Below are 57288 nucleotides of genomic sequence, written 5' to 3' on the forward strand. Positions count from 1 at the left end.
GTTTCACTCTCTCGGCGACAGTTTTTGGGTTTTTCGTTCCTTACTTATACCTGAAAGCCCGTTACGGGTTTCAGTGGGCATACGGGATGCATTGGTCGTTCTATGCGGTCGATGCCACCATCACGCATTTCGTGCTCGGTGGTGCTGCGGTCTCTGCCTGACAATATTCAGTTTGGACCACGCGTTTTGAACGTTTGATATGCGGCTTCATAAGCATCGACCATTCTGGCATCGGGCATAACTGTCATGTCCACTTTGGGGGGAGTCATCACCACAGAAACATCCGCACCGGTCGCGGCACAGATACCAAGTCGCGCGGCGCCCAGTGCGGCGCCGAACTCACCCCCGGCAGGTAAATCAAGCGGCAGATTAAAGACAGTCGCGATCAACGATACCCAATACTCGGACTTTGCACCGCCGCCTATGGCAAACAGTCTTTGGGGGGCGGCGCCGACGGAACGCAAGGCCTCCAAACTGTCGCGCAGCCCAAACGCGACACCTTCTAGAACGGCCTGCGTCATGTCTTCTTGCGTGGTGTCATGGGACAACCCGTCAAACGACCCCCGTAAGCTGGTGTCGTTGTGCGGGGTCCGCTCACCTGCCAGATAGGGAAGAAAATGGGCCGCTGCAGGTGCGCGCAATGACGTCCCCAAGGCCCCCGAAAGCTCAGCAGGTGAGCGCCCTGTGATCCGCCCCCACCAGTTCAAACTGTCCGTTGCCGACAGCATCACACCCATCTGATACCAATGATCTGGCACCGCATGACAGAACGTATGTACCGCGGTCGCAGGTGACGGCGCACAGCGATCCCGCGCACATAAAACGACACCCGAAGTCCCCAGCGACACGAACCCAACGCCGTCGTCCAACGCACCGATCCCGCAGGCCGCCGCCGCGTTGTCTCCGGCACCACCGGCTACAACCACATCAGGCCCGACGCCCCATCGCGCGGCAATATCCGCCCGCAAAACGCCTGCATGCTGAGCCCCTTCAACCAGCTTTGGCATCTGCGAACGTGCCATGCCGCTGGCCGATAACAAAGACTCTGACCAGTCACGCCCAGCCACGTCCAACCAAGACGTTCCTGCGCTGTCTGACATGTCTGCCACGCGCTCCCCGGTGAGAGCGAAATTCATGTAACCAGCGGGCAACATTACCGTCTCAACCTGTTTGAAAATCTCAGGCTCATGCATGGCCAGCCACACCAGTTTCGGCGCAGTGAACCCTGCAAAAACGATGTTGCCCGATAGATCACGTACGCCGTCAACCTTATCCAGCGCCTCCGCTTCACCGTGGGCGCGTGTGTCGTTCCACATGATACAGGGGCGCAAGACGTCTCCGGAAGTATTCAACACTACCGCTCCGTGCATATGGCCGGACACTCCGATGCCGCGCAGTTCGGAAAACGCCGGGTATTCTTCCCGAACTTCGGCAACTGCGCTTTCTAACGCTGCCACCCAATCGCTAGGGGATTGCTCTGACCATCCATCATGGGGCCGCTGCGTGACGTATCCGCGCTCCGCGGTGGCCAAGACGTCTCCGGCTTCGTCAATCAGCAAAAGCCGAAGCCCCGAAGTCCCCAAATCAATTCCGAGAAAGCTCATCCAGTGTCCCTTGCTTGATGCTCATGGCACCAAACCACAGCCACAGTCGGTTGCAAAGAAGCGTCAGTCCGACACTCGATTTTTCAGGCAGCGGGCCTGCGTTCTCTGAATAGCTTTGGCTTGAAATGGCCAAGGATCAATTCCAATGCCAACGGGATCGCGTTTGACGCCCCGACCATTGCCTCGCGGCCCTCAAGAGCATGAAACGCATCCATGTCTCCGGCCAGGGCAAGCGCGCGTAACTCCGGCATCATGGGCACAAGGAAGACGAAAGCGTTGATCGTCAGGAATGCCATCAGAACGGCTTTCACCTTCATCCAGTTTCCACGCTCGTTGTAGACGAAATATAGGACCAAGTCGCAGATCACCTTGGCCGCAAGGCCGGGCAGTATCAGGATATAAGCGCTAAGTTCTTTGTAGGTGTAAACAGTGTAGGCGGTTTCAGCATCGGGCGATCCGACAACCGCACCCATCACAATATGCGAAGCAATGCCACCAACATAAAAGATCGCGGCCAGCTCATTGATGAAGGTTACAAGCCGATACATTACTCACCGCCAGTCCGATTGCCAAACCACATACGGCTGAACAGCCGGTCTTTTCGGCCATACTGGTGATACAGTCCCGCAATAACATGCGCGGCGATCAGCAGCCCCAACACTAACGCAATCGTTCCGTGTGCTTTGCGCGGCCCGAACTCAAAAAAGCTTTCCGGAAGGGGCGCGCCTGATCCGCCGAAGACGATATCAGGCAAGCCTGCCATCTTAGCCATTGCGATGCCGGATGCGCATAGCGCAAAGACCAAAAGGTAGAACACCCAATGGGCGGCCTGCGCACCCTTGTTGAGCAACCCATTCCCAATGTCGGCATGAGGAGGCTTTGCAGACCGCAACCGAATGACCAGTCGGATTACCATCAAACCCAAGATGACCAGCCCCATGGTCATATGCATGCGCAACGCCGTAAGCTTGAACGGGTCGTCATTTGCAGTTTCCGATAACACCTGAGACCCCATGATAAGACCTGCGATAATCATGAGCGCCAACAACCAATGCAACACCACAAGGGCGGGGTGATAACGTGTCATATTCGATCTCCTTCTTGCTAGGAATTCATTAAGTTGCAAATGCAACAATAGCAAATGAAATAATTGCATCTAGGTATTTGAGTGCTAAGAGAACGCATGAAGTTTGATCTTTCCAAGACGACCCGACACACCCGCACCAACAGTTTCGGTTGGATGTTCCAGCGCATCGCAGGGCAGTTTATGGTGGAGATGAAGAAACAGTTGGCACCGTTCGACCTGACAATTGAACAATTCGCGGCTCTCATGACGGTGATGGAACATGATGGCGTGACACAACGTCAGATTGGCGAGCATATTTCGATGCCTGCCTACGCCATCAGCCGCGCCCTCGATCATCTAGAAAAGATCGGCTTTGTCGAACGGGTCGCCCATCCGACATCTCGCCGCGCCGTTCATGTTGTCGTGACACCTCGTGCCAAAGACATCGCCCCGCAAATCTTTGGCGTTGTCGATCGCGTCAATGACGAGCTGATCGGTATCCTGGATGACGGGCAAACCGACACCCTGCGCCTCCTGCTTCAGTCCCTTTTGAGGGCACCAAAACCCTGAGCGCACTTTACCGCAACGCGCTCCTTTGCTCTAACGGGTTCTAGCCACAAGGAAACCTGCACATGGTAGATATCGCCACCCGCGTCTGGAACCACAAATGGAAGATCGACCCGATCGTCCGGTCCCTCATCGACACGGACTTTTATAAGCTCCTGATGTGCCAATCCGTGTTCCGCAACAAACCGGACACGCAGGTCACGTTTTCCTTGATCAACCGTACCAAATCCGTGCGCCTTGCAGATCTGGTGGACGAGGGCGAATTGCGCGAACAACTCGACCACGTCCGCTCCCTGTCGCTGTCACGCGGCGAAAGCACATGGATGCGCGGCAATACGTTCTACGGCAAACGCTCCATGTTTAGCCCTGAATTCATGGACTGGTTCGAAAACCTGCGTCTGCCGCCGTATCACCTTGAAAAACGTGACGGCCAATATGAGCTGACGTTCGAAGGCAGCTGGCCCGAAGTCATGCTCTGGGAAATCCCTGCCCTCGCCATCATCATGGAACTGCGCAACCGCGCCGTACTGGGCACAATGGGCAGGTTTGAACTCAAAGTCCTCTATGCCCGCGGCATGACCAAACTCTGGGAGAAGGTCGAAAAACTGCGCCCTCTCGAAGGCCTTCGCGTCGCAGACTTCGGCACCCGTCGTCGCCATTCATTCCTTTGGCAGGACTGGGCCGTGCAAGCCATGCAGGAAGGTCTGGGCAACAGCTTCATCGGGACCTCAAACTGCCTGATCGCCAAAAACCGCGAGGTCGAGGCCATCGGGACCAATGCCCACGAACTGCCGATGGTCTACTCCGCCCTCGCCAAAACCGACGAGGCGCTGTTTCAGGCCCCCTATGACGTGCTGGCCGACTGGCAGGACGAACACGACGGCAACCTGCGCATCATCCTGCCCGACACCTACGGCACCCAAGGCTTCCTTGATAACGCCCCCGACTGGCTTGCGGGCTGGACAGGCATCCGCGTGGATTCCGGCGACCCCGCAACAGCCGCCGAGACCGCGATCAAATGGTGGGAATCCCGTGGCGAGGACCCGCGCAAAAAACTGGTGATCTTCTCAGACGGTCTGGACGCCGACAAAATCGTAACGCTGCATGAGCAATTCAAAGGCCGCTGCCAAGTCAGCTTCGGTTGGGGCACCATGCTCACCAACGACTTCAAAGGCCTGACGGCAGGCGACACCCTCGCCCCGTTCTCCCTCGTCTGCAAAGCCATATCCGCCAACGGCTCCCCCACCGTCAAACTCAGCGACAACCCCAACAAAGCCATGGGGCCTGAGGTGGAAATCGAACGGTATAAAAGGGTGTTTGGTGTTGGAGAACAAGAACGGGTGGAGGTTGTGGTTTAACACTTTCGCAACGAAACTCCTGCGAGAATGAACGATGGTGAGTCAGAATTGCCACATTGAAAAGCCATTTTTCAGTGCTATTCTTTGATAAGGAGACCCGTCGAAAGTATGGCCAAGAACCACGACAATGTAATTTCTGCTTTTTCCGACGAGCAAACCGCTCGATTGGTAGGGCTTTCTGTTGCCCAGCTTCGGAATTGGGATCGCACTGGGTTTTTCGTTCCGTCGCTAGCGGCAGAAAATCGGAGAAGCGCATTTAGCAGAGTCTATACATTCGCTGACTTGCTGTCGCTCCAAGTTCTCAAGACTTTGCGCAAAGATATGGGGTGTTCTTTGCAGCACCTTCGCGATGTGAAGATCAAGCTGAAGCAACTTCCCGATGCGGGCTGGTCGCAATCGACCCTTTACGTTCTGGGGAAACGTGTTGTTTTCAAAGATCCAGACAACGACGAGTTTTATGAACCAGTCGATAATCAGAAGGTGTTCAAGATACCACTTCACGTGGTTCGGTCAGACATGAAGTCTGCCGTTCGGGGGCTGTGGAAGCGAAATGACGATGATGTAGGTAAGGTCGCAAACACTCGGCGTGTCGTGCACAATAAGGCGGTATTCTCAGGAACACGTATAACTGTTCAGTCGGTTATAGATTTTTGGGAAGCAGGGTACTCTGAAGACCAAATTCTTGCCGAATTCCCAACTTTGTCGATGGCCGACGTTTCATCCGCAATAGAGGATGCCGCGTAGTTTGAGTTCACAGTTACAACTTAGGGTATTTCTAGACGAAGGTGTGCCTGACGGAGTTGGGAGAGAATTCGCGAATGCAGGCCACGAAGTTATTTACCTTAGAGAAGCCATTAAAACCGGATCAGCCGATGACTTAGTGGCAGTCGCCGCTAACGCAAACGATGCCATTCTTGTCGCTTGCGATGGCGACATGAAATCTATGGTGAAAAAATATGGTGTTTCAAAAAGTAGAACACCTGATCTGAGCCTCATTAAGATCACGGTCAAATCAAAAGTTCATGCATCTCCGCGGGTACGCGAAGCTATGACCCTGATTGAACATGAATGGTCTTACGCTCAAAAGAAAAAAGCACGACGCCTCTATATCGAGATTAAAGACTCCGTTATTCGAAGTATGCGTTAGTAACTCACTCCACCTTCCCCCGCAACGCCTTAACCTCCCCGCGTTTCTTCTTCGCATCCACGCGTCTGCGTTTTTGGTTCTGGGACACGCGAGTCTTTACCCGTCGTTTCGGGGCCACCAGTGCGCACGTCCATCAGCAGATAATTCTCGCGCGGCGACACAATGAATCGCCGCTGCCCCTATCATTCCTAGCCGCGTAGCTTAAGGGAAGGTGGACCCATGCGGAGAATGAATGATGACGACGCCCCAAACTATGCCGGACCTGATCGCGGCCTCGAAAGCCGAAGCAAAGATATCCGAAGATCAAATTCTGGCACTTCGCGCCGAATTGAACGGGCAGGCCGAATCCAAAGCCCAAGCCGAAGACCTTCGCGCGGCCTATCTCGCGCTTGAAGCAGCCGCCGTTGATAGCTTCACGTTATTCGAGGCGCGCATGCAACATCATTTCAAACGGGGTCCTTTTTCACGAAAGTTGAAATCAGCTCTCATGGAGGCGGGCCACACTGACCTCGCGGACAGGCTTCATAAGTACTATCTGGCGATCAACGTGCTCAAACACGGAACGGGCGCGAGCTATAGGGAATTGCTTAACACGCGGACCCATACTTTCCGTGTAAAGCCCGCCGAAAGCGGCGCATCACAAGAAGAAAACGCGCCTTCAAGTCTTATCGATATTGAAGTGCCGGGCTTCTTTGAAGGCCTTGCCGACACACTCCTTGAGGCGCATCGGTTTCTTGAGAAACGATAGTTCCCAAGCGTAGCTCAAGAAATATAGACGGCCCGCTGCGAATGCAGCTTCCTCAAACAAAAAAGTCGAAACACCCTATGTCTGAACCGCGCATGAAGATCGTTTTGGTGACACCAGAAATTCCATACAATACGGGTGCCATCGGGCGGACCTGTGTTGCCTTGAATCTGGAACTGATTTTGATCAAGCCTTACGGGTTTTCTCTAGATGAGAAAGCAGTGCGGCGGGCCGGAACGGATTACTGGCAATATGTTAACCTGAGTGAATACGACAGTTGGCAAGATTTTCTACTGGCGCGAAACCCTCAGCGCGAAGACCTGTTCTTTTTCGAAGAGACGGGTGCGCAAACCCTTTACGATGCTGATTACCAACAGGACGGATATTTGGTCTTCGGTTGTGAATCCAAAGGCCTGCCACTGGAAATCTTAGATGAGATGGAAGACCGGGTTTTCAGCCTGCCGATGCTTGATACACGCGTCCGGTCGTTGAATTTGGCGAATGTCGCGACAGCGGTGATTTATCAAGCCATGCGGACACAACTGGGTGGATAAGTGCGATCCTTGGCAAGACGGATTACCGATCTAGATCCCCGGCCCCTTCCGCAAGGCCTTAACCTCGCCGCGTTTTTTCTTCGCGTCCACCCGTTTGCGTTTCTGGTTCTGGGACACGCGCGTTCTAACCCGTCGTTTCGGAGCCACTAAAGCCGCGCGGATGAGTTCTGCCAATCGCTCGCGGGCTAGTTCGCGGTTCCTTGCTTGGGATCGCGTATCTTGCACAAAGATCACCACCGCGCCGTCACTTGTCCATTTCCTCCCTGCCGCGCGGCGTAGGCGGGTTTTGACAGGCCCTGTCAGCGCAGGGGATCGTTCAGCCTCGAACCGTAGCTCGACAGCCGTGCTCACCTTGTTAACGTTCTGGCCACCCGGACCAGAGGCGCGAACGAAATGTTCCGTCAGCTCCCAATCGGCAATCTCAATACTATCGTTGATCCATAATCCCATGCGGGGGGTTTACCACGTCTTGCGCCTACGAACAGCCACTGGGTTTTTGACATGAAAAAGGGCTATTCCCAGCGATAGGAATAGCCCTTCGAAAGTTCAGGAGGTGATGCCGGTTAGAGGGTCTCACCTATCGAATTACGTGCCCAAGGGCTGCCTTAGACGCGCGCCTCCATAGTTGTCCCGACATGTACCACTTCTATCTTTCTCGACACTGGATCACCTCCTGTTCATTGTTTCGCCTAAGGACAGGTTGGCACAACTTCTGGGGATTACCAAAGATTTTTTCACAACATTTATGTGACGCGTTGTAAGCGCCCCACAATTAGGCGGAATGGTACGAGGGCGATCAAAGCGATAATCAGCTTCACGCCCCAGTCGGCCACGGCCAGTGTGACCCATAGTGGTGCGTCCGGTCCGCTCAGCAGGAATGGAACACTGTCCCAAGCCCAAGAGACTTCACTATCTGCCGCCGCGCCAAATGACACGAAGCTGCTGAAGGCGATGGTAAAGAACAATGCAGTGTCGATGGTGGAGCCGATTAACGTGGACGCAAGTGGCGCCTTCCACCAAGTCCCGTCGCGCAAGCGTTGGAAGATCGCAACATCGATCAGTTGCGCGGTAAGGAAGGCCACGGCAGAGCCGATTGCCACGCGCAGAGCCACGGCAGGGAATTCATAACCGTCACCTTGGATCATGATCTGGCTGCCGATCAGTGAGCAGATTACACCGACGATGAAGCCGATAAACACCACGCGACGCGCAGGCCCCGCACCATAAACGCGGTTCATTAGGTCAGTCACAAGAAAAGCGAGCGGGTAGGTGAATGCACCCCATGTGAGCAATCCATCGAGGATTAGGAACTGCACAAGGATGTTTGATGCCACCACGACGATGGCCATGGCGATTACGCCAGGAAGAAGTTTGGTCATTTTATCAATCCGTTTTGACAAGGTAGTCGGACACTTGGCCCTTCAGAATAAAGGACGCCGCCCTAATGAGGGGCGGCGCCGAACTTGTCAAACGTATTGTTCATTGGCTTGCTGCGACAGTCAGACACTGGCTCGGAAGGCGTGCCATCGTGGCGGGCCCCCTTGGTGTGCTGGGTGTGGAACTTGCGGGTGGCGGTGGTGGCGGGTTCAAGATGTTGTTTACCCAAGTTTGTGCATCTGCACATCCGTCACCGGCAGGCGGCGGCGCTTGGTTTTCACAATCGCTTTGGCCGGCAGGGCAGCTTAGGCGGACGTGGAAATGGTAATGATGTCCCCACCAAGGCCGGATCTTATTGAGCCACGACCGATCTCCCGTCTCCCAATTACACATCGCTACTTTGGCGCCGGGAAACACAAAAATCCGAGCGACGCGGTCATCGCTGGCTGCAGCACGCAGCAATTGCATGTGCTGTTCGGTCCAGCTGGAGTTCGTGTAAGCACCCCGTTCGCGGCGCATGGAAATCGAAGACAGGTTTTCACGCTCGGTGCGGCTGAGGTCGAGCCGGTCTGGCTGTAGCATCCAGATATCAACGTCCAATCCAATCTGGTGAGACGCGTGGCCAGATAGCATTGGGCCACCACGTGGTTGGCTCATGTCGCCTACATAGAGGCCTTCCCAATCGGGTAAAGTCGCGGCAAACCGGCTTAGGTCCTGAACGTAGTCAACCAAAGTTGGCTGACCCCAGTTGCGGTTACGAGACAAGCGCATCGCCTGCCACGTCGGCCCGGTTTCTGCCAATTGCTCGGCGCCCGCTTGGCAACCACGCGCATAACCACCAAAGCTTTCGCTGCGTTGGTTAGAGGCAACAGGGATATGGCCAAACACCTCTTTGGCGACACGGGTGTCGTTTGCGTTCTGCGTCGAAATCGTTGCTGCAGGGCGCGTATCCTCGGGCGCTGCGCGGCTCACATCCGAATTGCGGCAACTTGCCGTAAAGCAGAGTGCGGCAATCACAATACCGGTTCTGACTAGGTTGGCCATTCGTCTCGATCTCCTTCGGGGTTAACCCACCATAACAATACAAGCCCACATAGAAAGAGGAAGATGACTGGCAGGAAACCCAACTGAGTGTTCCCAGTCATCCAAGTGAACAACGTAATCCCTGCGGGCGCGAGGAAGGCCGTTGCTTTGCCGGAGAGTGCAAATAACCCGAATGCCTCAGCGGGGCGATCAGGATGCGTATGACGTACCATCATGGAACGGCTGGCCGAATAGACGGCCCCACCAGCGCCACCGATTACCGCGCCACAGACGTAGAATATTGTGTCGGGCAGTGTGGAATCCGCGGCCAGTGGAACCCAGAATAGCTGTTCCCGTGACATTCCGACAATGGTGATGCTCACCAAAATCAAGAACCAGACGGACACGCGGATCACAGGTTTTGGTCCGAAACGTCTGTCCGCTAATCCCGCCAGCCAAGTTGTGATCGCAGCGGCAATCGCGGCAACGACGCCAAAGACACCGATTTTGGTAATGCCCCAATCCAGAACAAGCGCAGCATATACCCCGCCAAAGGCATAAAGCGCATTCAAGGCGTCGCGGTAAAACATCGACCCGATGAGGAAGTTCAAAAGGCTTTTGCGTTCCTTCACGCTCTTTAGTGTCTGCCAAAGATCACCGGCGACAGCGCGGAATTGGGTGGATTTCCCACCTGCCTTTGGATCATCCCGCACCCACAGAAAGAATGGGATCATAAAAACGGCATACCAGATCGCGATAAAGGGCCCTGCAAATCGCGTGCCTTCTTTTTCGTCTGGGTTAAGCCCGAATGGAGGCTCAAGCCCCACGAAAATTGTACGCCCGTTGTCTTGTTCAACAAACAGCAGCAACATAAGCGCCAAAGCAACCACACCACCCCAATACCCGAATGCGGCGCCAGATCCGCTGATGCGGCCAACTTCGTCTTTGGATCCAAGGCTGGGCAGGATGGCATTAATGAAATTCAAAGCAGATTCCGCTGCGATGAAGGCGACAAAGAACAAGACCAACACGAGGTAAAGCGCATTGGCATCGGGCGTTAGCATCCATGTCGACGTCGATGCGACCACGAACAGCACTGAAAAGAAAGCGATCCACGGGATTTTACGCCCTGAGTTATCTGCAAATGCACCAAGAAACGGCGCGGTAAAGGCGATGACCAATCCGGCGATGGTTTGTGCAGCGGACCATGTTCCGGTTGCGTGGGCTTTCGCCGCCTCTTCATCGAGGCCAGTTCCAATGAAGTACTGCGCGGCAACCGTCGCAAAATAGGGACCAAATACGAACGTTAGGCCAAGCGTATAAAAAGGCTGCGCAGCCCAATCAAAGGCCATCCACCCCCAAATGCGTTTCTTAGATACAGTTGCCATTGATAATTCCCTTTTCCCTAAGCGCGATAAGACAGGGAAAGCGATGAACTGGCAATGCCGCTTTACGTCGGGTTCAACTCTGGCGGCCAAGTTCTGGTTGCTTCGGCGTCAATCCAGTTTTTAACCCACTCGGCGGGTTCGGGGCGTGGATCTGAAATTCCCATTGCATCGAGCAAAACTTCTGTCGGAACTGCGCGACCTTTTTCAACAACGGCCGTGCGGAACAACACATGGCTGGCACAGGTGCCGTCTTTCTTGAACATGCCCTGTTCAATGTAGACGAATCGTTCATCCCACGTGGCGATTTTCGTGCGGGTCTCATATTTTTCAAACGGAGTAATCCGCTTGCGGTAACGGATTGACGTGCCCGCAACAGTCAGTCCCCACCGCTTTTTTTTGAGCAGCGCCCAAAGACCCATCCGTACGGCAGCCTGAAACCGCCCCATTTCATAAAGCGTCAGAATACGGCCGTTGTTCATTTCTGCGAAAATATCACAATCGACCAAACGACAACGGTGCTGGGACACGTGCATGTCCAGCGGGTTCATCGGGGGCATTTTACGGGCTGCGAACAAAGTCCAGCCAAGTCGAATAAATGGGTACATGCAACCTAAAGACGTCTAAGTGACGTGCACGTCAAGTATTGACGCTACGGAAGGTTATTGCCCTTTTGCGTTTGTATGCTTACCTCAGCCCAAACCAATTCAAGGACTCATCATGGTATCCATTATTCAAATCCTTCTCATGGTCGTCGGCGTCCTGCGCATGTTCATCATCGCGCATTTCATCATGTCATGGCTGATCCAGTTCCAAGTCCTCAACATTCGCCAGCAATTCGTCGCGCAAATTTGGTACGGTCTGAGCCGCCTGTTAGAACCTATCTACGGGCCGATCCGTCGTATCCTACCGCAAATGGGCGGGATCGACTTGTCGCCATTGGTGGCGCTTCTGGGTCTCGAAGCGGTCCGCATTGTCTTAACCAATCAACTGATCGCTTTCTCCTAAGGCTTGCCCCCAACCCTGTGCTGTGATTCTTTGCGCTCAAACGAGCAATAAAACAAACACACAGGTTTCTTGGAATGAGCGCTGCCACGCTTTTACGTGATGTCTTTGGCTTTGACGGTTTCCGTCCGGGCCAACAAGAGATCGTTGAAGCCGTGACAGACGGCAAGAACACGCTTGCCATCATGCCAACTGGCGGTGGCAAGTCGCTGTGTTTTCAGCTGCCAGCACTGGTGCGTGACGGTGTGACCGTCGTGATTTCCCCGCTGATTGCCCTTATGCGCGACCAAGTGCGCGGCCTTCGCGAAGCAGGCGTCGTCGCGGGGGCTTTGACCTCTGGTAACACCGAAGAAGAAACCGATGAAGTTTGGCGCAACCTTGAAAACGGCACGTTGAAACTTCTCTATATCGCGCCTGAACGTCTGGCATCGAATGGTGCACAGCGAATGTTGCGTCAGGCGGGGGTGTCGATGATCGCCGTGGATGAAGCGCACTGTGTGTCGCAATGGGGCCATGATTTTCGACCGGACTACCTGCGGATCGGGGAGCTGCGCCGGGACCTCGACGTGCCACTGGCCGCCTTCACGGCAACCGCGGATGCCGAAACGCGTGACGAAATCGTAGCAAAACTGTTTGGAGACCAACCGCCGGAAATCTTTCTGCACGGTTTTGATCGCCCAAATATCCACCTCGCGTTTGCCGCCAAAGATGGCCCGCGCGCGCAAATCTTGCGCTTTGCTGCAGCGCGCAAAGATCAAGCCGGCATTGTCTATTGCGGCACCCGCGCCAAGACCGAGACCCTCGCCAGGGCGTTGAGTGACCAAGGCCACACCGCCTGCTACTACCACGGAGGGATGGAGGCTGACGATCGTCGCATTGTTGAACGTCGTTTCCAACAAGAAGACGGGTTGATCGTCTGCGCCACCGTCGCCTTTGGCATGGGGATCGACAAACCCGATATCCGTTGGGTTGCCCATGCGGACCTGCCGAAATCGATCGAGTCCTACTATCAGGAAATCGGGCGTGCAGGTCGCGATGGCGATCCCGCTGAAACGCTCACCCTGTTTGGCCCAGACGATATCCGCTACCGTCGCCAACAGATCGACGAAGGCCTTGCACCGCCGGAACGACGAGAGGCCGACCACGGCCGCCTCAACGCTCTTCTCGGCCTTGCCGAGGCGCTGAAATGTCGCCGCGTGAATCTCCTGTCCTATTTCGGCGAAGACCCCGCGCCCTGTGGAAACTGCGATCTCTGTGACAAACCCGCCGATGTCTTCGATGGTACGACACCCGTACGAATGGCTCTTTCCGCCGCGCTGCGTACTGATGAACGGTTCGGGGCAGGGCATCTGATCGATATTCTCCTCGGGAATATGACCGACAAAGTACGACAGTGGAACCACGACGAACTGCCGACCTTCGCTGTCGGCAAAGACTATTCCCGCGTGCAATGGCAGGCCATCTTCCGCCAGATTATGGGCCATGACCTGATGCGCCCTGATGCCGAACGCCACGGAGCCTTGCGGATGACGCAAAAGGCCCGCCCTATCTTGCGGGATGAGGCCAAGATCGACCTGCGCCGCGACACGATCAAAGCCGCAAAATCCGGACCAAAGGTCAAACAAATGGTGTCCGAGGAAGACGCCCCCTTACTGTCCGCGCTAAAGGCCAAACGCCGTGCCTTTGCAGAACAGCTCGGTGGCCCCGCCTACATCGTTTTCAATGACCGTACCCTGATAGAAATGGCCGAAAAGCGGCCTACCAACCTCGATGAAATGGCACGCATTGGCGGCGTTGGCACCAAAAAGCTCGACAGCTATGGCTCGGCCTTTCTTGAGGTCATCAATGGCGAGGCCGAGGCGCTCCATCCGCAGCGCCAAAAACTCGCAGGGCGAACCGAAGGCTCGATCTATGACCGTCTGCTCGAAGTGCAGGCCGATCTATCTCGCGGACCGGAAGGAACAGATAAACCGATGTCTTGCACCGCGTCACAACTGGCCAAGGTTGCCAGCCAGAAACCCTCCGACGAAGCCGCAATCGCCCGTGTGCTCGGCGAGCGCCACGCTGATCGGTTTGGTACTGCGTTTCTTGAAATTTTGCGCGATGTCTAGACCTTCACCGCAAACGCACTATCTATTTCCTACCCAATCAAAGGCCATCCCATGCTGACTGTCATTTCGCCCGCCAAATCCCTCAACACAGACCCCGTGTCCGTTGAGGTGAGCGCGCCAGACTTCCAGAAAGAAGCAATCAGCCTCGCTAAGACATCCCGCAACCTCACGCTTGGTGGGCTGAAGGACCTCATGTCGATTTCCGATGATCTAGCCAAACTGAACCGTGACCGTTTCAAAGCCTTCGCAGATGTGCCCATGGCCGATCAAACCAAGGCAGCTGCGTTTATGTTTGATGGTGACACGTACCAAGGGCTAGAGGTCAAAACACTTGGCGAGGACGACTTGTCTTATGCGCAAAATCACTTGCGTATTCTGTCTGGCCTTTACGGCCTTCTGCGCCCCCTCGACGCGATCCAGCCCTACCGTCTGGAAATGGGCAGCCGACTGAAAACCCGTCGCGGCAAGAACCTTTATGACTACTGGGGCACGACGATTTCCAAGGCGTTGAATGAGCTTGGTGAGGCGCAGAATACGGACACACTCGTCAATTGCGCGTCCCAAGAATACTTTGGCGCAGCGGACACCAAAGCACTGAAGCTAAACGTCATTACGCCCGTGTTCATGGAGGTCAAAGATGACCGCCCACGTATCGTCAGCTTTTTTGCCAAGCGTGCACGCGGGGGCATGGCGCGCCATGTCGTCGAAAACCGCGTCACGACGATGGACGGTTTGCGGGACTTCGGGGCAGGTGGTTATGTCTATGACGCCGATCTCAGCGAAGACAATAAACCAGTGTTCCTGCGCGACTATCCTACCGCTTAAATACGTTCGATTGCCACCGCGATGCCCTGACCGCCACCAATGCACATGGTGATTAACGCGCATTTGCCGCCGGTCCGTTCCAACTCGTACATTGCCTTTACAGTGATGATTGCGCCGGTCGCACCCACGGGATGACCAAACGCAATTGCGCCGCCATTCGGGTTCACCTTCGTTGGATCAAGGCCGAGTTCTTTGTTCACGGCAAGCGCCTGAGACGCAAAGGCCTCATTGCTTTCGATGACATCGAAATCGCCAACCGATAGCCCGGTCTTGGCCAACAGGTTTTTAACCGCAGGCACGGGGCCGATCCCCATGACTTCGGGCCGCACGCCGGCATGGCCGTAACCCAAAACGCGGAACTTTGGTGTCAGCCCTGCTTTTTCGGCGGCGTCAGCGGTGGCCAGGACCACAGCCGCAGCCCCGTCGTTGATGCCGGACGCATTGCCCGCCGTGACAGTTCCGTCTTTTTGGAAAACAGTGCGAAGCCTACTCAAGGCCTCAAGCGTCGTCGCTTTTGGATGTTCGTCGCGCTGAAACTGCACGACCTCTCGGCGTTTTTTCACCTCAACCGGAACGATCTGCTCGTCGAAATATCCAGCCTCGATGGCAGCCGCTGCACGGTTTTGGGATTCGAGCGCAAAGGCATCTTGATCCTGCCGCGTGACCTTATGCTCGTCAGCTACGTTCTCAGCAGTGACACCCATATGCCCCGTTCCAAACGGACAGTTTAGGGCTCCGAGCATCATATCTTTGCCAACCACATCGCCCATTTTGGCACCCCAACGGGCATCGGGCAAAATGTAAGGAGAACGGCTCATGTTTTCTGCGCCACCGGCCAGACCAAATTCCGCATCGCCGAGGGACAGCGACTGAACAACAGAAATAATCGCCTGAAGGCCAGAGCCGCACAAACGGTTCACGTTCATAGCAGGAACTGTATTGGGGACACCCGCCTGCATCGCAGCCACGCGGCTCAAATACATGTCGCGCGGCTCGGTGTTGATGGCGTGGCCGAAGGTCACTGTGCCGATCTGCCGCGTGTCAACTCCGCCGCGTTCCATCGCCGCTTTGGCGACCGTCGCACCAAGGTCAATTGGCGCGACACCGGCAAGGCTTCCACCAAAGGCGCCAATAGCAGTCCGTGCTCCGGACAAGATTACGATCTCTGACATGGTATGTTCCCCCGTTACTTCGGGGCAACCTATCTGGCGACGGCCGTCTGCCAAGACTTACGTTGCGACCGTCGCCCGAAATTCAAAGAACCTGACGATTGGCAACGGTCAAATCGCGCGTTTCGTCCGCGCCCGTCAGCAACGTCCAAATTCTGAACATCGACATCCGATCGCTCATCTGGTCGATCGCGTCATCATGCGTTTCTTGCAGTTTTAGAACAGGAACAGTTTGGTTCGTATTGGTCATTGGCACTTTACCCTTTTGGCAATCTAATTGGATCGCCCCCACATGAAAGAGAATGTGCCGCAGCCCTTTACCAATTCCTTAACTCGCGTTGGGGCCTTAGAGATGATTTAACTTAATCGAGTTTCCAAATGGCCTAAAGTTGGACTGAGCCCTATGTTGTTGCGCGTTACTGACCTCGTCAAAACTTATCCTGCGCCTGATGGTATCTTGCCGATATTGCAGGGTATCAATATGACCTTGGAAAAGGGTGAAACACTGGCGCTGACAGGGGAATCTGGTAGCGGCAAAAGCACTTTGCTGCATCTGGTTGGAGGACTAGATCAACCGGACAGCGGAACGGTTGAATTGGAAGGGCAAGACATCGGTGGCCTGGATGACGCTGGCCGTGCAGCGGTTAGACGCGACAAAGTTGGCGTGGTGTTTCAGCAGTTCAATTTGATTCCATCGCTAAGCGTCGCGGCGAACATTGAATTCCAAGCGCGATTAAGCGGGCGCGAAAACGCCGAATGGACCCAAGACTTGGCCGCACGCATGGGCCTTTCGGATCAGCTATCGAAATACCCAGAACAACTGTCGGGTGGTCAACAACAGCGTGTCGCGATTGCGCGCACATTGGCGGCACGACCTGCACTTATCCTTGCGGATGAACCCACAGGAAATCTGGACGAGGCCACCGCCGATACCGTCTTGGACCTGATGCTATCCCTCGCTGCAGAAACAGAAGCCGCGATGTTGATGGTCACCCATTCCGAACGACTGGCCGCAAGAATGAGCCGCCGCATGCATTTGCGCAGCGGACGCATCGCATGACGAAAGCGGGCCTTCAGGCGCTCCTGTCTCATTGGAGGCGCAATCCGATGCAGCTGTTTACGTTGGTCGTCGGGTTGTCGTTGGCGACGGCTTTGTGGTCTGGCGTACAGGCCGTCAACGCCGAAGCCCGCGCAAGCTATGATGCCGCCGCCGAAACCTTGGGCGAAGGGCAATTCGCTCAGATTACATCGCCAACTGGGGAAATCGCGCAGAATGACTATATCCGCCTGCGCCGTGCGGGTTGGCTCGTGAGCCCAATCGTGCAGGGCCGCCTAGATGGAGTGCTAGTTATCGGGTTGGACCCTCTCACGTCCCCCAGTGGCATGGGCGGTCCTGATTTGGGCGAGGAAGGGTTTGCCGTAGACTCTTTGGTGGGCGGGGCCGTGCTTGGCCAACAATCGACTCTCGATCGCTTCAACGCTGAAAATGTAAATGAAATCGCAACTCCTGACGTCGCGCCGGACTTGCTTCTGACAGACGTCGGCACCGCACAACGGCTGCTCGGCCGAGAGGGTATTATTGATCGGATGATTGTCGCGCCCCAACAACCGATCAGACAGCTGCCGTTGCAGCAGGTCGCGCCCAACTTGGACCTGCGCGAACCGCAATCGGGTTCTGATGTCGCCCGTCTGACGGATAGTTTCCACCTCAACCTTACGGCGTTCGGGCTGCTGTCATTTGCAGTTGGTATCTTCATTGTTCATGGCGCAATTGGCCTCGCGTTTGAACAACGCCGCCCGATGATACGAACCCTTCGCGCGCTGGGCTTTCCACTGCGCCGCTTGATGGTCTTGATTGCGGCAGAACTCTTGATGATCTCGCTCATGGCAGGGGCCATCGGTGTTGGCCTCGGGTATGTTGTTGCGGCCGCACTTTTGCCTGACGTTGCAGCGACGTTGACCGGCCTTTATGGCGCGTCCGTGTCCGGTACTTTGCAATTGCGACCAGAATGGTGGTTGTCGGGCCTCGCGATTGCGGTTGGGGGCACAGGTTTGGCATCGGCTGCATCTTTATGGAAACTGTCCCGCATGCCACTGCTGGCCTCGGCGCAACCACGCGCATGGGGCATGCGAGCTGTCGCGGCGCGGGTGTGGCAGGCTGGGCTGGCCGTCACGCTGCTGTTGACCGCATTGGTCTTGGGATTGATCGGGGGCGGCCTCATTGCGGGGTTCGCGATGCTTGCCACCCTGTTGGTGGGCGCAGCGCTCGCGTTGCCCGTGATCCTTGACCGCCTGTTGGCATTCGGCGCAAAACGGGCAAAATCAGTGATGGCCCAGTGGTTTTGGGCCGACACGCGCCAACAGTTACCGGGCCTGTCTTTGGCTCTGATGGCGTTGCTGTTGGCAATGGCGGCAAACGTCGGTGTGTCGACAATGGTCAGCAGCTTTCGAATGACGTTCACGGGCTTTCTGGATCAAAGGTTGGCGTCTGAATTTTACGTCTATGCCGATGACGCCGATCAAGCGGAACGCCTTGCTGCATATCTAGAGCCACGCGTCGATCAGGTTCTGCCAATTCAGTCTACAACGCAGGATGTAAAAGGGATGCCGTCCGAGATTTACGGCCCAACACCGCATTCGACCTATCGTGACAATTGGGTGTTCTTGCAATCGACACCGGATGCTTGGGCGCAAATCGAAACCGCCCAAGGCGCAGCCATAAACGAGCAATTGGCCCGACGCATGGGGATCGAAATCGGAGATGAGATTACCTTGGCGGACGAAGCTTTCCCAGTGCTTGGCATCTATGGGGATTATGGAAACCCCATCGGTCAAGTGATCGTAACACAAACTGCGTTCGCGGCGTTGTTTCCAGATGTTCGCCCAGAAAGGTTTGGGCTGAGAATGGACCCTGCCAACGTGCCTGCACTGGCACAGGACCTGCGCGATGCATTTGGATTGGCCGATGACAACATGGTCGATCAGGCGGGCATCAAGGCATTTTCGCTTGCCGTTTTCGACCGCACGTTCACGGTTACGGGCGCATTGAATGTGTTGACGCTCGCGGTTGCGGGTTTCGCAATTTTGATGAGTTTGCTCACCCTTGCGACTATGCGTCTACCGCAACTTGCACCGGTTTGGGCGCAAGGGGTCACGCGGGCGCGATTGGGACAACTCGAAATCATCCGCGCGGTTCTATTGGCACTGCTGACGGCTGCTTTAGCACTGCCACTTGGCCTCGCTTTGGCGTGGACGCTGCTGGCGGTCGTAAACGTCGAAGCGTTTGGCTGGCGATTGCCGATGTTCCTGTTCCCGTTGGACTACTTACGTCTGGCGGTGTTTGCCGTCGCTGCCGCAGTTCTGGCGGCACTTTGGCCTGCACGAAAACTCGGCCGAACGAAACCCGCCGAACTGCTCAAGGTGTTTTCCAATGAACGCTAAAATCATAACCCTTCTCCTGCTTCCTTTAACGGCATCAGCCCAAGGCTTTGCAGGTTTGGGAACTGGGAGCGGCGCATTCGAAACCCCTGAACGACCCGCGATTTTTGATTTTCCGACGGACTATGGTCCACACACCGACTTCCGCATCGAATGGTGGTATTTAACGGCCAACCTCCAAGCAGAAGACGGAACGCCCTATGGGCTGCAATGGACGTTGTTCCGCTCCGCGCTGGCGCCGGTTGAGGGGGAAAGCTGGTCTTCACCACAATTCTGGATGGGGCACGCTGCCGTTACCACGCCTGACGCGCATTTCGTGACAGAACGCCTTGCACGTGGGGGTATTGGCCAAGCAGGGGTAAACGCCGATCCGTTCGAAGCGTGGATAGATGATTGGCAACTTGTCGGGACAGATTTTGACACTCTAGAGATGACCGCCAGCGGCCCTGATTTCGCCTATGACATGGGGCTCACGGCGCAGGGTCCTTTGGTATTTCACGGCGATGCTGGATACTCCGTGAAATCCGAACAGGGGCAAGCCAGCTATTATTACTCGCAGCCGTTCTACGACATTTCTGGCAGGCTTACTCTGCCCGACGGCGAAGTCGAGGTTACGGGGCAGGCGTGGCTTGATCGTGAATGGTCTTCGCAACCACTGTCCGACAATCAAACGGGGTGGGACTGGTTTTCGCTGTCTCTCGACACTGGAAAACTTATGGGATTCCGTTTGCGCCAAACGGATGGCAGCTACTACACGTCAGCGACTTGGATCGCGCTGGATGGCACTGCGACCGCCTATGGGGATGGCGCGTTTGTGGCCGAACCTGTTGCGACAACAGACGTGAATGGCCGCGAGATTCCGACAATGTGGACCGTTCGTCTTGATGCCCAAGGAGTGGACGTTGATGTCTATGCGTTGAACCCGCAGGCGTGGATGGACACGTCTATACCTTATTGGGAAGGTCCGATTATTGTTGAAGGATCCCACACTGGCCGCGGTTACCTCGAAATGACAGGCTACGACTGACACATCGCTGGCGCAGGTGTGATGACATGTCTCTCGCGTAGCACGGCACCCCACGCTAAGAAAACATTATGAAACAATCGATCCCATTCACCCGTGACCTCGTCTTTGTTGGCGGAGGGCACACTCATGCTCTTGTCCTGCGGTCATGGGGGATGAATCCCTTGCCCGGTGTACGGCTGACCGTCATCAATCCGGGTCCAACGGCGCCCTATTCGGGGATGTTACCGGGGTTTGTCGCGGGCCACTACACGCGCGATGAATTGGACATTGATCTGGTGAAACTCGCACGGTTCGCTGGCGCGCGTTTGATTGCAGGTAAGGCAAGCGCCATTGATCCTATAGCCAAGACCATCACAGTGCCAGATCGCCCGCCTATCGCATATGATGTGGCCGCGATTGATGTTGGCATAACGTCTGAAATGCCACGCCTTGCGGGGTTCACGGAACACGGCATTCCCGCGAAACCGTTAGGTATTTTTGCAAGCCGTTGGGATTCGTACCGAGAAACCGCAACTGCACCCAAAGTCGCCGTTATCGGCGGCGGTGTCGCAGGGGCGGAACTCGCCATGGCGATGGCCTATGCCCTGCGCGAAAAATCCCCAGAAGTGTCTCTGATTGATCGCGGCGAAGTCCTTGACGGGTTTGATGCACCCGCCCGCAATCGGTTGATGGCAGCCTTGGAAGAGTTGAACGTAACGTTGGTCGAACATGCTGACGTCGTCGAGGTTTTGGCCGATGCAGTTCGGCTATCGGACGGGACTTTGGTCGCGTCGGATTTTACCACAGGGGCGGCTGGCGCTCGTCCTCATGATTGGGTCTCAGACATTGGGTTGGATCTGCACGACGGGTTCCTGACGGTTGGCCCAACATTGGAAACATCCGACCCCAGTGTTTTTGCCGTAGGGGACTGCGCGCACCTGTCTCATGATCCGCGCCCAAAGGCTGGCGTTTTTGCCGTGCGCGAGGCGCCCTACCTGTTCGACAACCTGCGCGCCCGATTGTCTGGCGGCAAGATGCGGCATTATCATCCGCAAAAAGATTACCTGAAACTCATCTCATTGGGTGGCAAAGAAGCCCTTGCCGAAAAACTCGGGACGGCCCGACGGGGTGCGATGTTGTGGAAATGGAAAAACCACATAGATCGCAAATTCATGACCCAGTTCGACACGCTCCCGAATATGGAACAACCCCTTCCGACCCGAGTGGCGGATGGCGTTAAAGACGCGACAGGTAATGCGCCACTTTGTGGCGGTTGCGGTGCGAAGGTCGGGCGTGATGCACTACAAAACGCGCTGTCTGAACTGCCAGAAAGCCACCGCTCCGATGTATCCCGCCTTGCCGGAGACGATGCCGCAATACTGAGCATGGGCGACACCCGACAGGTTCTGACGACAGACCACCTGAGCGCGGTCACGGATGACCCCGTCACCATGGCCAAGATCGCAACGATTCACGCGCTGGGCGATATCTGGGCGATGGGCGCGGACCCGCAAGCTGCGGTTCTGTCTTTAACTTTGCCGCGCATGACATCTGACCTACAGCAACGAACAGTGTCCGAAATTACTCAAACCGTTGCACAACAGCTGAAAGACGCAGGTGCGACACTTGCTGGCGGGCACACCACGATGGGTGATGGCATGACCATTGGCCTGTCAGTCACGGGCCTGTGTGAGCGTGACCCGATCACGCTGGCGGGTGCGAAACCGGGCGATGTCTTGGTTCTTACCAAACCTGTTGGGTCCGGCACGATCCTTGCGGCGGATATGCAGCGCCGCGCACGTGGCGACGATGTGCTGGCCTGCCACCAGACCATGATGCAGCCCCAAGGTGACATCGCGCAACTGCTGCGTGGCGCAAACGCAATGACGGATGTGACGGGCTTTGGGCTGGCTGGGCACTTGGCGGGGCTGTGTGCTGCGTCCGGCGTCGGGGCGACTGTTCAACTTTCAGACGTTCCCTTGATGCTCGGCGCGTTGCATTTGGCCGAGGACGGCATCCGCTCAACGATCTATCCAGACAACCGCAATGACCCGCGCATAACGGCCCCCGATACGCCCCACGCGGCGTTGATGTTTGATCCGCAGACCTGCGGCGGATTGCTTGCCTCTGTGAATACGGAACGGGCCGAAGACTTAGCCGCCAACCACAAGGTTTGGATTATCGGCAAGGTCGTAGATGGTAGCGGTGTGACGTTCAGCTAGCGGCAATCGCTTCGGCGATTTGGCAGGCCAAAACCTCTCGTCCCGCTTCGCCCAAGTCGGTCACAGTGAACCGTTCCAGCACCTGCGCCCCATGTCGCGCCCGCGACGCGCGATAACTCGGGTCGTAGTGGTCTTCCATAAGCGCGCGCGCCAAGCCTTCGAGGTCACCGCCATCTAGCAATGCGCGCCATCCATCAACCAACCCACCGCGATGCCGACGCAAGATTTCCAGCTTGGAGATCATAGTTTCGCGGTTTGCACTCATGTCGGCATAGGCCTTCGCCAGATACCGCGCCCGAGCATCTAATGGTGCATCTATCTCTATCCGCGGCGCGGCCTTCATCGCAGTCCACAACGCGGGCGGAATAATGCGCGCTCCGATCTTGCTGCTTTCGGCCTCGATAATCACAGGGCGCGACGGATCAAACCCTGCCAAAGCAGAGGCCAGCGCAGTCTCGAAAGCCTTCTGCGATGGTTGCCCGCCCTCCATCGCCCCCAGCAGTGACCCGCGATGGTTTGCTAATCCTTCGAGGTCCAAAGCCTGCACGCCACCTGCGCCGAGAAGACGGAGTATTTCCGTTTTCGCGGTGCCAGTGTTGCCGTCGAGCAAGATAATACGATGGGTCAGTTCATCCGTATAAAGAGCATCGTAGACCAAGCGTCGAAACGTCTGATATCCGCCTTCAACGACTCCGGCGCGCCACCCGATCTGGGTTAGGATGGAGGCAAACGATCCGGATCGCTGACCACCACGCCAACAATATACCAAGGGACACCATCCGCCGTCTTTCTCGGCCAATGGACCAATTAGATGATCCGCCACATTGCGTGCGACCATCGCCGCCCCAAGTTTACGGGCGTTGAAGGGCGTATCTTGCACAAAGATCGTGCCGATTTCAGCCCTTTGATCGTTCGAGAGTGCGGGCAAATTAATAGCGCCCGGCACGTGGTCTTCAGCAAACTCCGCAGGAGAACGAACATCAATAACAGTGTCGAACCCATGGTTCAGCATGTCCGACAAAGTGGCGAAACTGGTTTTCATAAGACTTGCTTATCCGACCAGCTCTCTAGTCGAAAGCGGATAGCGTTAAGGACGCAAAGGACCACGCCCGTCTTCGTCTAGCGTGAACCAGTTGCCATTCTCACAGACCGCGGGAACCAACACACGTCCGTAGCCTGCACCGGCATCCAGATTGATCCGGTTGCCGTGGTGCTTCGGGAACTCAAGCGCCGTGTGACCATGCACAACAACTGCACCGTGATCCGCTTCGCTTTCCAGCCAGCCGTCCCGTATCCACGTCAGGTCGGCCTCGTCCTGTTGGTCCAATGGAATACCCGGACGGATGCCGGCGTGCACAAAGATATGGCCATGGGCTTGATGCATGCGCGGCTGCGTTTCGATCCAATCCAAGTGCGCCTGCGGAATCCTGTCTCGCGCGGCCTCTAGCAATTCAGCCAACAACTCAGGCGGAGTCGGATCTAATCCTTCCCGCAATAGGGTGTCCATACCACCACCCGCTGGGTGCTTGAATTCGGGCAGTTCAACATAAGACGCCAAAGTATTCACACCGCCAAGACGGTGATGCAGCCAACCTTTTCCGGACAAGATATGTGCATCATTCACGATGCCATGGGTCATAAACCGCCAGAACATGAGATCGTGGTTCCCGATCAAACAGGTCCAGGGTTTACCCGCTGCTTGCCCGTCCATGAGACGCTGAATAGCCCCGTTACTGTCAGGGCCGCGATCTACGTAGTCGCCGAGAAAAACGATAGGCGCGTCTGCGCCGCCGTCTGCTTCGATCAGGGCAAGCGCACGCTCGAGCTGATCGGAAAATCCGTGGATGTCACCAATGCAATAAAACATGCGCGCCATATGACAGGGGCCGCCCCTGATTACGAGGGGCGGCCCAAAATTGTCATTAGACTGTTGCGTTGTCGCGATTACGCGACGTCAAAAGACAGCGGTTTCACCTGCGTGAACATGCCTGTGGCCTCGAGTTCTTTAAGCGCTGTAGCTGGAACAGGTGCATCAACATAAAGCAACGCGATTGCCTCGCCGTTCGCTTCAGAACGACCAAGCGTAAAGTTCGCGATGTTTACGTCGTGCTTGCCCATAGTCTGACCCAATGTGCCGATGATGCCCGGAACGTCTTCGTTGGTCGTGTAAACCATATGCGCACCAATTTCGGCGTCGATGTTGATGCCTTTGATCTGGATGAAACGTGGCTTGCCATCGCTGAACACTGTGCCCGCGATAGAACGTTCGCGCTTGTCAGTTACGACAGTCACTTTGACGTAACCGTCGAATGCGCCAGATTTATCCTGCTTGGTTGTGGAAATCTGAATGCCACGCTCTTTTGCGATGACAGGCGCGCTGACCATGTTGGTGTCAGGGTTGGCCTTTTTCATGATGCCCGCAAGAACAGCAGCTGTCAGTGCCTTTAGGTTCATTTCGGAAACGGAACCGTCGAACATGATGTTGATCGCCGTGATCGGTTCATCTGTCATCTGACCCGTGAAGTTACCGAGGTGACCGGACAGGTCGATCCATGGCCCCATGATCTTGGCTTCTTCTGCTGTGACGGATGGCATGTTCAGCGCGTTGGTGACGGCACCTGTCATCAGATAGTCGGACATTTGTTCCGCCACCTGAAGGGCCACGTTTTCCTGCGCTTCGGTTGTTGCAGCACCGAGGTGCGGCGTAACAACGACGTTTGGCAAGTTGAATAGCGCGTTCTCTTTCGCAGGCTCTTCTGCGAATACGTCAAACGCAGCACCTGCCACGTGGCCGGATTTCAACAGGTCAGCCAAAGCGACTTCGTCAACCAGACCACCACGGGCACAGTTGATGATACGCACGCCTTTTTTGGTTTTGGCAAGGTTTTCAGCGGATAGGATGTTTTCAGTCACGCCCGCAATGAACGGTACGTGCAGCGTGATGAAATCAGACTTAGCCAACAGCTCTTCAAGCTCAACTTTTTGAACGCCCATCTGGTCGGCTTTTTCTTCGCCAAGGTAGGGGTCGTAGGCCATGACTTTCATTTTCAGGCCACGGGCACGGTCACAGACGATCCCGCCGATGTTACCTGCGCCGATCACGCCCAGTGTTTTACCTGTCAGCTCGACACCCATGAATTTGGACTTTTCCCATTTGCCAGCGTGCGTAGATTCAGACGCTTCTGGAATTTGACGCGCAACCGCGAACATCATCGCAATCGCGTGTTCAGCTGTTGTGATCATGTTGCCGAACGGTGTGTTCATGACAATGATACCAGCCTTAGAAGCAGCTTCTTTGTCGACGTTATCCGTACCGATACCAGCACGCCCGATAACTTTCAGGTTCGTGGCTTTTTCGATCAACGCAGCAGTCGCTTTGGTAGCGGAGCGGATCGCAAGGCCATCGTATTGGTCGATTACAGCGGCCAGCGCGTCTTTGTCTTTGCCAAGGTCCGGCATGAAGTCGACATCAACGCCGCGATCGCGGAAGATTTGAACGGCGGTTTCAGACAGTTTGTCAGATACGAGTACTTTAGGGGCCATGATTTTGGTCCTTTGAATATAGGGGAGGGTCGGGGCCATGCGGCGGCCCCGAAACTATGTATGATTAGGCTGCGATTTCGGCCTGAAATGCCCAGTCGAGCCACGGCAACATCGCTTCGATGTCGGACGTCTCAACAGTAGCGCCACACCAAATGCGAAGGCCTGCTGGGGCATCGCGGTACGCACCAACGTCCAATGCAACACCTTCGGCCTCAAGCCGTTTCGCAATCGCTTTGGCGAATGCTGCGCCATCTTCGATACGGTCATCCGTAAACTTCAGGCAAACGGAAGTGTTCGAACGGGTCGCTGCGTCAACGGCAAGGTTGTCGATCCAGCTGCGCGTCGCACAAAAGTTCCAGATCGCCTGTGCGTTCGCATCAGCGCGCATCCGCAAAGCATCAAGCCCGCCCAGCGATTTCGCCCAGTTCAACGCGAACAGGTAATCTTCAACACAAAGCATGGAAGGCGTGTTTATTGTCGCACCTGTAAAGATGCCGTCGATCAGCTTACCGCCTTTGGTCATGCGAAAGATCTTCGGCATGGGCCAAGCAGGCGTATAGGATTCAAGACGTTCAACAGCGCGTGGGGACAGGATGATCATCCCGTGCGCGGCTTCGCCGCCCATGACTTTCTGCCAAGAGAAAGTCGTCACATCCAGTTTGTCCCACGGCAGGTCCTGTGCAAAAGCAGCGGACGTCGCATCGCAAATGGTCAGACCAGCGCGGTTGGCGGGGATCACATCGCCGTTTGCTACGCGAACGCCGGATGTTGTGCCGTTCCAAGTGAATACGACATCTTGGTCGTAGTCCAAAGCCGCCATGTCAACGATATGACCATAGTCGGCCACATGTTCGGACGCTTCGATTTTAAGTTGCTTAACAACGTCGCTGACCCAGCCAGCGCCAAAGCTTTCCCATGCAACCATCTGCACAGGGCGTTCGCCCAAAAGGGACCACATCGCCATTTCCATCGCACCTGTGTCAGACGCGGGCACAATGCCGATCTTGTAATCTGCAGGAATGCCGAGCACTTCACGAGTGCCTTCGATTGCTGCTTTCAATTTGTCTTTGCCGACAGCCGCGCGATGGGACCGGCCCAAAGGGGCGTCCTGCAAAGCGTCGAGTGACCATGTCGGGGGTTTGGCACAGGGGCCAGAGGAGAAACGCGGGTTAGCCGGCCGCGTTGCCGGTTGTTGAGTAGCCATTGCTGGTATCCTTACAGATAAATGCCCTTCGTTGGGGAAGGGTGTCCCACCGCCGCGTCTAAGGGGTTGGGTGCGCTTGGGCAACAGCAAACATAAGTTTTTAGAAAGATCGGGTTGCGGTTTGGCTCTAAGCAGGGTTTTTGAGGCCGCAACTGCACGCTAACAGAAAGATCGCCCATGTTTGTTGTCACCTTGATTGCCAAAGCTGGCGCTTTGCAGCCTGCCCTCGTCGAATCGCTGCGTAATGCGTGGGGCGGGCAATCCGCTCAGTGGCTGGCAGCGGATGAAGCGGCAGAATTTGCCATGGAGCAAACGCCGGACAACGGGCCGCAAGTCTGGAGTGACCTGCAAGAGCAATCCGTTGATCTTGTGATCCAACCGTTCACTGGTCGGCGTAAGAAGATGCTACTCGCCGATATGGACAGCACCATGATCCAGCAGGAATGCATTGATGAGTTGGCTGACGAGGCTGGCGTTGGTGCCCATGTGGCTGACATCACGGCCCGCGCCATGAACGGAGAGTTGGATTTTGAATCCGCGATTGACGAACGGGTCGGGCTGCTCAAAGGGCTAGACGAAAGCATCATCGATCACGTGTTGAAAACACGGATCAGTTACATGCCCGGCGGCCGCGAATTGGTGCAAACGATGAAGGCCAATGGCGGTTTCAGTGCGTTGGTGTCTGGCGGGTTTACGGCCTTCACCGCGAAAGTCGCTGCTGAACTTGGCTTTGATGAAAACCGCGCCAACACCCTCGAAATTTCTGGTGGGACTCTTTCTGGGAAGGTCGTGCGACCAATCCTTGGACAGCAGGCCAAACTTGATGCACTGGGCGAAATCACGACGCGCCTCGGCATTACCGCAGACGATGTGATTGCCGTCGGTGACGGGATGAATGATCTGCTGATGCTTTCAAATGCGGGCACAGGTGTCGCGCTGCACGGCAAGCCCGCCTTGCAAGAAAAGTGTGACGTGCGGATTAATCATGGTGACCTCACCGCACTGCTTTACCTGCAAGGCTATGCCAAAACGGAATTCGCTTAAGCGGCCAACGCGTTTCGCGTCTTACCAATAGTCAACGCGGCTTGTGCGGCTTCGCGGCCCTTTTCAACAAAGTGGTCGCGATAGATTGCGTTGTGGTGATCTGTTTCTTGGTAGTGGTGCGGTGTCAGCGAAACCGACAAAACGGGCACGCCTGTATCAAGGCTGACGCGCATCAAACCATCAACAACGGCAGCCGCAACGAAATCATGTCGGTAAATGCCGCCATCCACGACGAAGGCCGCGCAGGCAATCGCCGCATAGCGACCCGACTCGGCGAGGTCTTTGGCAACCAAGGGCATCTCAAACGCGCCGGGCACATCAAAAACGTCAATTTGGGATGCGGGGATAAGTTCGCAAAATCCATCATAAGCACGATCCACGATATCAGCGTGCCATTGTGCCTTTATAAAGGCGTAGCGTGGGGCGATTGTCATTAGGGTCTCCTTTCCCGATTACCACGCGATTGCGTGGGTGACATATCACCTCGGGGCAAAGAATCGCTGCGCAGGCGGAAACCACACGCGCACCGAAGCTCTCTCTCATCCGGACTATGACCGTCGGCTCTGGAATTTCACCAGTATCTGCTGACCAATGGGAATCCCGAAGGGAAACCCGTTGCGCTCGCGGGCTATAACCGCCGGTGGGGAATTACACCCCGCCCTGAGAACAATTTCTATGTGACGGATTCGTCTCGATCAGGCAAGTGCGACGCTGGGGCGCATATCGCCCGTTACCAGACCGGCGAAATTCTTCAGGTCAGGATTGCGGTATTGTTTTACCAGCGGGTCATTGGGGTCCAACACACCCAGCTTGCACAGGATTGCCGCCATCGCACATTCAGAGGCGCGGGTCGTGCCGTCCATGATCTTCAACGCGACACCGATCTTTGCTTCAGGCAGAATCGCAATAAAGAACCCTTCGGCGCCAGTCTTGACCGCCGCCTTGCCTTTGGCGGCGCGCATCAAATGAAAACAGGCACGATCCGTATTCGACACCAAATCAGGGTGGGCCATCATCGCATTCCGAAGCCGGACCATTGCGGACCCTCGGGTGCTGCTGTCATCGGCCTTGGCAAATGTCGCCATAGCGCGGGCCATACCGTGAACCGTGCTGGCGTGGTTCGGCGCAGAACAGCCATCAATACCCCAATTAGGTGATGTTTCTTCTACCAGTTCTTCGACGACCTGTTTGATGCCCACCTGCAAAGGGTGGTCCATCGCAACGTAATCCGGCCCCCAGCCATTCGCCTTAACCATCGTCAAGAAGCCGCAGTGTTTGCCGGAACAGTTGTTGTGATACTTACAAGCACTTGCGTCGGACTTGATCAGCTCTTTGCTGGCGGGCTTGTCGGCGGGCCACTGTGGACCACAGCAAAACGCATCATCGTCCAACTCAAGGTCTTTCAACCAGTTCTGAACACGGTCCGTGTGAATAGCTGCGCCTGAATGTGACGCGCAAGACAATGCCAACTGTTCAGTCGTCAGGCCAAACCGATCCGCGACGCCGCTTTCGACCAAAGGCAGCGCCTGTAGCATTTTGGCGCTGGATCGAGGGTAGGTAATGTACTCTGGGTCGCCCCATGCATGCAGGATATCGCCACTTTGGTCGACCACAACCGCATGCCCTTGATGGACAGATTCAAGCATTCCACCACGCCAAAGTTCAACAAGATCGACTGGATTTGACATGAAACTCTCCGAATGGGCGGCAATCCGCACAAATAATAGGGGACAAAGGGCTTTCCCAATTGGGCAAAAACTTGCTAATGCTGTAGCTATCGAGTTGAAACCGCTCATTCTAGTCGAAAAGGTACCCGCTAGAGGTGCTAGGCAGATAAGAGCAACCTGAGGCACGGACAGCTTGGAGGCTGTATTTATGATTTCAAAGATTAATTTCGCGCGGAGTGTGACCGCTGGCGTAGTCGCGATGCTAACACTTGGCACCAGCGCAATCGCGCAAGAGGCCAGTTCTAACCGCGTGGCCGCAAACACTGATTGGTCAGTCTTCGTTGAAGAAAACCCAACTGAATGCTGGGCGGTTTCCGCCCCGAAAGAAACAGTAAACTCACGCGATGGGCAGGTTGTATCTGTGCGCCGTGGTGAGATTTTGTTGTTCGTGTTCTACCGCCCTGGTGCGGGTGTGAACGGGCAGGTGACATTCACAGGCGGTTATCCGTTTGCTGGCGGATCCACAGCTGAATTGGACATTGGCGGCACCACGTTCGAGCTTTTCACCGAAGGTGAATGGGCGTGGCCTGCAACACCAGAAGACGACGCACGTATTGTGGCAGCGATGAAACGCGGTTCTGCGGCGACGATCTCTGCGCGATCCGGCCGCGGCACAGTTACACGTGACACGTTCTCATTGCTTGGCTTTACGGCTGGCGTTGAAGAAGCCGCGAACCGCTGTTCCAGCTAAATCGCTAAGCTATGCAATTTGAGTGAGGCCGGTTTTCTTTGGAAACCGGCCTCACGTCTTATATAGGGCCTCAAACCCCACTGGAGTCGATTCTCATGGAACCGCAAGCGCCCATCACCCAAGACGTCATGACGATTAAACGTGTTCTGCCCGAAGGCGGCCCCGTGAACATCGTCGGCCTGACCCGCGATCAGCTTCGCGATGAGTTGATTGGCCTTGGCGTGAAGGAGAAACAAGCAAAGATGCGGGTGAACCAAATCTGGGCTTGGCTGTACCATTGGGGCGTGCGTGACTTTGATGTCATGACGAACCTGTCCAAAGACTTTCGCGTCACCTTGGCCGAGCATTTCAAGATCGAACTGCCCGAGGTTGTGACGCGCGAAGTGTCTTCAGATGGCACACGTAAATACCTTGTTCGCATCGCGGGCGGTCATGAGGTTGAGGTTGTCTATATCCCCGAAACCGATCGCGGCACGCTGTGCATCTCATCCCAAGTGGGTTGCACGCTGACGTGTAGCTTCTGTCATACGGGCACCCAGAAACTCGTTCGTAATCTGACGGCAGGTGAAATCATCGGTCAGGTCATGTTGGCTCGCGATGATTTGGGCGAATGGCCAGAGGCTGGTATCAGTACTGCTGACCAAGGCCCCCGTCTGTTGTCCAACATTGTTCTGATGGGCATGGGCGAACCGCTGTATAATTTCGAAAATGTTCGTGATGCGATGAAAATTGCGATGGACCGTGAAGGCATCGCCTTGTCGCGTCGCCGTATCACACTGTCGACCTCTGGTGTTGTACCTGAAATCGCCCGCACCGCAGACGAAATCGGCTGCCAACTGGCGGTCTCCTTCCATGCAACGACGGATGAGGTGCGCAACAAACTCGTGCCGATCAACAAACGTTGGAACATCCAAGAACTGCTCGCAGCACTTGCTGCCTACCCGAAAGTCAGCAACTCGGAACGCATTACGTTCGAATATGTGATGCTAAAGGATGTGAACGACAGCGATGAAGACGCGCGCCGTTTGGTGGAGCTGATCAAAGGCATCCCTGCCAAGATCAACCTGATCCCATTCAACGAATGGCCCGGTGCGCCGTATGAACGGTCTACCAACAACCGCATCAAGGCGTTTGCGGATATCGTTTACAATGCGGGCTATGCGTCCCCAGTTCGCAAACCACGTGGCGAAGACATTATGGCGGCCTGTGGTCAGCTCAAGTCAGCCACCGAACGGGCCCGAAAGTCGCGTAAAGAGATAGAAGCGGACGCTGGCCTGTAAGCCAGCGCCTCGTTTCTTTTAACGACCGGGGATTACACCGCGCTTTTCGCCAGCGCCTTCCCAATTTTCCAACGCCTCGATGGCTTCTTCAGCGGTTTCAACGAACTTGAACAGCTCAAGGTCATCCGCTGAGATCGTTCCGGCATCTGCCAAAGCATCCCAGTTGATAATGGTCTCCCAAAAGTCACGGCCGAACAGCAAGAACGGAACCCGTTCCATGCGACCGGTCTGAATGAGCGTCAGGGCTTCGAACGTTTCATCCAAGGTCCCGAAACCGCCGGGGAAGACGGTGACCGCCTTGGCGCGCATCAAGAAATGCATCTTGCGGATCGCAAAGTAGTGGAAATTGAAACACAGCTCAGGCGTCACATATTCGTTCGGGGCTTGTTCGTGGGGCAACACGATGTTGAGCCCGATGGACTTACCACCAGCATCAATAGCGCCACGGTTTCCGGCCTCCATCACACCGGGGCCACCACCTGTAACGATTACGTTCTCATGGCTTTCGCCCGTTTCCGTCATCAACTTGGCGAACTTGCGCGCTTCTTCGTAGTACTTGGACAAATCGGCCAGCGTTTTGGTGCGTGCACTGTCTTTGTTTGCTGGTGCAGGGATGCGCGCTCCGCCGAACATCACGATGGTCGATTCGATCCCTTGTTCGTCCAGCATCAATTGCGGCTTCAGCAGTTCTAATTGCAGGCGGACAGGGCGCAATTCATCGCGGCACAGAAAATCAGGGTCGGCAAACGCCAGCGCATAGGCAGGCGACCGCGTTTGTGGCGTGTCTGGTACTTGAACCGCTTCGGCGCGGTCTTGCTTGCTGTCGCGCAACGGATGGCGGCGGTGCGGATCGTCTTTCATTGGGCTGCTCCCTCAATCTTGTTGTTCGCGTTGGCAATTTAGTGGCAGGTTGGCCGGACATTGTCCAACCAAAGGCCAAACACATGCCCGTCACCTCCGCTGACATTTCCAACGCCGCAGACCGCATCAAAGGTTACGTTCATGAAACCCCATCCATGCGCTCGGACAGCTTTGGGCTGCCGCTGCAGTTCAAGCTCGAACACACGCAGGTGACAGGGTCCTTCAAGGCCAGAGGCGCGTTTAACTCGATCCTGACTGCCGATGTGCCACCTGCAGGAATTGTTGCGGCCTCTGGCGGCAATCACGGTGCAGCTGTCGCCCACGCCGCAACAGCGCTTGGCCACGATGCTCATATTTTTGTGCCCGAGTTTGCGGGTCCTGCAAAGATCGATGTGATCCGGCAGACCGGTGCAAACCTTCATATCGTCAAAGGCGCCTATTCTGATGCCGCTGCCGCCGCCACGGCACACAAAAACGAAACCGGAGCATTGGATATTCACCCCTATGACGCACCAGCGACGATTGCGGGGCAGGGCACCTGTTTCAAAGAATGGGAAGAACAGGGGCTCGACGCAGATACAGTCATCATCGCAATTGGCGGGGGCGGTTTGATCAGCGGGGCGCTGACATGGCTGAAAGGGCGCAACATCATCGGTGTCGAAACGCAGACAACCAATTCCATGCACGCGGCACTTTCCAACGGATCAGAGACGGACATCGAAGTCTCGGGTATTTGTGCCAATGCGCTGGGCGCAAAGCGGATCGGAAGCTTGCCCTTCGGAATTGCGAAGGCCAATGACCTTTCTACTGTACTGGTGACGGATGACGCAGTCGCCCAAGCCCAAAAACAGATTTGGCAAAACCTTCGTCAGTTGGTTGAACCAGCGGGCGCTGCGGGTGTCGCAGCGGTCCTGTCCGGCGCCTACAAACCTTCAAAAAATGAAAAGGTCGCGGTGCTGTTATGTGGCGCAAACCCGGCGCCGATACCTATTTAATTGCTCAACCGTGGCCCTCGCGCTATTGGAGCCTCAAACATAACGCATCCGAAAGGGACCATCATGTCCAACGCTCAACTGGAAACCGCAATCGAAGCAGCATGGGACGCACGTGATACCATCACAACGTCCACGCAAGGCGAAGTTCGCGAAGCGATCACCGATACTATGAACGCGCTGGACAGCGGTAAGCTGCGCGTGGCGGAAAAGCTGGAAAATGGCGACTGGCACGTGAACCAGTGGGCGAAAAAGGCTGTCCTTCTGTCGTTCCGCCTGAACGACATGGCGATGATCGAAGGGTCTAACGGCAACGGAAGCTGGTGGGACAAAGTGCCGTCCAAATGGGAAGGCTGGGGCGACAACGAATGGAAGGCGGCAGGTTTCCGCGCGGTGCCGGGTTCTATCGTTCGCCGTTCTGCTTACGTCGCGCCAGGCGTGGTGCTGATGCCATCCTTCGTGAACCTCGGTGCATATGTCGACGAAGGTTCCATGGTTGATGGCTGGGCAACAGTTGGGTCCTGCGCACAGATCGGCAAAAATGTTCACCTCTCCGGCGGTGTCGGCATCGGTGGTGTTCTTGAACCAATGCAAGCTGGCCCAACAATCATCGAAGACAACTGCTTTATCGGTGCGCGTTCCGAAGTCGTCGAAGGCTGCATCATCCGCGAGGGGTCCGTGCTGGGCATGGGCGTGTTCATCGGCCAATCCACCAAGATCGTGAACCGTGAAACCGGCGAGGTCTTCTACGGCGAAGTGCCGCCCTATTCTGTTGTGGTTGCGGGCTCCATGCCGTCCAAGAACGGCGTTAACCTGTATTGCGCCGTGATCGTGAAAACCGTCGATGAAAAGACACGCTCCAAAACGGGCATCAACGATCTGCTGCGCGATTGATCCTCAGCCGAGCACTAGCTAAGGCCCGCATCGCGCGGGCCGAGCGCCCTAGTTGGTTGGCGGCATGGGCCCCTGTGGGGTTTGATGCCGCCTGCCTCGTTCTTGCGTTTGCTGTGTTGTACCGACCGTTTCAATCAATAGCTGAGACGTTCAATTTCCCTGTTTGGGCTACGGCAGTCTCACTGCTGGCAATCGGGTTCATCCCGATTCAAGCGGTGCTGATCTTTTCGTCTCTTTGGGCGGCTAAATCACGGTTCACTGATGATAACACGGACGTTTAGCCGTCAGAACGGCCAAACCATTTTGTCACCAATTCGTCGTAGGTTCCCGCTTCGCGCAACCGAAGGAGTGAGCGATTGATCTGCTCACTGATCGGGTCCGAGTTCGACAATGCGATCCCGTAGTTCTCGCGTCGATAAATACGGGGTAACAACCGCGTAGCGGGTTCACTGTGTGTGTTGGAATAGTACGACAAAATAGGTGCATCAAAGACGATGGCATCTAGATTATCGCTTTCCAATTGTTTGAACATCTCCTCGGGGGATCCGTACCCGACATATGGCAAGTCGCGGGCGTTCAGAAAGTCCGCAGAGGTCGAACCTTCGATTGTCGCGACACGCCGCCCTTCGAGGTCATTGATGGACTCGACGTTGTCGTGCAAAGCGTCGATCGTCATGGTGGAGGTGATCGTCGCCACAAAGATCGAAACGATAAAGAGGCTCGAAACGACCAAAACCACGGCAAATGCACGGCCTGGACGTGTTTGTGGCACACGTTCCTCAAAGCCGCCGTTCACAACAAGGTTCAATGACCACCAGAAAGAATGGAACAATGCATCCCCACCCTTGCGGTCAAAATAGGGTTGCGCACGCCGTTCCAGAAGCCACATCACCACGCCGCTGCCGAACAACAGCCCAAGTGCTCCGAGGACCACAAATAGGATGTCCCTTGTAAACAAAGCTGACAGAAACGACCCACCGGTGTCATCTTCCCGTAACAGAACACCGATCCCACCTTCAAAAATTGGATGCGAGAAGTCCATGAGAAGTTCGCGGTCCGCTGTGATCGAGATATTTGCGACCGCCGCGTCATGGTTGCCATCTTGGACGGACGTTAACATTCCAGAGAACGAGTCATAGAATTCGAACGAAACCTCGCGGCCTAACTGGTCCGCAATTGCTTTGGTAAGTTCAATGCTAAAGCCCGTCGCCTCACGATTATCTAGAAATGCAAAAGGGGGGCGATCTATGGTCGCAAAAGACAATGGTGGTTCTTGCGCGAAGCTAGAATTTGCTGTGGCGACCCAGAAGAGGGTTGCCAGAAGTCGCAACACATATTTCATCAGCTGTCCCTTGTAGCCCGCCCTCTAATTGCGCAGCAAGAAGAGTTCGTCAATCCTTCGCAACGTTGACGTCACCACCTCGACGGGTTAGGCGCCGCGCATGACGGAACCGAAAACACCACAATCTAAACCGACCTCGAAGCCAAAGAGGGTCAAAAAGCCTTCGCGCCAACAGGTCTTTACGCTGCTGGTCGAAGTCGGCCGCAAGGATGACGACGGGCTGCCCAAAGACAGCACCGGCGCCGCGTTGATGATCTACGCCTCTGGTGTGGACGAAGCAGAAGCTGTCCGCGAAACTGTAGCGATCCTAAAGCAAGCGGATTTGGCACCTTTGGACGTCTCCGGTTACGGCACTTTGGACGAACGGCTGGCCGAAGGGCACGACATTCCCGATGACGAACGCGCGTTGATGCAGCGTGCGCTTGACGAAAACAGTGTTATCGTTGCGCAAATGACCCCGTTCTTCGACGAAGTCGGCGACGACTGAACTCTTCAGCATTAGCCGATTGAAACGCCTGTCAGTGTCAGGGCTTCGTAGCCTTGCAACACAGGTGCTGCGAGTCCGATATTTTTTGGACACCGCTCGATTGGCATGTCCGCGAGCACCGAGAACTTCAAGAAATCCGGAGCACTCAGAACAGCCGATCCGTCAAAGCTTTCGACCATAGCGCCGTTCACGGTGATGATCTCGTGGGTTTCTAGTAAGACTTGGTAATAAGTGACAATGGCTGGGGCGTTCTTGGTTGGCGTCGCGCAATTGCGGACCTCAAGATGGCGGATGGCAGTGCTGACGCGTTCTTCTCCGAACATGTATTCGACTTCCGAACCGGCCAAACAGGCACGTTGATCCCGCGCCGCGATCAAATCTTCCCATAGGCCCATATAGGGTCTGCGTAATGTCATCGGTGCAAAACGACCCAAGGCCGGAAGGCTGGCGTGACCAGCCCACAAAACCCGAACGGCTTCAGTTCCATCGACGGTCACGCAATCGCCCGCAACGATATCGCGCAGCGCTTTCGGTCCGCTTGTTGTGTCCACGGCTGCGGAACCGCTTAGGCCGGGCATAGGTCCATGTGGACAGGGTGCATTCGCGACAGCCGCAAAGGTGACGTCCTTGTCCATGGCGCAACTTTCTGGTGCCATCACAATCCGTTGTGTATCCCGCGTTGAGATCGGGAAGGGCGACATAACAGACGTCTGCCAAAGGATCCCATGATCCGGAATATAGACACTAAACCGGCCTGAACGCGCTGGCGCATCCCAGGTGTAAGTAATGTGCGCTGTCTGAACTTTCGCGCCAAGTTTGGTTTTCAGAGACGTCGCCAAATGTTTGCCGCCTTGGCGCATCATCAATCGCAAGGTTCCATCGGGCTCAAGGCAAACCGTAATTCCCGATGGCCAAGGATCAAGTGCAGCAAAACGCAACAAGTTTACCGGATGGGGCGACGGTCGAACCGTCACCTCCATAAGCAAACTGCCGCGGGTCAGAAGTTCGGACAAGGACCCATTACCGGAACGCGCGCACCCCAATCCAGCGGGATTAAAATCCCCACCTTCCTGCGTTCGTGTGCCGATCCAGTTGAGTGTCATGGTGTCTAGGCAACCCGCCGCAAAAGTGCTTCGGCTTCATACCGTTTCAACATCGGCCGTGCGGCAGGGCCGTAGCCTTCGCCGGTTGTAAGGTCGAGTTCTGGGAAGATCGTTGAAATCTCCTCAACGATCTCCGCCTCAAAAGATTTCGTTGTTTGTGGTCCGGGCAGAAAGCTCTCGGTGGCCAGTCCTTCGGAATACACAACTTGATGGCGATCAAACATCATATGAACGTACTCAACCTCGCCGCCTTCAACGGGGCGTATGGACCGATCGTTGACCAGATCTTTGGCCGCAATCAACACTTCAGCCTCACCGAACATAAGTTCGGCAATCACATCTTTGACCAGAACGCGGTGCAGGGGGGACACCATCAGCTCACCGTGATCGCCCAATGCATTTTTCTGAATTTGGATAGGCGCCATCTTTCCCGTTGCGGGTACAGAACGACGCCCAATCCAGCGCACTGGCTGTGGCCCGTCATCGCGGGTTATGACCATGTCACCAGCAGACAGCGTTTCAACGGCACGTGGCCCTTGGTCAGTATCAATCATCGACCCAGCAACGAAACAGGGGATCGTCTCGACGGTGACAAATCCGACGTCAGTCTCAAGAACATTTCCAGAAGTATCCGTGCTCTCGACTTCGTAGGTAAAGCTAGACGTCTCAAAATCACTATCTGTCGTAATGTCGACTGTGCCGTCGGCATTCAACTTCACAGTCTGGCCTGTGGCCAAAGTAACAGTTTGCCCTGATGTGACCGCCACGCCATTGATATGGGTGATCGTCAGCGTGCCCGTCGTGTTGTTGATATCGTTGTCTAGAATATCGACGGTCTTTGTGACGCTGTCCTGCATCGTCACAAAGTCTTGTTCAGCGATCAGCTCTGTCTGAATGGAATCGGCGGCAATCAACAGGTTGGAGTCATAACTGCTGTCGGCGACGTCCGCGATGCCGATCCGGATCGAATTCACGACGCCCGCGTTGACTGGAATGGTCAGGGTCATCGTCAGCGTAAACCCGTCCATCTCGGTGTTGAACTGGTCAGAAGTGTTGTCGTTATAAAGGTTGATGTTGTTGGTTTGGTTGATTGAGTTGATCGTTGTGCCATTGTCTGTGATCGCCAAAGGCACGAGGTTACCATTGATCCAGACCCCAACCGCATCATTATAAATCGAGTTGGTGTACTCAGGATACTCGTCCGAGCTGAACACAAACTGCATGGTCATCACGTCATCTGTCGGGATGAAATCAATATCCATATACGACGCATCGTATGTGCTGGCCCCCGCCAAAGCGTTGAACCCAGCTTCGTTATTCTGACCGCCCGTGTTGGTCGACGTATTTGAGTTTTCGTTGGACTGGCTGCTATTACTGTTTGTAAACCGAGTTGCCCGACCTGTGGACAGGATAACTCCTGTGTCCCCTGGCGTTACGTTGCCAGCGACAGCGTCCCCGTTCGAATAAATTCCGGATGAATAGCTCGACCCAGAATAAGACGCACTTGTGACCGTAACACCATCACCGAAGATCGTGTTTGCCATCTGCATCGCTGATGCACTGGTATCATAATCAAGTTCAACGCCTGCTACCACGGTATCTGCCCCTTACGAGAGGAGACAAGCCAGACGGAGTTCACGCGCGAAAAAGCTGTGAAATACCTATATCTTGTGGTCGTCGCTGCGACCGTAGGACCATCTTGGGTCCGCTCGATGTCTGCCCTGCCTCGGGTCTAATTTATTATGTCAACTATATGTTAGAGGTCTGATATTTGGTTGTTTTTTAGGGGGTTGTTTCCACGTTGCGCATAATATGTGTCGACAGGGACACAACCTAGAGCATTTGCAATGACCGCAAAGGAGCGGTAACGCAGAGGAAACCGGAGGCTTCCATGACCATTGACCCTATTGCCCTTACCGCTGATCTCATTCGTTGCCCTAGCGTCACCCCGATTGAGGGTGGTGCATTGCAACTGCTGGATGTATTGCTGACAGGCGCGGGTTTTGAAACGTGGCGGGTGGACCGCGCGGGCACGCCAAACCTATATGCTCGTTGGGGCGCACGGGGCGCTAACAAATCATTTGGATTTAATGGGCACACTGATGTCGTGCCAGTCGGTGATGAGGCCGCGTGGACGGTTGATCCTTTTGGTGCCGAAGTTAAAGACGGCATTCTTTATGGTCGGGGCGCGACAGACATGAAATCCGGCGTGGCGGCCTTTGCGGCGGCGGCGGTCGATTTTGTTAAAGACACCCCGCCAGACGGCGCAATCATCATCGCGATCACGGGCGACGAAGAAGGTCCTTCGACTGACGGTACAATCGCCCTGCTGGACTGGATGCAATCCAACGGCGAAGCGATGACAGCCTGTATCGTCGGGGAACCAACCTGCCCAGACGCGATGGGCGAGATGATTAAGGTCGGGAGGCGTGGATCGCTTACGGCGCATTTTACAGTAACCGGAAAACAAGGGCATGCGGCCTATCCGCACCGTGCCATCAATCCGCTACCTGCGATGGCGCGTTTGATTGATCGTTTGGCGAGCCATGAGATGGACCAAGGGTCAGACCATTTTGACCCGTCGACACTGGCGGTCGTAACAATCGACACAGGCAACCCGGCCACAAACGTGATCCCTGCTGCGTGCAAAGCAAGCGCCAATGTCCGGTTCAATGATCTGCATACATCGGCCTCTGTGATTGCGTGGATGCAGTCCGAAGCCGACGCCGTTGCCGAAGAGTTCGGTGTGCAAATCGACATGCCTGTTCGGGTGTCCGGCGAAAGCTTTCTAACCCCTCCGGGGGCTTTGTCCGATCTTGTGAGTACCGCGGTTCAGGCCGAAACGGGGATCACCCCAGAGCTGTCCACAACGGGCGGTACGTCTGATGCGCGCTTTGTGAAAGACCACTGTCCTGTCGTCGAATTTGGGCTTGTGGGTAAGACCATGCACCAAGTTGACGAGTGCGTTCCGGTTGAACAGATCACCCAACTGAAGTCGATCTACACGCGCATCCTGAAGGATTATTTCGACTGACCTTATCCGCAGGTAAGGTTTTCGTTTATTAACAACAGATTAACATGTGGGTGAATATCGACGTGCTGTGCGCTTCTCGCCATGTTAGGCAGGTCGCATGACCCGTATCCCATCAAAACAAGAGATCCTCGATTGGATCGCCGAACACCCCACCAAAGCCGCAAAGCGTGACATCGCCAAAGCGTTCGGCATCAAAGGTGCTGCACGCATTGATCTCAAACGCCTGCTGCGTGAACTCGAAGACGAAGGCAAACTTGCCAAGCGCAAGTCGTCGTATCGTGACGCGAATGCCTTGCCGCCCGTGTCTGTGTTGCAGGTCACGGGGCCAGACGGCGATGGGGATTTGTTCGCCAAGCCGCTTGAATGGGCAGGTGAAGGCGATCCGCCGCGCATTTTGATGGTGATGAAAGACGGCGAACCCGCGCTGGGCGCCGGAGATCGCGTTCTTGGGCGTTTGACTGAGGTTAAGGGCGAAGATCACGCCTATACCGCGCGTTTGATCCGCCAGATTGGCACGAACCCATTGCGCATCTTGGGCATCTTCAAAACAGGATCAGAAGGCGGGCGTATTTTGCCGGTCGACAAGGGTAGCCAGAAAGAATGGACTGTCGCCGCAGGGGCCACAGACGGCGCCAAAGACGGTGAGTTGGTCGAGGCGGAACAGGCCGGACCAAAGGGGCGCATGGGCTTGCCCAAGGCCCGCATCGTGGCGCGCCTTGGCGATCCGACACAACCACGTGCCGTGTCCCTTATTGCGATTCACCAACACGATATTCCAGACCATTTTCCCGACGAGGTTGTTGCCGAAGCAGATGCCGCAAAACCAGCCGCGTTGGATGGCCGCGAGGACCTGCGCCATTTGCCACTGATCACGATTGATCCATGGGATGCGCGCGACCATGATGATGCTTGCTGTGCGATCCCCAACGATCAGGGCGGTTTTGCGCTTTGGGTCGCGATTGCGGATGTGGCGCATTACGTGCGCCCCGGATCGGCGCTGGACCGTGAAGCTCGCAAGCGTGGCAATTCCACGTATTTCCCTGATCGGGTTGTTCCGATGCTGCCGGACCGTCTGTCGGGTGATCTGTGTTCGCTGCACGAAGGCGTTGAACGCGCCTGCATCGCGGTTGAGATGCAGGTCGATGAGGCTGGCAATAAGGTCTCGCAACGTTTTGTACGTGGCTTGATGACGTCGCCTGCGTCCCTGAATTACGAAGAAGTTCAGGCTGCGATGGATGGCACGGTGAACGACAAGGTCGCGCCGCTGCTCGATGATGTGATCCGTCCACTTTATGCGTGTTACGAGGCACTAAAACGGGCCCGCGAAAAGCGTCAGCCGCTTGAGCTCGACCTGCCGGAACGAAAGATCGTACTGAACGATGAGGGTAAGGTTATTGATGTCGCGTTTCGCGATCGCATTGATGCGCACAGGCTGATCGAAGAATTTATGGTGTTGGCAAACGTTGCTGCCGCCGAAACACTGGTGTCCAAGAAATCGGCGCTATTGTTCCGTGTCCACGAAGAACCGACCCGCGAAAAGATGGATGCCCTACGTGAAACCGCTGAGGCGGCGGGGCTAACGCTGGCCAAAGGGCAGGTGTTGAAGACGGGGCATCTGAATCGCCTGCTGGATCAAGCAGCTGATACCGATGATGCTGAGTTGATCAACATCGCCACACTGCGGTCTATGACACAGGCCTATTATAACCCAGAAAACTTTGGTCACTTCGGGTTGGCGCTGCAATCATATGCGCACTTTACCTCGCCGATCCGGCGGTACTCTGACCTGATTGTTCATCGGGCTTTGGTCACGTCACATGGTTGGGGCGATGATGGTTTGACGCCCGAGGACGAAGCAATGTTGGCCGAAACCGCGCAGGCGATTTCCGACACTGAGCGCCGGTCCATGGTGGCCGAACGTGACACGACCGATCGCTACCTTGCCGCGTTCCTGAACGATCGTGTCGGCGCGGTTATGGCCGGCCGTATTAGTGGCATCGCCAAATTCGGCGTCTTTGTGAAGCTGGACGAAACGGGCGCTGACGGTATGATCCCGATCCGTAACCTTGGCGCTGAATATTTCCATTATGACGCGGACAGTCAGACATTGATGGGTGCGGATACGGGCGTTGTGATTGCTTTGGGAGCGCGAGTTACGGTGAAGCTGGTCGAAGCAGCGCCAGTAACGGGCGGTCTGATTGTTGACCTACTTGAGATTGATGGCAAAGCCATGCCGCAGGGCAAAAGCAGGGGGCGTGGCCCTTCGCCGCGGCGCAAGATGTCCAAGGGTAAGAAAAAGGCCGCCAAGACAGCACGCAAAGTGAAACGCACCCGCAAATAGGGGCGGATTACTGCCCGCCCCCATACAAACGGTTCCGATATGGGCCTGCACTTGGTAGCGTGACTCAAAGCAACGTGAAGTGGGTGGCAGTATGTTTCGGTTCGGTCTGGTTTTACTGGGTGCGGTTAGCGTGTCGGGGCAGGGGAAGGCAGGGCCTATTCCACCTGAAGCACCTGCGCAGACCTCGCCATTGGTGCAGGTGCAATCCAGCGGCCAGAGCTTTGATCGATGGGTTGATGGCTTTCGCCGCCGCGCCCTAAGGCAGGGCATTTCCGGCGCGACGTTTGATGCCGCGTTTCAGGGTGTGACGCAGGATGACGCCATCATCACGCTGGATCGAAATCAGTCCGAATTTTCAAAGGCGTTGTGGGAATATCTGGATACGGCTGTATCGGCTGCGCGTATTCGAAATGGGCAGCGTGCCTTGCGGGACCATCAATCCGTCTTGACCCGGATTGAGGCGACATATGGTGTCGATAAAGAGGTTATCGTTGCGATCTGGGGCCTAGAGTCTGCCTATGGTGCTGTCCGCGGGAACACGAACACGATCGAGGCGCTCGCAACACTGGCTCATGACTCGCGGCGCAGTGGGTTCTTTGAGGGGCAACTTTTGGCCGCGTTACAAATCCTTGAGGCCGGCGATACGGAGCCTCGGAATATGGTTGGGTCTTGGGCAGGGGCTATGGGCCATACTCAGTTTATGCCGACGAGTTTTCTGGATCTCGCGGTTGATGGAAACGGGGATGGACGGCGTGACATCTGGAACGATGATCCGACGGATGCTTTGGCATCTGCGGCCAACTATCTGCGCAGCAATGGCTGGACGCATGGCCAACCTTGGGGCGTCGAAGTTCAGCTGCCTGCGAATTTCGACTACATGACCGCACGACGTGACAATGAGCGGATGCCGAGCGATTGGGCATCAGACGGTGTGGTGGCATTGAACGGCCAACCCGTGCCGAACCATGGGCGTGCTTCGATCCTATTACCGGGTGGCCATGAGGGCGCGGCCCTGATGATTTTCAAAAACTTCGAAGTTCTTGAGACCTACAATACCGCTGATTCCTATGTCATCGGCGTTGGTCATTTGGCCGACAGAATAGCGGGCGGCGGTGCAATCCAGTCCGCATGGCCTCGCATTGACGGTGCGCTGAGCGGACCCGACAGGCGAGAGTTACAGCAACGTCTGCACGATGCGGGGTTTGACCCGCAGGCGATTGACGGGCGGATTGGCCCGCTGACGATCAATGCCATCCGCGCCTATCAATTGGCCAACGGATTGGTCCCTGATGGGTATGCATCACCGCAGCTGTTGCGACGTTTGCGTTAGTGTTGGGCGGGGTCTGCTGTGCAGACCTCTCCGCGCATGCAGGCCTCGACAATGGGGGCGGCGTCCACGCCAAAGGTAGACCCGCCACACGGACCCATTGTCAGTAGATAACCATCATCGGTGAGCGCAACAAAAGCCAACATTTCGCTGTCTGGGTTTGGAAAGCCGCCGCACCAAGGCCCTGCACAGGACGTCCGCAAAGTTACGGTTGTCGGTGTCGTGGGCGCAAAGCCGTTTTCTGCCAACCCTTGGCCTGTGAAACTGGCGACGACTTCTTGTGGTTGCGCATCATTGGACACCGGCTGCTGAGGTGGCGCATCGAAACTGAATTTCCCAAGCAAGACAGCGTAGGACTCTTCGGCCTCTGAGGCCCACTGAAAGGTCTGCGCCACATCTGGCGGCATGCAGGATAGGGCAGTTGATTGGGTGGCAACAAGAGCCGCTGTCGCTGCTAAGGTCAAAATAGATTTCATCACATACTCCAGTTCACACCCTTTGGGCGCAATTGAACACCGCTTCTAGATACGGCCCTCGAATGCTTTCAGCACCGCTGAATAAACATCCTTCTTAAATGGGACGATATTGGCGAGCAGTTCCTTGGGAGAAATCCACATCCATTCGGAAAATTCTTGATGCGGTTGGACAATATTGATCTGCTCGTCCGTGCCATTGAACCGCATCAAGACCCATTTTTGCTCCTGCCCACGGTAGCGACCTTTCCAGATCTTCGGAACAATGTGGTGCGGTAAATCGTAAGGAAGCCAGTCGGAAGTTTCTGCAGTAATAGACACTAAATCAGCTGTTATGCCTGTTTCTTCTTCCAGTTCGCGTAGGGCTGCGACGGTGACGCTCTCACCTTCGTCGATACCGCCCTGCGGCATCTGCCAAGCGTCTTGATCGCGATCTATGCGTTGACCTACGAAGACCTTTCCGTCCTCATTCACGACCATCAACCCAACACAGGGCCGATAAGGAAGATCTGCAATCTCTTCTGGGGTCATTGTTTTGGTCATCATACGGTTCCTCTAAGTAAAACGCCGCCAAGGTTTCCCAAGGCGGCGCAATTTCTAACGTCGGCTCGGCTTACTCGTTCGGGCCAAGAGCGGACAGGCCTTTGAGGATGTCGATGGCATAGGCCAGTTGATAATCCTCTTCGCGAAGGGCAGCGGCGTCTTCTGCGCGCAAACGGTCCGCTTGGATCTGTTCGATTTCATCATCGGTCAGACTGTCGTTGTCGAGCGCGCCACGCAGGTCAGCCTCGGAGCGGCGGTTGATTTCTTCTTCTTCCTCAACCTCGGCGGTTGGGTCGATGCGAGGCTGTTCGACAATAATGTCAGGGCTAATACCAAGCGCCTGAATGGAACGACCAGACGGCGTGTAGTACCGCGCCGTTGTGAGACGCATGGCGCTGTCACCACGCAGCGGCATCACCGTCTGAACAGAACCCTTACCGAATGAGTTCGTACCGATGACAATCGCACGGCGGTGATCTTGAAGGGCACCTGCAACGATTTCGGATGCGGAGGCAGAACCGCCGTTGATCAGAACAACGATCGGCAAACCTTCGGCCAAGTCGCCTTCGCGTGCATTCCAGCGCTGGCCATCACTTAGTTCACGACCGCGGGTCGATGTGATCTCACCTGCGTCCAGAAACGCATCGGACACGGCAATCGCCTGATTGAGCAAGCCGCCGGGGTTGTTGCGAAGATCGATAACGAAGCCGTTGACGTTCTCAATGCCACCAGCTTCGGCCACTTGTTCGGCCAACTGCTCTTCGAGAGATGGATAGGTTTGATCGCTGAACGTAACGATACGCAAGACGACTGTGTCGCCCTCAACGCGGCTGCGAACGGCGGTCAGTTTGATGGTGTCACGGACAATGGAAACTTCGAGAGGTTGATCCAGCCCTTCACGAACCACAGTGATAACGATTTCGGATCCAACCGGACCCCGCATCAATTCCACCGCTTCGTCCAACGTCAGGCCGAGCAGGCTTTCACTGTCCACCGCCGTAATGAAATCACCAGCTTCGATGCCGGCTTCTGCGGCAGGGGTGCCGTCAATCGGGGACACGACTTTGACGAACCCTTCTTCTTGGGTCACTTCGATGCCAAGGCCGCCAAATTCTCCGCGTGTGGATTCGCGCATGTCAGCGGCGTCATCCGGGGACAGGTAGCTTGAGTGCGGATCAAGAGAGGACAGCATCCCATCGATGGCGGCTTCGATTAATGCAGCTTCGTCGACGTCCTCAACATATTGCGCACGAATGCGTTCAAAGATGTCACCGAACAAATCAAGCTGTTCATAGACGCTGGCGTTGTTCGCTGCTTCTTGTGCGATCAGCGGGCCAGCGATCTGCGTCGTCGCTATGGTTCCCAGTAGGATCCCGCCCGATGCAGCCATTGCAAATTTTTTCATCTACTCATTCCCATCATTTTCTTATGTCTGCATTTAGAGCCGCTCTACTGAAATGCAAACCACTCAGCAGGGTTGACTGCACTTTGCCTGTCTCTGACCTCAAGATAAAGCGTTTCAGTGCGTTGACCGGCGGAACCCTGCGCGCTTTCGTTCAAAATTGCTTGAGCTTGCGTGACTTCGCCGCCCATAAGCCCGATTGGCGTGCCGTCTGGTAAGATTTCGCCCGCTTCCCCAAACGCTTCAGCGAGGCCGGCAATCACCCACAGCGTTTCTGCTGCGGGTTCTAGAATGACGACATTGCCGTAATCCAGAAGCGGGCCAGAATAGCGCACGGTTGCGGAAACGGGTGTTGTGACCAGTGCCCGCGGTCGCGTTGCGATCAGGATTCCCGGACGCGCGACACCGGCGGCATCGGCTTCGTTGTATTGTCGAATGACTTGTCCAGCGACTGGAAGGGGGATCGCCCCTTTGATCGTCGCGGCGTCAGGCCCAGCATTGGTCTGGGTATCGCTTAGGCCTGTTGCGAACGCGCTGAGGGTCTCGGAGCTGGCCAGCAGAAGGGCGGTCTGGACAGGGTCATCCGAAAACCGTCGTGGAAGGTCGGTGCGATCAGCGATAGCGGCGGTGAGTTCGGTTCGCGCGGTTTGAACGCCGTCCAACCCATTTTCCAAGACCCCAAGGGCATCCGTCTGTAGGCTGCGCAGGTCCGAAAGTTCACTAAGCTGGCTGCGCAGTTCGATCACCTTTTGCTGCAAAGCGGGCGTTACTTCGGCAAGCATCATACCGGAGCGCGCGGTTCCGGTGGGCCCCGATGGGTGCAGCAATAGAATTGGCGCGGGTGCGCGGCCCATGGTTTGCAAAACGCCAAGAAGTCGGGCGACCTCGTCAGAGCGTGCGGCTAGGTCGGTTTCCAATGTGCGTTGCCGTATCGCAGCGCGACGCAATCCGTCACGCAAGGCTGCCAATCCGTCCTCATAGGCTTGGACGGTTTGGGTCAGGGCAGCGACACGATCAGATCGCCCGTCAGCACTTTCCAAGGTCGATTGCGCTTCTTGCAAACGCACGGCTGCGGCCTGTGCAGCCTCAGACGGTGTCTGCGCTGTCGCGACACCGGCAAGGAGTGCAATTATGACCGCGAGAAACCTCACTCAATCAAGCTCTTTCCGGTCATTTCTGGCGGCAAGTCCAGACCCATCAAGCCAAGCAAAGTCGGTGCCAGATCAGCCAGACGGCCATTGTGTAGCTGTGCGCGCTCGGGCCCGCCAACCAATGCCACAGGAACTGGGTTGATCGTGTGTGCAGTATGGGGACCACCTGTTTCGGGGTCGATCATGGTTTCGCAATTGCCGTGGTCGGCGGTGACCAGCATCGCACCACCCGCAGTTTCCAAAGCGGCCAAAACTGCACCTAACCCTGTGTCGACCGCTTCGCAGGCCGCAACAGCCGCTGCGATGTCGCCGGTATGGCCGACCATATCGGGGTTGGCGTAGTTGCAGATAATCAGGTCGTAGCCGTCGTTGATGGCACCTACGAATGCCTCGGTGACTTCTGCAGCAGACATTTCCGGCTGTAGATCATAGGTCGCCACCTTGGGGGAGGGCGCAAGATAGCGGTCCTCACCAACCTCGGGTGTTTCGACGCCACCGTTCATAAAGAACGTCACATGCGGGTATTTTTCAGTCTCAGCGACGCGAAACTGCCGCAGGCCTTTGGATGCGACCCATGCCCCGATTGTGTTCTTGATCTCTTGCTTCGGGTAACAGGTGGTCATGTAGGCGTTGTGAGCATCCGAGTAGTTCACCATGCCAAGCAAGGACAACGCAGGCCGTCCCGCAACATCAAATCCATTAAAACCAGGCGCGCCCATGGCTGCCAGAATCTCGCGGGCGCGGTCCGCGCGGAAGTTCAAGCAGAACACCCCATCGCCGTCTTTCATGCCGCCGTAACCGCCAAGCACGGTTGCGGGAATAAATTCATCCGTGGTGTCGTTGGCGTAGCCTGCCTCGACGACCGCAACCGCATCATTACCCTTGGGGCCGTCGCCATGGACCATTGCACGGTATGCGGTTTCGACCCGTTCCCAACGGTTGTCCCGATCCAATGCATAGTAACGCCCTGTGACAGACCCGATGGTTACGCTGTCGGGCATCGCTGCAGTAAGATCGCGCAGGAAATCAGCGCCAGACTTGGGGGCTACGTCGCGCCCGTCTGTGATTGCGTGCATCACCACAGGCAATCCCAGATCAACGAGTGCTTTAAGTGCGGCCTGAATGTGAACGATATGGCCATGAACACCACCGTCACTGACCAAACCCATCACATGCGCGGTGCTGCCAGAATCCTTGAGCGCGCCAGCCCATGCCAAGAGGGCCTCATTCGAAAAGAAAGAGCCATCCTCGATCGCCAAATCAATTGCGCCCAAGTCCATCGCAACGACGCGCCCTGCGCCGATATTGGTGTGGCCGACTTCCGAATTGCCCATCTGACCCTTTGGTAAGCCAACGTCAGGCCCATGCGTGATGAGTTCTGCGTTCGGGCCTGCCATGACACGATCGAAGTTCGGGGTATTCGCCATGAGAGGCGCGTTTCCAACCGGATCGGCACGTTTGCCCCATCCGTCAATAATACAAAGGACAACAGGTTTGGGTGCGGTCATGAACTTCTTCCTTTTTGGCGCTGACTTGTTGTAGCGGACCAGATCAGGCGCGAAAACCGCCCCTGCCGTTTCTAGTCAAAAAAAGTCGACTAAACGCGATGATAAGGGGCGCCTGCCAAAATGCTGGCGGCACGATAAAGCTGTTCGGCCAACATCACACGCACCAGCATATGTGGCCACACCATCTTGCCGAAACTCAGCGATGCATCGCATTTCGCGCGCAAGTTAGGGTCAATTCCGTCAGCGCCGCCAATAATAAAAGCAAGATCGCTGCGCCCGTCGTCGCGAAACCGCGCGATGTCTTGCGAAAATTCCGGTGAGGTTTTGATTTTGCCGCGTTCATCCAAAGCGATGACAGCCGCTCCGGCAGGAAGAGCCTTTTCCAGCAACGCAGCCTCAGCCGCCATGCCGCCACCTTTGCGGTCCTCGACCTCGCGCACGTCAATAGGGCCGAGCCCAAGGGCGCGACCCGTACGGTCAAAGCGTTGCAGATAATCGTCGATCAGGTCGCGTTCGGGGCCAGCCCGCAGGCGGCCCACAACGCATAACGTCACACGCATCAGGGCTTTTTCGCCGCCTCTTGCGCCATTTCATCCGGGTTCAGCCACATCTTTTCGAGCTGATAGAACTCGCGAACTTCTGGGCGGAAGAGGTGGACAATGACGTCGCCTGCGTCGATCAAGACCCAGTCGCCAGTTGTTTTGCCTTCGACCTTGGACAAGATGCCAAAGGTTTGTTTCAGGCGGTCTGTCAGCTTTTCGGCCATGGAGGACACTTGACGCGAAGAGCGACCGGACGCGATGATCATATGATCACCCATCTCGGATTTGCCGCGCAGATCAATTTGGACCACATCTTCGGCCTTATCATCGTCGAGGGATTTCAGGACTGCTGCCAAGGTGCTGTCTGAAGTAGGCGTTTGCATGGTCATTCTTTTTGAACTCGTCGGCGGCAGGGGATCCTACCTAGGAAATATGAAATTGCGCAGTGCCCTTCAAAAGAAGCGCCGTCAATAGCCGCGCTGGGCATACCCCAACTTAACAACGGCTTTGTGGCATTACAATGAAGAGAAGGGCTAACCGCTGCACTGCTGCAATTCTGTCGGTTCGTCAACACGCAACGTCTTTGTCGGGGACGCAAGTCGCACAATGCGCTAGTCGAGCGCCTTGTGCGAAATTTCCGACCCTTCGATCATCTTCACTTCGCGTTGGGGGAATGGAATCGAAATACCGTTGTCCGCGAAGGCATCCCAAAGCGCGAGGTACACATTGCCGCGTATGTTCGTCAGCCCGCCGGTGGGGTCTTTGATCCAGAACCGCAGGATGTAATCCACCGAGGAGTCACCAAATCCAACGATGTGGCAAACGGGGGGCCTGAACTCGAGGACACGATCAACGGCGGAGGCCGCTTCGATTGCCAGTTTGCGCACTTGGCGCGGGTTGTCGCCGTATGCGGTGCCAAAATAGATATCCAAGCGTACGTAGTCGTTGGAGTGGGACCAGTTCACCACTTGGGTCGTAATCAAGTCTTCGTTCGGGATCAGATATTCGCGCCCGTCCCGCGTCGTGATCGACACGTATCGCGCACCCAAAGAATTGATCCAGCCAAAGGTCTCGCCGACCGTGATGACATCCCCGGGTTTGATGGATTTATCCAGCAGGATGATGATGCCGCTCACAAGGTTCGAGACGACTTTTTGCAGGCCGAAACCAAGGCCCACACCAATCGCACCGGACAGTACGGCAAGCCCTGTAAGGTCAAAGCCGACAGCACGTAGCCCAATAAAGAACGCCGCACCGTAAAGAACGACCTGCAAGAACTTGACGACAAGCACCCGCATGGACGGGCTGATGTCTTCGTTCGTTTGGATCCGATGTGCCGTTTGTTTGGACACGAACCGTGCGGCCATAAAAAAGACCGACAGAATGAATACACCCTGCAGGACGAGCCAGATCGAAAGGCGGGCATCCCCGACCTCAATCGCGGCGGCGTCGAGGATACCGACGGTTTGGTCCGTCAGTCCGACAATGCGCAGTGTCACCCAGATCCAAGCACCAAAACGAACGATCGAGCGTAAGAACGGGTTGCTAATAAGCCGCGTTGCAAAGACCACAATCAGCCACGCCAAGGCGAGGTTCGCTGCAATGCCAATCAGGTAGGATCGCGAATTCCACGTAAATTCGCGCATTGCGAACAAGACCAGCCAGATCAGCACAACAAAACAAATGCCGCGTAGACGTTTGTGGACGACCAACAACCAACGCAGGCGCCATTTGGGCCAACCTTCACGGGTCCGCATCCAGTTATGGAGCCGTGGCGCTAAAAACTTACTGGTCAGGTGCGCAATGATATAGACGACAATAATGATGCCGATTTGGTAGGCATTCCACGGGCGCAAAAGGCTTTCGCCGAAATTTAGGGCTTGCCCCCAAACGCCCTGACCAATCTCGGCGATCTCTGCGGCTTGTTGCGCAAGATCGTTCGTTTCGTCTTGTTCCATACCGCCTCCTCATCGCGAAACATCGCGCCCTCGGTTCTACTCTAGAACACGCGATGCCAATCGCCAATGCACCGCGAACTGGGCGCGCCTTTATTGGTGTCGGTGCCCTATGGCACCCAAAGTGCCGTATCGGGGTGGAATTGGGACCACGCGAACCAGAAAGCCTGGTGGCTGCCAAGATCGGACCCATCCGCATCAACCGCGCGAATGCCGCCTGCATCTAGTTCCAGTCGAACATTTTCATACGCAATGTCTGCGCCACTGCGCAGGGCCAATAATGCTGGCCCACGCGGGAAGGCAACAGGTTCACCGCTGGCGGTTACCACGCCGATAATGTCGTCTTGAACACCGAGGCGCGGGTCTACGTCACCCACAGGGAAAATCGGACCATTGGCGTCACGTCCGTTGCGGAAATCAAAGTCGCGCCCCAAGGCCAGTTCTTCGATCAACACAGTGGTTTCAGGATGCTCGGCTTTCCAAGTACCCCAATCGGTCGTGATCACGGTCGCCTGTTCCAGTTGCAGCCCGATATCATTTAGGGGGCCGGTCAAGGCTGTGCCAAGAAACGTGTCGAACACGGAATAGGTGTTCACATCATACATCACCTTATTGGACCTGATCAGCAGGCCCGACGTTCGTAAGACGGGCCGTTCAACACCAGCAGGCATTTGGTCAGTAAAGTAGGCCTGCGCCGCGCCGCACAAAGTACAATATGGAATGCCGAGGTCTCGCCCGCCCAAGGTGTCGTTCACCATCTCGCGGACTTCCATGATTTGGCGCGGATAGGCGCGGTATTCACCGTTAATACCAATGCCAAAAACGATGTCATCGTCGTCCAGCCACGTGGCGTCATCGGCGCTTTGAACTTCGGGATTGTCTGCAGCGGGGATGCAATTGCACAAGACATCTGTTTGGTCATAAACGCGGTCGTCGATCGGAACGCCGCCCCATGACACCAAGCGCCAGTCGATGTCGCCTTCAACGAAAATACCATCCCAGCCGTCTAGGAAGTGGGTAAAGATGGCGCGCTTATGGGGGAGGTAGCCGGGATAAGAGGGAATATCCCATGCGATTAAGTGGTCGGTAAGCTCGTGCCAGCGGTTGGGGGTTTCTAGGTCAATCTCCAGCAAACCTGCGGCTGTCTGCGCCAATGCGTCATCAAACGTCTGGCGCCACGTGAACCGCATCATATCGGTGATGATCCATGCCAAACGAGGGTCGCCCGACTGTGCGATCTGTTCAAGAGCGAGCGATTCTCGATTTCCCCATTCGCTTCGTGCGAGGCTGTCCACGAACACGATCTGCAATGCGTCCATGATATCTGGTGCAATGTCGCCGCTGGGAATCGCGGGGGGCGTGCCGTATTCTTGGGTAATGTAGGCTGGAAGCTGCGGTGTCTCTTGTGCGGCCACGCTCTGGCCCATTCCGAACGTCACCAAGGCCGCAATGGTCAAAAGGCCCCGTATTGATCCTAAAGTCTGTCGTGTCATGGCAACGCCCTTCCCGCGAAATTTCGACCACTGTCCGCGAGGCGGTCAGCGAGCGCCAATAACGTTTTCTCAGAAAATGGTGAGGTCCTTGCAATATCGGGGATTTCGGGATCACCCTTGCGGGATGTGGTTTCCGAGTATATCTGCACCCCATGACCCAAGTTTTCGACATGGATGACCGCGCGCGCCTGCCTTGGCGCTTTTATGGTGCAACTTGCACTATTCTTGCTCACCTATGACGGCTCGCACGCCTTTGCGCGTGCCTGACTGAACACATTTTCCATCACCAACAGAACGGGAGAGGACACATGTCCCCCAAAACGCTTTACGATAAAATCTGGGATGCCCACGTGGCTGACGAATCCGATGACGGCACGTGCTTGCTGTATATCGACCGCCACTTGGTCCACGAAGTGACCAGCCCGCAGGCCTTTGAAGGTTTGCGCATGGCAGGTCGTTCAGTGCGCGCACCGGATAAAACCATTGCTGTGCCGGATCACAACGTTCCGACAACGCTGGACCGCGCCAATGCTGAAACCATGACGGAAGACAGCCGAATTCAGGTCGAAGCTTTGGACACGAACGCCAAGGAATTCGGGATTCACTATTATCCTGTGTCTGATGTTCGTCAGGGCATCGTGCACATCGTTGGCCCTGAGCAGGGCTGGACATTGCCGGGCATGACTGTGGTGTGCGGTGACAGCCACACAGCGACTCACGGCGCGTTTGGTGCGCTGGCTCACGGTATCGGCACATCCGAGGTTGAGCACGTTCTGGCGACACAAACGTTGATCCAGAAGAAATCCAAGAACATGAAGGTCGAAATCACAGGCCACCTGAAACCAGGTGTGACGGCGAAAGACATTACCATGTCCGTAATTGGCAAAACCGGCACCGCTGGCGGCACTGGCTATGTGATCGAATATTGCGGTACGGCGATCCAAGATCTTTCTATGGAAGGTCGTATGACCGTTTGTAACATGGCCATCGAGGGCGGCGCACGGGCCGGCCTTATCGCGCCAGACCAGACAACTTATGACTACTGCAAAGGTCGTCCCCACGCACCTAAGGGCGCAGAATGGGAAGCGGCGCAGGCATACTGGGAAACGCTTTATTCCGACGACGACGCAGAGTGGGACATGGTTGTGACGCTCAAGGGCGAAGACATCGCGCCATCCGTCACTTGGGGCACGTCCCCAGAAGACGTTCTGCCAATTGACGCTGTCGTGCCTGACCCGTCTTCCTTTGAGGGCGGTAAGGTCGACGCGGCTGCACGCTCCATCGAGTACATGGGCCTGACAGCTGGTCAAAAACTGACAGACATCGAAATCGACACGGTGTTTATCGGGTCCTGCACGAACGGGCGCATCGAAGATCTGCGCGCCGCTGCTGCAATCCTGAAAGGCAAGAAAGTCAAAGACGGTTTGCGTGCAATGATCGTTCCTGGCTCTGGTCTTGTGCGGGCACAGGCCGAAGAAGAAGGCCTTGCGGACATCTTCAAGGACGCTGGTTTTGAATGGCGCATGGCCGGTTGTTCCATGTGTCTTGCGATGAACCCTGATCAGTTGGCGGAAGGCGAGCGTTGCGCATCAACGTCCAACCGTAACTTTGAAGGTCGCCAAGGCTACAAAGGCCGCACGCACCTTGTGTCTCCAGGGATGGCTGCTGCCGCGGCTCTGACTGGCAAACTCACTGATGTTCGGGACTTGATGTAATGAACCTGAAGCGGCGCGGATTTTTGAGCATGTTAGGGGGCGCATTCGCGGCCCCGATGATGCCGTCCGTGTCATTGGCATCGGCGAGCAAGGCGGCCTATCCGGCATCAGCCCTGCACGCTGCTATCTATCATGCGCAAACGCGAGTTAACTTCTCTGTGTTTTCCTTGGCACAACAGTTGGGTCTGCAGCTTGGGCAGGCCGAACAGCTGATGATAGATATGTCAGAGCGGGGCATTCTTGGCCCGATGCAAGGTACGACGCGGGCTGGGCGCTGGGCGCGCAGCCATGTGATGCGCCGCCCTGCAAGCCATGTGGTCGCAACCCAAAAGGTTGCATCCAAAGCCAGTAAACCTGCTGCCGCTTCGAAAGTTCAGAACACAGTCCCCACAGAAATTGAAGACCCAGAAACGGGTCCCGAAAATAGGACGACGACAATGGAAAAATTCGACAAACATTCTGGTATCGCTGCGCCGATGCCGTTGGTGAACATCGACACGGATATGATCATCCCGAAGGTGTTCTTGAAAACAATCAAACGGTCCGGCCTTGGTGTGAACCTCTTTGATGAGATGCGGTTTGACCGCGAAGGCAACGAAATTGCAGATTTCGTTTTGAATCAGGCAGCGTATCGCGAAGCCTCCGTTCTGGTGGCTGGCGATAACTTTGGGTGCGGGTCTTCCCGTGAACACGCGCCGTGGGCCATTGCGGATTTCGGCATCCGCTGCGTAATCTCCACCAGCTTTGCTGACATCTTCTATAACAACTGCTTCAAGAACGGCATTTTGCCAATCGTGCTGCCAGAAGATCAGCGTGACGCCTTGATGAAGGACGCTGAGAAAGGTGCCAACGCACGTATCGAGATCGACCTTGAGGCGCAGACTGTGACATCTTCGGATGGTGAGGTGTTCAACTTCGAAGTTGATAGCTTCAAGAAACACTGCCTGATGAACGGTCTGGATGACATTGGCCTGACCATGGAAAAGGTCACCGCAATTGATGCGTTTGAAGCGCAGCACGCGACGGATCGTCCCTGGGTGTAACGCCAAGATTGGCGACTTAGGCACTACAGTTTGAAGGGGCGCTCGATTCGAGCGCCCTTTTTTTCGTCTTAGCCCTTAAGTGGACGTTAACGGAAACTTGTGCTGCCTCGAGAGCAAAACCCCTACATCTAGACGGCACCGTTTCAATGCTACGGAATGGTTGCAATCTCGCACCAGTGTTGCCGCAAATTGGCCCTGATCTTTTTGCAAATTCAGTCAGTGACTTGCGGTGATAACTGAATGTGGGCAACATTATGGCAACTATGAGGCAACCTGCCGCAAATGAGCAGGATCAAAACGGGACAAGGGCGCGGCATCGTATCGCGACCGACCGAAATGAGGGTAAAAGGGCAGTGATTTCACGGCTTTCAGGTGCTGTCTTTAGGGCAGCCTTAGTGATCGTTATGATCGCGATTCCATCTTTGATGCTAACGGGTACAACGACGGACACATCGTTGATTGTCACGCTCGTTTGTATTGTTTCGGGGATATTCGTCTTTGTTGAATACAACACAGTCTCCCCGAGCTTAATAGAATTCCGCGATGCGCCGCCGTTCAACCGCGTGCGTTTTTTGGGGCTTGGGACCACAGTCCTGACCCTGACCATCATCGCAAAGGGCTACACGCAACCAACCAATCTGACTTTGCTGTTTGAATTGGTCGGATCCAATCTCGCAGAGGCGATGGATTTCCCATACTCGCCCGTTCGCCTCGTGGTTCTCATGCTGCCTGCCGAAGCAAGTATTGAGCTCGCAAATCGCGTCCGCATAGCTGCCGGGCTAAGCTACTTGGTTTCTTTGCTGTCGCTGGCGTTCTTTGTTCTCGCGCTTCGTCTGAAAAACTGGCCTAATCAGCGCGGTGGATTCAACGTTTGGACAAACCTGCCTACATTTGACCCGACAGCGGGTGGTGATGTGGTTCATCGGTTGGAACGGGATGGTCAAATGAACTTAATCTTTGGGTTCTTGCTGCCGTTTCTTATTCCTGCGTT

55 protein-coding genes, 1 pseudogene and 1 riboswitch (2 of these 57 running past the window's edge) are annotated in these 57288 nt (G+C 55.7%); of the genes and pseudogenes, 26 read left to right on the forward strand and 30 right to left on the reverse strand.

All coding sequences use genetic code 11. From position 1 onward, the window contains the following. Positions 1–161: the 3' portion of a hypothetical protein gene (locus KO486_RS04245; protein WP_216035993.1), read on the forward strand. It extends 550 nt beyond the left edge of the window; the window shows 161 of its 711 coding nt (coding positions 551–711); the start codon falls outside the window, past its left edge; the stop codon is at positions 159–161. 6 nt (positions 162–167) lie between these two features. On the opposite strand, the gene xylB is transcribed toward KO486_RS04245, so the two are convergent. The 3 genes from xylB to KO486_RS04260 all read right to left on the reverse strand — a co-directional run bounded on the left by xylB (position 168) and on the right by KO486_RS04260 (position 2691). Further along, the gene (gene xylB / locus KO486_RS04250) at positions 168–1604 is read right to left on the reverse strand and encodes a xylulokinase (RefSeq protein ID WP_216035994.1); all 1437 of its coding nucleotides are present in this window, start codon (positions 1602–1604) and stop codon (positions 168–170) included. 83 nt (positions 1605–1687) lie between these two features. Next, positions 1688–2152 (reverse strand): enoyl-CoA hydratase, encoded by a 465-nt coding sequence (locus tag KO486_RS04255; RefSeq protein WP_216035995.1) that lies wholly within the window; start codon positions 2150–2152, stop codon positions 1688–1690. Beyond that, positions 2152–2691: a cytochrome b/b6 domain-containing protein gene (locus KO486_RS04260; protein ID WP_216035996.1), complete on the reverse strand. Its 540-nt coding sequence runs from the start codon at positions 2689–2691 to the stop codon at positions 2152–2154. The genes KO486_RS04255 and KO486_RS04260 overlap by 1 nt, the downstream gene beginning before the upstream one ends. 96 nt (positions 2692–2787) lie before the next feature. Between KO486_RS04260 and KO486_RS04265 the strand changes: the two genes are divergently transcribed. The 4 genes from KO486_RS04265 (at position 2788) to KO486_RS04280 (ending at position 5742) form a co-directional block, all read left to right on the forward strand. Beyond that, entirely contained in the window at positions 2788–3240 is a 453-nt protein-coding gene (locus KO486_RS04265) for a MarR family transcriptional regulator (RefSeq protein WP_216035997.1), read from the forward strand. A gap of 62 nt (positions 3241–3302) precedes the next feature. Further along, positions 3303–4595 (forward strand): nicotinate phosphoribosyltransferase, encoded by a 1293-nt coding sequence (gene pncB / locus KO486_RS04270; RefSeq protein WP_216035998.1) that lies wholly within the window; start codon positions 3303–3305, stop codon positions 4593–4595. 108 nt (positions 4596–4703) lie between these two features. Beyond that, entirely contained in the window at positions 4704–5339 is a 636-nt protein-coding gene (locus KO486_RS04275) for a DUF433 domain-containing protein (RefSeq protein WP_216035999.1), read from the forward strand. Continuing rightward, complete coding sequence (locus tag KO486_RS04280; protein WP_252734557.1) at positions 5329–5742, forward strand: DUF5615 family PIN-like protein; 414 nt, start codon at positions 5329–5331, stop codon at positions 5740–5742. The genes KO486_RS04275 and KO486_RS04280 overlap by 11 nt, the downstream gene beginning before the upstream one ends. 4 nt (positions 5743–5746) lie before the next feature. Here KO486_RS04280 and KO486_RS16435 read toward each other — a convergent pair. Beyond that, a pseudogene (locus KO486_RS16435) lies at positions 5747–5866 on the reverse strand (aminoacyl-tRNA hydrolase); the annotation flags it as partial. Between the two features lie 108 nt (positions 5867–5974). Here KO486_RS16435 and KO486_RS04285 point away from each other — a divergent pair. Further along, entirely contained in the window at positions 5975–6490 is a 516-nt protein-coding gene (locus tag KO486_RS04285; RefSeq protein WP_252734558.1) for a hypothetical protein, read from the forward strand. A gap of 77 nt (positions 6491–6567) precedes the next feature. Then, on the forward strand, positions 6568–7041 hold the full coding sequence (locus tag KO486_RS04290) for a tRNA (cytidine(34)-2'-O)-methyltransferase (RefSeq protein WP_216036001.1): 474 nt from the start codon (positions 6568–6570) through the stop codon (positions 7039–7041). A gap of 30 nt (positions 7042–7071) precedes the next feature. Here the strand turns inward: KO486_RS04290 and arfB are convergent, their stop codons facing one another. From arfB to KO486_RS04315, 5 genes are all read right to left on the reverse strand, one after another. After that, a complete protein-coding gene (arfB, locus tag KO486_RS04295; protein ID WP_216036002.1) occupies positions 7072–7491 on the reverse strand; it encodes an alternative ribosome rescue aminoacyl-tRNA hydrolase ArfB in 420 nt (139 codons plus the stop codon). Positions 7492–7784: 293 nt separating this feature from the next. Further along, positions 7785–8420, reverse strand: coding sequence for a queuosine precursor transporter (locus KO486_RS04300; RefSeq protein WP_216036003.1), 636 nt, complete (start codon positions 8418–8420; stop codon positions 7785–7787). A gap of 100 nt (positions 8421–8520) precedes the next feature. Further along, positions 8521–9462 (reverse strand): penicillin-insensitive murein endopeptidase, encoded by a 942-nt coding sequence (gene mepA / locus KO486_RS04305; RefSeq protein WP_216036004.1) that lies wholly within the window; start codon positions 9460–9462, stop codon positions 8521–8523. Continuing rightward, positions 9450–10829, reverse strand: a complete 1380-nt coding sequence (locus KO486_RS04310; RefSeq protein WP_216036005.1) for an MFS transporter — start codon at positions 10827–10829, stop codon at positions 9450–9452. Before KO486_RS04310 ends, mepA begins: the two co-directional genes overlap by 13 nt. 62 nt (positions 10830–10891) lie before the next feature. Further along, positions 10892–11434: an acyl-CoA thioesterase gene (locus KO486_RS04315; protein WP_216036006.1), complete on the reverse strand. Its 543-nt coding sequence runs from the start codon at positions 11432–11434 to the stop codon at positions 10892–10894. A 112-nt stretch (positions 11435–11546) separates the two neighbouring features. Here KO486_RS04315 and KO486_RS04320 point away from each other — a divergent pair, with 112 nt between their 5' ends. From KO486_RS04320 to yaaA, 3 genes are all read left to right on the forward strand, one after another. After that, on the forward strand, positions 11547–11834 hold the full coding sequence (locus tag KO486_RS04320; RefSeq protein WP_216036007.1) for a YggT family protein: 288 nt from the start codon (positions 11547–11549) through the stop codon (positions 11832–11834). 74 nt (positions 11835–11908) lie between these two features. Next, positions 11909–13942, forward strand: coding sequence for a DNA helicase RecQ (gene recQ, locus KO486_RS04325; RefSeq protein WP_216036008.1), 2034 nt, complete (start codon positions 11909–11911; stop codon positions 13940–13942). 51 nt (positions 13943–13993) lie between these two features. Then, positions 13994–14767 carry a peroxide stress protein YaaA gene (yaaA, locus tag KO486_RS04330; RefSeq protein WP_216036009.1) on the forward strand — a complete coding sequence of 258 codons (774 nt, stop codon included), beginning with the start codon at positions 13994–13996 and terminating at the stop codon, positions 14765–14767. Here yaaA and KO486_RS04335 read toward each other — a convergent pair. Together KO486_RS04335 and KO486_RS04340 are read right to left on the reverse strand one after the other, a co-directional pair. Beyond that, positions 14764–15939 carry an acetyl-CoA C-acyltransferase family protein gene (locus KO486_RS04335; protein WP_216036010.1) on the reverse strand — a complete coding sequence of 392 codons (1176 nt, stop codon included), beginning with the start codon at positions 15937–15939 and terminating at the stop codon, positions 14764–14766. The genes yaaA and KO486_RS04335 overlap by 4 nt on opposite strands. A gap of 82 nt (positions 15940–16021) precedes the next feature. Continuing rightward, a complete protein-coding gene (locus KO486_RS04340) occupies positions 16022–16186 on the reverse strand; it encodes a hypothetical protein (RefSeq protein ID WP_216036011.1) in 165 nt (54 codons plus the stop codon). Between the two features lie 153 nt (positions 16187–16339). Here KO486_RS04340 and KO486_RS04345 point away from each other — a divergent pair, with 153 nt between their 5' ends. The 4 genes from KO486_RS04345 (at position 16340) to selD (ending at position 22602) form a co-directional block, all read left to right on the forward strand. Further along, the gene (locus KO486_RS04345; RefSeq protein ID WP_216036012.1) at positions 16340–16996 is read left to right on the forward strand and encodes an ABC transporter ATP-binding protein; all 657 of its coding nucleotides are present in this window, start codon (positions 16340–16342) and stop codon (positions 16994–16996) included. Beyond that, positions 16993–19377 (forward strand): ABC transporter permease, encoded by a 2385-nt coding sequence (locus tag KO486_RS04350; RefSeq protein WP_216036013.1) that lies wholly within the window; start codon positions 16993–16995, stop codon positions 19375–19377. The genes KO486_RS04345 and KO486_RS04350 overlap by 4 nt, the downstream gene beginning before the upstream one ends. Next, complete coding sequence (locus tag KO486_RS04355; protein ID WP_216036014.1) at positions 19367–20401, forward strand: lipocalin-like domain-containing protein; 1035 nt, start codon at positions 19367–19369, stop codon at positions 20399–20401. Before KO486_RS04350 ends, KO486_RS04355 begins: the two co-directional genes overlap by 11 nt. 68 nt (positions 20402–20469) lie before the next feature. Beyond that, positions 20470–22602, forward strand: a complete 2133-nt coding sequence (gene selD, locus KO486_RS04360; protein ID WP_216036015.1) for a selenide, water dikinase SelD — start codon at positions 20470–20472, stop codon at positions 22600–22602. Here selD and mnmH read toward each other — a convergent pair. The 4 genes from mnmH to KO486_RS04380 form a co-directional block, all read right to left on the reverse strand. Then, positions 22595–23644 carry a tRNA 2-selenouridine(34) synthase MnmH gene (gene mnmH / locus KO486_RS04365; protein WP_216036016.1) on the reverse strand — a complete coding sequence of 350 codons (1050 nt, stop codon included), beginning with the start codon at positions 23642–23644 and terminating at the stop codon, positions 22595–22597. The genes selD and mnmH overlap by 8 nt on opposite strands. 45 nt (positions 23645–23689) lie before the next feature. Next, positions 23690–24478, reverse strand: a complete 789-nt coding sequence (locus tag KO486_RS04370; RefSeq protein WP_354667484.1) for a metallophosphoesterase — start codon at positions 24476–24478, stop codon at positions 23690–23692. A gap of 68 nt (positions 24479–24546) precedes the next feature. Further along, on the reverse strand, positions 24547–26145 hold the full coding sequence (serA, locus tag KO486_RS04375) for a phosphoglycerate dehydrogenase (RefSeq protein ID WP_216036017.1): 1599 nt from the start codon (positions 26143–26145) through the stop codon (positions 24547–24549). Between the two features lie 64 nt (positions 26146–26209). Further along, positions 26210–27349, reverse strand: a complete 1140-nt coding sequence (locus KO486_RS04380; RefSeq protein WP_216036018.1) for a phosphoserine transaminase — start codon at positions 27347–27349, stop codon at positions 26210–26212. Between the two features lie 177 nt (positions 27350–27526). Between KO486_RS04380 and serB the strand changes: the two genes are divergently transcribed. Then, positions 27527–28393 carry a phosphoserine phosphatase SerB gene (serB, locus tag KO486_RS04385; RefSeq protein WP_216036019.1) on the forward strand — a complete coding sequence of 289 codons (867 nt, stop codon included), beginning with the start codon at positions 27527–27529 and terminating at the stop codon, positions 28391–28393. On the opposite strand, the gene KO486_RS04390 is transcribed toward serB, so the two are convergent. Beyond that, entirely contained in the window at positions 28390–28827 is a 438-nt protein-coding gene (locus KO486_RS04390) for a 6,7-dimethyl-8-ribityllumazine synthase (protein ID WP_216036020.1), read from the reverse strand. The genes serB and KO486_RS04390 overlap by 4 nt on opposite strands. Before the next feature lie 93 nt (positions 28828–28920). After that, positions 28921–29065, reverse strand: a riboswitch (FMN riboswitch). A gap of 23 nt (positions 29066–29088) precedes the next feature. Continuing rightward, positions 29089–30081: an asparaginase gene (locus KO486_RS04395; RefSeq protein WP_216036021.1), complete on the reverse strand. Its 993-nt coding sequence runs from the start codon at positions 30079–30081 to the stop codon at positions 29089–29091. Positions 30082–30268: 187 nt separating this feature from the next. Here KO486_RS04395 and KO486_RS04400 point away from each other — a divergent pair, with 187 nt between their 5' ends. Beyond that, complete coding sequence (locus tag KO486_RS04400) at positions 30269–30811, forward strand: hypothetical protein (protein ID WP_216036022.1); 543 nt, start codon at positions 30269–30271, stop codon at positions 30809–30811. A 95-nt stretch (positions 30812–30906) separates the two neighbouring features. Continuing rightward, the gene (gene rlmN, locus KO486_RS04405; protein ID WP_216036023.1) at positions 30907–32091 is read left to right on the forward strand and encodes a 23S rRNA (adenine(2503)-C(2))-methyltransferase RlmN; all 1185 of its coding nucleotides are present in this window, start codon (positions 30907–30909) and stop codon (positions 32089–32091) included. An 18-nt stretch (positions 32092–32109) separates the two neighbouring features. Here the strand turns inward: rlmN and KO486_RS04410 are convergent, their stop codons facing one another. Further along, positions 32110–32952 (reverse strand): TIGR00730 family Rossman fold protein, encoded by an 843-nt coding sequence (locus tag KO486_RS04410; protein WP_216036024.1) that lies wholly within the window; start codon positions 32950–32952, stop codon positions 32110–32112. Positions 32953–33035: 83 nt separating this feature from the next. On the opposite strand from KO486_RS04410, the gene KO486_RS04415 reads away from it, so the two are divergent. Together KO486_RS04415 and dapD are read left to right on the forward strand one after the other, a co-directional pair. Continuing rightward, on the forward strand, positions 33036–33947 hold the full coding sequence (locus KO486_RS04415; RefSeq protein ID WP_216036025.1) for a serine/threonine dehydratase: 912 nt from the start codon (positions 33036–33038) through the stop codon (positions 33945–33947). A gap of 63 nt (positions 33948–34010) precedes the next feature. Then, a complete protein-coding gene (gene dapD, locus KO486_RS04420) occupies positions 34011–34838 on the forward strand; it encodes a 2,3,4,5-tetrahydropyridine-2,6-dicarboxylate N-succinyltransferase (protein ID WP_216036026.1) in 828 nt (275 codons plus the stop codon). A 277-nt stretch (positions 34839–35115) separates the two neighbouring features. Here the strand turns inward: dapD and KO486_RS04425 are convergent, their stop codons facing one another. Then, on the reverse strand, positions 35116–36180 hold the full coding sequence (locus KO486_RS04425; protein ID WP_216036027.1) for a transporter substrate-binding domain-containing protein: 1065 nt from the start codon (positions 36178–36180) through the stop codon (positions 35116–35118). 100 nt (positions 36181–36280) lie between these two features. Here KO486_RS04425 and KO486_RS04430 point away from each other — a divergent pair, with 100 nt between their 5' ends. Continuing rightward, positions 36281–36667 (forward strand): hypothetical protein, encoded by a 387-nt coding sequence (locus KO486_RS04430; RefSeq protein WP_216036028.1) that lies wholly within the window; start codon positions 36281–36283, stop codon positions 36665–36667. A gap of 11 nt (positions 36668–36678) precedes the next feature. Here the strand turns inward: KO486_RS04430 and KO486_RS04435 are convergent, their stop codons facing one another. After that, positions 36679–37770: a Hint domain-containing protein gene (locus KO486_RS04435; RefSeq protein ID WP_216036029.1), complete on the reverse strand. Its 1092-nt coding sequence runs from the start codon at positions 37768–37770 to the stop codon at positions 36679–36681. A 5-nt stretch (positions 37771–37775) separates the two neighbouring features. Beyond that, positions 37776–39365 carry a Hint domain-containing protein gene (locus tag KO486_RS04440; RefSeq protein ID WP_216036030.1) on the reverse strand — a complete coding sequence of 530 codons (1590 nt, stop codon included), beginning with the start codon at positions 39363–39365 and terminating at the stop codon, positions 37776–37778. Positions 39366–39661: 296 nt separating this feature from the next. Between KO486_RS04440 and dapE the strand changes: the two genes are divergently transcribed. From dapE to KO486_RS04455, 3 genes are all read left to right on the forward strand, one after another. After that, positions 39662–40804, forward strand: a complete 1143-nt coding sequence (gene dapE, locus KO486_RS04445) for a succinyl-diaminopimelate desuccinylase (RefSeq protein ID WP_216036031.1) — start codon at positions 39662–39664, stop codon at positions 40802–40804. A 97-nt stretch (positions 40805–40901) separates the two neighbouring features. Beyond that, a complete protein-coding gene (gene rnr, locus KO486_RS04450; protein WP_216036032.1) occupies positions 40902–43145 on the forward strand; it encodes a ribonuclease R in 2244 nt (747 codons plus the stop codon). Positions 43146–43236: 91 nt separating this feature from the next. Further along, the gene (locus KO486_RS04455) at positions 43237–44475 is read left to right on the forward strand and encodes a lytic murein transglycosylase (RefSeq protein WP_216036033.1); all 1239 of its coding nucleotides are present in this window, start codon (positions 43237–43239) and stop codon (positions 44473–44475) included. On the opposite strand, the gene KO486_RS04460 is transcribed toward KO486_RS04455, so the two are convergent. From KO486_RS04460 to KO486_RS04500, 9 genes are all read right to left on the reverse strand, one after another. Continuing rightward, positions 44472–44948, reverse strand: a complete 477-nt coding sequence (locus KO486_RS04460; protein WP_216036034.1) for a hypothetical protein — start codon at positions 44946–44948, stop codon at positions 44472–44474. The genes KO486_RS04455 and KO486_RS04460 overlap by 4 nt on opposite strands. A gap of 45 nt (positions 44949–44993) precedes the next feature. Continuing rightward, positions 44994–45476, reverse strand: coding sequence for an RNA pyrophosphohydrolase (locus tag KO486_RS04465; protein ID WP_216036229.1), 483 nt, complete (start codon positions 45474–45476; stop codon positions 44994–44996). Between the two features lie 82 nt (positions 45477–45558). Then, a complete protein-coding gene (locus KO486_RS04470) occupies positions 45559–46893 on the reverse strand; it encodes a S41 family peptidase (protein ID WP_216036035.1) in 1335 nt (444 codons plus the stop codon). A gap of 44 nt (positions 46894–46937) precedes the next feature. Continuing rightward, a complete protein-coding gene (locus KO486_RS04475; RefSeq protein ID WP_216036036.1) occupies positions 46938–48041 on the reverse strand; it encodes a peptidoglycan DD-metalloendopeptidase family protein in 1104 nt (367 codons plus the stop codon). Next, entirely contained in the window at positions 48038–49549 is a 1512-nt protein-coding gene (gene gpmI, locus KO486_RS04480; RefSeq protein WP_216036037.1) for a 2,3-bisphosphoglycerate-independent phosphoglycerate mutase, read from the reverse strand. Before gpmI ends, KO486_RS04475 begins: the two co-directional genes overlap by 4 nt. Before the next feature lie 89 nt (positions 49550–49638). After that, positions 49639–50109 carry a 23S rRNA (pseudouridine(1915)-N(3))-methyltransferase RlmH gene (gene rlmH / locus KO486_RS04485; RefSeq protein ID WP_216036038.1) on the reverse strand — a complete coding sequence of 157 codons (471 nt, stop codon included), beginning with the start codon at positions 50107–50109 and terminating at the stop codon, positions 49639–49641. Next, on the reverse strand, positions 50109–50480 hold the full coding sequence (rsfS, locus tag KO486_RS04490) for a ribosome silencing factor (protein WP_216036039.1): 372 nt from the start codon (positions 50478–50480) through the stop codon (positions 50109–50111). Before rsfS ends, rlmH begins: the two co-directional genes overlap by 1 nt. Positions 50481–50702: 222 nt before the next feature. Beyond that, on the reverse strand, positions 50703–52049 hold the full coding sequence (locus KO486_RS04495) for a mechanosensitive ion channel domain-containing protein (RefSeq protein ID WP_216036040.1): 1347 nt from the start codon (positions 52047–52049) through the stop codon (positions 50703–50705). A gap of 107 nt (positions 52050–52156) precedes the next feature. Then, positions 52157–53539 carry a DUF3179 domain-containing (seleno)protein gene (locus KO486_RS04500; protein ID WP_216036041.1) on the reverse strand — a complete coding sequence of 461 codons (1383 nt, stop codon included), beginning with the start codon at positions 53537–53539 and terminating at the stop codon, positions 52157–52159. A gap of 308 nt (positions 53540–53847) precedes the next feature. On the opposite strand from KO486_RS04500, the gene leuC reads away from it, so the two are divergent. The 3 genes from leuC to KO486_RS04515 all read left to right on the forward strand — a co-directional run. After that, positions 53848–55254, forward strand: coding sequence for a 3-isopropylmalate dehydratase large subunit (gene leuC, locus KO486_RS04505; RefSeq protein ID WP_216036042.1), 1407 nt, complete (start codon positions 53848–53850; stop codon positions 55252–55254). A gap of 437 nt (positions 55255–55691) precedes the next feature. Further along, complete coding sequence (gene leuD, locus KO486_RS04510) at positions 55692–56297, forward strand: 3-isopropylmalate dehydratase small subunit (protein ID WP_216036230.1); 606 nt, start codon at positions 55692–55694, stop codon at positions 56295–56297. A 404-nt stretch (positions 56298–56701) separates the two neighbouring features. After that, positions 56702–57288, forward strand: partial view of a hypothetical protein gene (locus KO486_RS04515; RefSeq protein ID WP_252734582.1) — the 5' portion only. 202 nt of this gene lie beyond the right edge of the window; only the first 587 of its 789 coding nucleotides appear in the window; the start codon lies at positions 56702–56704; its stop codon lies off the right edge, out of view.

This window comes from Octadecabacter sp. B2R22, assembly GCF_018861045.1.
Taxonomy (GTDB): domain Bacteria; phylum Pseudomonadota; class Alphaproteobacteria; order Rhodobacterales; family Rhodobacteraceae; genus Octadecabacter.

Coding starts and splice junctions, on each gene's coding strand:
- KO486_RS04410 (WP_216036024.1), bottom strand. CDS start 32,952: ATGAAAGACGATCCGCACCGCCGCCATCCGTTGCGCGACAGCAAGCAA.
- KO486_RS04285 (WP_252734558.1), top strand. CDS start 5,975: ATGATGACGACGCCCCAAACTATGCCGGACCTGATCGCGGCCTCGAAA.
- KO486_RS04390 (WP_216036020.1), bottom strand. CDS start 28,827: ATGACAATCGCCCCACGCTACGCCTTTATAAAGGCACAATGGCACGCT.
- KO486_RS04350 (WP_216036013.1), top strand. CDS start 16,993: ATGACGAAAGCGGGCCTTCAGGCGCTCCTGTCTCATTGGAGGCGCAAT.
- KO486_RS04465 (WP_216036229.1), bottom strand. CDS start 45,476: ATGACCCCAGAAGAGATTGCAGATCTTCCTTATCGGCCCTGTGTTGGG.
- KO486_RS04275 (WP_216035999.1), top strand. CDS start 4,704: ATGGCCAAGAACCACGACAATGTAATTTCTGCTTTTTCCGACGAGCAA.
- KO486_RS04430 (WP_216036028.1), top strand. CDS start 36,281: ATGACGGAACCGAAAACACCACAATCTAAACCGACCTCGAAGCCAAAG.
- rlmN (WP_216036023.1), top strand. CDS start 30,907: ATGGAACCGCAAGCGCCCATCACCCAAGACGTCATGACGATTAAACGT.
- KO486_RS04435 (WP_216036029.1), bottom strand. CDS start 37,770: ATGACACTCAACTGGATCGGCACACGAACGCAGGAAGGTGGGGATTTT.
- rlmH (WP_216036038.1), bottom strand. CDS start 50,109: ATGCGTGTGACGTTATGCGTTGTGGGCCGCCTGCGGGCTGGCCCCGAA.
- gpmI (WP_216036037.1), bottom strand. CDS start 49,549: ATGACCGCACCCAAACCTGTTGTCCTTTGTATTATTGACGGATGGGGC.
- mepA (WP_216036004.1), bottom strand. CDS start 9,462: ATGGCCAACCTAGTCAGAACCGGTATTGTGATTGCCGCACTCTGCTTT.
- mnmH (WP_216036016.1), bottom strand. CDS start 23,644: ATGAAAACCAGTTTCGCCACTTTGTCGGACATGCTGAACCATGGGTTC.
- serA (WP_216036017.1), bottom strand. CDS start 26,145: ATGGCCCCTAAAGTACTCGTATCTGACAAACTGTCTGAAACCGCCGTT.
- KO486_RS04380 (WP_216036018.1), bottom strand. CDS start 27,349: ATGGCTACTCAACAACCGGCAACGCGGCCGGCTAACCCGCGTTTCTCC.
- KO486_RS04315 (WP_216036006.1), bottom strand. CDS start 11,434: ATGTACCCATTTATTCGACTTGGCTGGACTTTGTTCGCAGCCCGTAAA.
- KO486_RS04400 (WP_216036022.1), top strand. CDS start 30,269: ATGATTTCAAAGATTAATTTCGCGCGGAGTGTGACCGCTGGCGTAGTC.
- pncB (WP_216035998.1), top strand. CDS start 3,303: ATGGTAGATATCGCCACCCGCGTCTGGAACCACAAATGGAAGATCGAC.
- KO486_RS04320 (WP_216036007.1), top strand. CDS start 11,547: ATGGTATCCATTATTCAAATCCTTCTCATGGTCGTCGGCGTCCTGCGC.
- KO486_RS04300 (WP_216036003.1), bottom strand. CDS start 8,420: ATGACCAAACTTCTTCCTGGCGTAATCGCCATGGCCATCGTCGTGGTG.
- selD (WP_216036015.1), top strand. CDS start 20,470: ATGAAACAATCGATCCCATTCACCCGTGACCTCGTCTTTGTTGGCGGA.
- xylB (WP_216035994.1), bottom strand. CDS start 1,604: ATGAGCTTTCTCGGAATTGATTTGGGGACTTCGGGGCTTCGGCTTTTG.
- KO486_RS04495 (WP_216036040.1), bottom strand. CDS start 52,049: ATGGAACAAGACGAAACGAACGATCTTGCGCAACAAGCCGCAGAGATC.
- KO486_RS04395 (WP_216036021.1), bottom strand. CDS start 30,081: ATGTCAAATCCAGTCGATCTTGTTGAACTTTGGCGTGGTGGAATGCTT.
- dapE (WP_216036031.1), top strand. CDS start 39,662: ATGACCATTGACCCTATTGCCCTTACCGCTGATCTCATTCGTTGCCCT.
- KO486_RS04255 (WP_216035995.1), bottom strand. CDS start 2,152: ATGTATCGGCTTGTAACCTTCATCAATGAGCTGGCCGCGATCTTTTAT.
- recQ (WP_216036008.1), top strand. CDS start 11,909: ATGAGCGCTGCCACGCTTTTACGTGATGTCTTTGGCTTTGACGGTTTC.
- KO486_RS04415 (WP_216036025.1), top strand. CDS start 33,036: ATGCCCGTCACCTCCGCTGACATTTCCAACGCCGCAGACCGCATCAAA.
- arfB (WP_216036002.1), bottom strand. CDS start 7,491: ATGGGATTATGGATCAACGATAGTATTGAGATTGCCGATTGGGAGCTG.
- yaaA (WP_216036009.1), top strand. CDS start 13,994: ATGCTGACTGTCATTTCGCCCGCCAAATCCCTCAACACAGACCCCGTG.
- KO486_RS04345 (WP_216036012.1), top strand. CDS start 16,340: ATGTTGTTGCGCGTTACTGACCTCGTCAAAACTTATCCTGCGCCTGAT.
- leuD (WP_216036230.1), top strand. CDS start 55,692: ATGGAAAAATTCGACAAACATTCTGGTATCGCTGCGCCGATGCCGTTG.
- KO486_RS04260 (WP_216035996.1), bottom strand. CDS start 2,691: ATGACACGTTATCACCCCGCCCTTGTGGTGTTGCATTGGTTGTTGGCG.
- KO486_RS04335 (WP_216036010.1), bottom strand. CDS start 15,939: ATGTCAGAGATCGTAATCTTGTCCGGAGCACGGACTGCTATTGGCGCC.
- KO486_RS04425 (WP_216036027.1), bottom strand. CDS start 36,180: ATGAAATATGTGTTGCGACTTCTGGCAACCCTCTTCTGGGTCGCCACA.
- KO486_RS04470 (WP_216036035.1), bottom strand. CDS start 46,893: ATGAAAAAATTTGCAATGGCTGCATCGGGCGGGATCCTACTGGGAACC.
- rsfS (WP_216036039.1), bottom strand. CDS start 50,480: ATGACCATGCAAACGCCTACTTCAGACAGCACCTTGGCAGCAGTCCTG.
- KO486_RS04310 (WP_216036005.1), bottom strand. CDS start 10,829: ATGGCAACTGTATCTAAGAAACGCATTTGGGGGTGGATGGCCTTTGAT.
- KO486_RS04290 (WP_216036001.1), top strand. CDS start 6,568: ATGTCTGAACCGCGCATGAAGATCGTTTTGGTGACACCAGAAATTCCA.
- rnr (WP_216036032.1), top strand. CDS start 40,902: ATGACCCGTATCCCATCAAAACAAGAGATCCTCGATTGGATCGCCGAA.
- KO486_RS04370 (WP_354667484.1), bottom strand. CDS start 24,478: ATGGCGCGCATGTTTTATTGCATTGGTGACATCCACGGATTTTCCGAT.
- KO486_RS04280 (WP_252734557.1), top strand. CDS start 5,329: ATGCCGCGTAGTTTGAGTTCACAGTTACAACTTAGGGTATTTCTAGAC.
- KO486_RS04265 (WP_216035997.1), top strand. CDS start 2,788: ATGAAGTTTGATCTTTCCAAGACGACCCGACACACCCGCACCAACAGT.
- KO486_RS04340 (WP_216036011.1), bottom strand. CDS start 16,186: ATGACCAATACGAACCAAACTGTTCCTGTTCTAAAACTGCAAGAAACG.
- dapD (WP_216036026.1), top strand. CDS start 34,011: ATGTCCAACGCTCAACTGGAAACCGCAATCGAAGCAGCATGGGACGCA.
- KO486_RS04355 (WP_216036014.1), top strand. CDS start 19,367: ATGAACGCTAAAATCATAACCCTTCTCCTGCTTCCTTTAACGGCATCA.
- leuC (WP_216036042.1), top strand. CDS start 53,848: ATGTCCCCCAAAACGCTTTACGATAAAATCTGGGATGCCCACGTGGCT.
- KO486_RS04455 (WP_216036033.1), top strand. CDS start 43,237: ATGTTTCGGTTCGGTCTGGTTTTACTGGGTGCGGTTAGCGTGTCGGGG.
- KO486_RS04500 (WP_216036041.1), bottom strand. CDS start 53,539: ATGACACGACAGACTTTAGGATCAATACGGGGCCTTTTGACCATTGCG.
- serB (WP_216036019.1), top strand. CDS start 27,527: ATGTTTGTTGTCACCTTGATTGCCAAAGCTGGCGCTTTGCAGCCTGCC.
- KO486_RS04460 (WP_216036034.1), bottom strand. CDS start 44,948: ATGAAATCTATTTTGACCTTAGCAGCGACAGCGGCTCTTGTTGCCACC.